Origin of the sequence: Streptomyces sp. NPDC058751 (assembly GCF_042746485.1) — a bacterium.
GTDB lineage: Bacteria > Actinomycetota > Actinomycetes > Streptomycetales > Streptomycetaceae > Streptomyces.
Genome location: NZ_JBHYPZ010000014.1, coordinates 112,223 through 169,893, shown reverse-complemented (window position 1 = coordinate 169,893; position 57,671 = coordinate 112,223). Strand labels below are relative to the sequence as shown.

The 57,671-nt window shown below is 74.3% G+C and carries 34 protein-coding genes (2 of these 34 running past the window's edge); 11 read left to right on the top strand and 23 right to left on the bottom strand.

Translation table 11 applies throughout. The features are described from left to right. Positions 1–242, top strand: partial view of a PLP-dependent aminotransferase family protein gene (locus ACFW6B_RS15995; RefSeq protein WP_386596244.1) — the 3' end only. Its footprint begins 1,150 nt before the window's first position; 242 of the gene's 1,392 nt are visible here — the last part of the coding sequence; its start codon lies beyond the left edge, outside the window; the stop codon is at positions 240–242. A gap of 353 nt (positions 243–595) precedes the next feature. On the opposite strand, the gene ACFW6B_RS15990 is transcribed toward ACFW6B_RS15995, so the two are convergent. From ACFW6B_RS15990 to ACFW6B_RS15940, 11 genes are all read right to left on the bottom strand, one after another. After that, complete coding sequence (locus ACFW6B_RS15990) at positions 596–1,357, bottom strand: ABC transporter permease (protein ID WP_386596241.1); 762 nt, start codon at positions 1,355–1,357, stop codon at positions 596–598. Next, positions 1,354–2,334 carry an ATP-binding cassette domain-containing protein gene (locus ACFW6B_RS15985; protein WP_386596239.1) on the bottom strand — a complete coding sequence of 327 codons (981 nt, stop codon included), beginning with the start codon at positions 2,332–2,334 and terminating at the stop codon, positions 1,354–1,356. The genes ACFW6B_RS15990 and ACFW6B_RS15985 overlap by 4 nt, the downstream gene beginning before the upstream one ends. A gap of 228 nt (positions 2,335–2,562) precedes the next feature. Beyond that, positions 2,563–3,300: a thioesterase II family protein gene (locus ACFW6B_RS15980; protein ID WP_386596236.1), complete on the bottom strand. Its 738-nt coding sequence runs from the start codon at positions 3,298–3,300 to the stop codon at positions 2,563–2,565. A gap of 40 nt (positions 3,301–3,340) precedes the next feature. After that, a complete protein-coding gene (locus ACFW6B_RS15975; RefSeq protein ID WP_386596234.1) occupies positions 3,341–8,326 on the bottom strand; it encodes an amino acid adenylation domain-containing protein in 4,986 nt (1,661 codons plus the stop codon). Next, a complete protein-coding gene (locus ACFW6B_RS15970) occupies positions 8,323–16,098 on the bottom strand; it encodes an amino acid adenylation domain-containing protein (RefSeq protein WP_386596232.1) in 7,776 nt (2,591 codons plus the stop codon). Before ACFW6B_RS15970 ends, ACFW6B_RS15975 begins: the two co-directional genes overlap by 4 nt. 4 nt (positions 16,099–16,102) lie before the next feature. After that, positions 16,103–23,875: an amino acid adenylation domain-containing protein gene (locus tag ACFW6B_RS15965; RefSeq protein ID WP_386596229.1), complete on the bottom strand. Its 7,773-nt coding sequence runs from the start codon at positions 23,873–23,875 to the stop codon at positions 16,103–16,105. A 43-nt stretch (positions 23,876–23,918) separates the two neighbouring features. Then, a complete protein-coding gene (locus ACFW6B_RS15960; RefSeq protein WP_386596226.1) occupies positions 23,919–25,106 on the bottom strand; it encodes an NAD(P)/FAD-dependent oxidoreductase in 1,188 nt (395 codons plus the stop codon). A gap of 76 nt (positions 25,107–25,182) precedes the next feature. Beyond that, the gene (locus tag ACFW6B_RS15955; RefSeq protein ID WP_386596223.1) at positions 25,183–25,410 is read right to left on the bottom strand and encodes an acyl carrier protein; all 228 of its coding nucleotides are present in this window, start codon (positions 25,408–25,410) and stop codon (positions 25,183–25,185) included. Continuing rightward, positions 25,410–26,978: an amino acid adenylation domain-containing protein gene (locus tag ACFW6B_RS15950; protein WP_386596221.1), complete on the bottom strand. Its 1,569-nt coding sequence runs from the start codon at positions 26,976–26,978 to the stop codon at positions 25,410–25,412. Before ACFW6B_RS15950 ends, ACFW6B_RS15955 begins: the two co-directional genes overlap by 1 nt. Before the next feature lie 140 nt (positions 26,979–27,118). Further along, the gene (locus tag ACFW6B_RS15945; protein ID WP_386596219.1) at positions 27,119–27,943 is read right to left on the bottom strand and encodes an LmbU family transcriptional regulator; all 825 of its coding nucleotides are present in this window, start codon (positions 27,941–27,943) and stop codon (positions 27,119–27,121) included. Between the two features lie 143 nt (positions 27,944–28,086). After that, positions 28,087–28,302: an MbtH family protein gene (locus ACFW6B_RS15940; RefSeq protein ID WP_386596216.1), complete on the bottom strand. Its 216-nt coding sequence runs from the start codon at positions 28,300–28,302 to the stop codon at positions 28,087–28,089. 463 nt (positions 28,303–28,765) lie between these two features. On the opposite strand from ACFW6B_RS15940, the gene ACFW6B_RS15935 reads away from it, so the two are divergent. From ACFW6B_RS15935 to ACFW6B_RS15915, 5 genes are all read left to right on the top strand, one after another. Further along, positions 28,766–29,533: a thioesterase II family protein gene (locus ACFW6B_RS15935; RefSeq protein ID WP_386596214.1), complete on the top strand. Its 768-nt coding sequence runs from the start codon at positions 28,766–28,768 to the stop codon at positions 29,531–29,533. A 297-nt stretch (positions 29,534–29,830) separates the two neighbouring features. Continuing rightward, positions 29,831–31,006: a serine hydrolase domain-containing protein gene (locus ACFW6B_RS15930; RefSeq protein WP_386596212.1), complete on the top strand. Its 1,176-nt coding sequence runs from the start codon at positions 29,831–29,833 to the stop codon at positions 31,004–31,006. A gap of 43 nt (positions 31,007–31,049) precedes the next feature. Further along, positions 31,050–32,078, top strand: a complete 1,029-nt coding sequence (gene argC, locus ACFW6B_RS15925; RefSeq protein ID WP_386596210.1) for an N-acetyl-gamma-glutamyl-phosphate reductase — start codon at positions 31,050–31,052, stop codon at positions 32,076–32,078. Between the two features lie 214 nt (positions 32,079–32,292). Further along, positions 32,293–33,498: an acetylornithine transaminase gene (locus ACFW6B_RS15920; protein ID WP_386596259.1), complete on the top strand. Its 1,206-nt coding sequence runs from the start codon at positions 32,293–32,295 to the stop codon at positions 33,496–33,498. 264 nt (positions 33,499–33,762) lie between these two features. Continuing rightward, positions 33,763–34,530: an LmbU family transcriptional regulator gene (locus ACFW6B_RS15915; protein WP_386596208.1), complete on the top strand. Its 768-nt coding sequence runs from the start codon at positions 33,763–33,765 to the stop codon at positions 34,528–34,530. 28 nt (positions 34,531–34,558) lie between these two features. Here the strand turns inward: ACFW6B_RS15915 and ACFW6B_RS15910 are convergent, their stop codons facing one another. Then, complete coding sequence (locus ACFW6B_RS15910) at positions 34,559–35,200, bottom strand: FMN-binding negative transcriptional regulator (protein WP_386596206.1); 642 nt, start codon at positions 35,198–35,200, stop codon at positions 34,559–34,561. A 450-nt stretch (positions 35,201–35,650) separates the two neighbouring features. On the opposite strand from ACFW6B_RS15910, the gene ACFW6B_RS15905 reads away from it, so the two are divergent. The 3 genes from ACFW6B_RS15905 (at position 35,651) to ACFW6B_RS15895 (ending at position 38,847) form a co-directional block, all read left to right on the top strand. Beyond that, entirely contained in the window at positions 35,651–37,000 is a 1,350-nt protein-coding gene (locus ACFW6B_RS15905; RefSeq protein ID WP_386596204.1) for a lysine N(6)-hydroxylase/L-ornithine N(5)-oxygenase family protein, read from the top strand. 273 nt (positions 37,001–37,273) lie between these two features. Next, positions 37,274–38,179, top strand: a complete 906-nt coding sequence (gene argB, locus ACFW6B_RS15900; protein WP_386596202.1) for an acetylglutamate kinase — start codon at positions 37,274–37,276, stop codon at positions 38,177–38,179. Beyond that, the gene (locus ACFW6B_RS15895) at positions 38,176–38,847 is read left to right on the top strand and encodes a hypothetical protein (RefSeq protein ID WP_386596200.1); all 672 of its coding nucleotides are present in this window, start codon (positions 38,176–38,178) and stop codon (positions 38,845–38,847) included. Before argB ends, ACFW6B_RS15895 begins: the two co-directional genes overlap by 4 nt. A gap of 53 nt (positions 38,848–38,900) precedes the next feature. On the opposite strand, the gene ACFW6B_RS15890 is transcribed toward ACFW6B_RS15895, so the two are convergent. The 4 genes from ACFW6B_RS15890 to ACFW6B_RS15875 form a co-directional block, all read right to left on the bottom strand. Further along, a complete protein-coding gene (locus ACFW6B_RS15890; protein ID WP_386596198.1) occupies positions 38,901–39,899 on the bottom strand; it encodes a BTAD domain-containing putative transcriptional regulator in 999 nt (332 codons plus the stop codon). Continuing rightward, positions 39,896–40,651, bottom strand: coding sequence for a thioesterase II family protein (locus ACFW6B_RS15885; protein WP_386596196.1), 756 nt, complete (start codon positions 40,649–40,651; stop codon positions 39,896–39,898). Before ACFW6B_RS15885 ends, ACFW6B_RS15890 begins: the two co-directional genes overlap by 4 nt. Before the next feature lie 316 nt (positions 40,652–40,967). Then, positions 40,968–41,429 (bottom strand): nuclear transport factor 2 family protein, encoded by a 462-nt coding sequence (locus tag ACFW6B_RS15880; protein WP_386596193.1) that lies wholly within the window; start codon positions 41,427–41,429, stop codon positions 40,968–40,970. A gap of 241 nt (positions 41,430–41,670) precedes the next feature. Continuing rightward, on the bottom strand, positions 41,671–42,921 hold the full coding sequence (locus ACFW6B_RS15875) for an aminotransferase class V-fold PLP-dependent enzyme (RefSeq protein ID WP_386596191.1): 1,251 nt from the start codon (positions 42,919–42,921) through the stop codon (positions 41,671–41,673). A gap of 401 nt (positions 42,922–43,322) precedes the next feature. Here ACFW6B_RS15875 and ACFW6B_RS15870 point away from each other — a divergent pair, with 401 nt between their 5' ends. Then, on the top strand, positions 43,323–43,745 hold the full coding sequence (locus ACFW6B_RS15870) for a hypothetical protein (protein ID WP_386596189.1): 423 nt from the start codon (positions 43,323–43,325) through the stop codon (positions 43,743–43,745). A gap of 298 nt (positions 43,746–44,043) precedes the next feature. After that, positions 44,044–48,780 (top strand): AMP-binding protein, encoded by a 4,737-nt coding sequence (locus ACFW6B_RS15865; RefSeq protein WP_386596187.1) that lies wholly within the window; start codon positions 44,044–44,046, stop codon positions 48,778–48,780. Between the two features lie 82 nt (positions 48,781–48,862). Here ACFW6B_RS15865 and ACFW6B_RS15860 read toward each other — a convergent pair whose 3' ends face one another. The 7 genes from ACFW6B_RS15860 to ACFW6B_RS15830 form a co-directional block, all read right to left on the bottom strand. Further along, the gene (locus ACFW6B_RS15860; protein WP_386596185.1) at positions 48,863–50,095 is read right to left on the bottom strand and encodes a helix-turn-helix domain-containing protein; all 1,233 of its coding nucleotides are present in this window, start codon (positions 50,093–50,095) and stop codon (positions 48,863–48,865) included. Between the two features lie 519 nt (positions 50,096–50,614). Continuing rightward, a complete protein-coding gene (locus ACFW6B_RS15855; protein WP_386596183.1) occupies positions 50,615–52,846 on the bottom strand; it encodes a condensation domain-containing protein in 2,232 nt (743 codons plus the stop codon). A 424-nt stretch (positions 52,847–53,270) separates the two neighbouring features. Further along, positions 53,271–53,630: a hypothetical protein gene (locus ACFW6B_RS15850; protein ID WP_386596181.1), complete on the bottom strand. Its 360-nt coding sequence runs from the start codon at positions 53,628–53,630 to the stop codon at positions 53,271–53,273. A gap of 362 nt (positions 53,631–53,992) precedes the next feature. Continuing rightward, positions 53,993–54,814 carry a BTAD domain-containing putative transcriptional regulator gene (locus ACFW6B_RS15845; protein WP_386596179.1) on the bottom strand — a complete coding sequence of 274 codons (822 nt, stop codon included), beginning with the start codon at positions 54,812–54,814 and terminating at the stop codon, positions 53,993–53,995. A 231-nt stretch (positions 54,815–55,045) separates the two neighbouring features. Further along, positions 55,046–55,930: a 4'-phosphopantetheinyl transferase family protein gene (locus ACFW6B_RS15840; protein ID WP_386596177.1), complete on the bottom strand. Its 885-nt coding sequence runs from the start codon at positions 55,928–55,930 to the stop codon at positions 55,046–55,048. Between the two features lie 116 nt (positions 55,931–56,046). Then, on the bottom strand, positions 56,047–56,847 hold the full coding sequence (locus tag ACFW6B_RS15835) for a phosphopantetheine-binding protein (RefSeq protein WP_386596174.1): 801 nt from the start codon (positions 56,845–56,847) through the stop codon (positions 56,047–56,049). Between the two features lie 180 nt (positions 56,848–57,027). After that, positions 57,028–57,671 carry the 3' portion of a BTAD domain-containing putative transcriptional regulator gene (locus ACFW6B_RS15830; protein ID WP_386596172.1) on the bottom strand. It continues 217 nt past the right edge of the window, so the window shows 644 of its 861 coding nt (coding positions 218–861); the start codon falls outside the window, past its right edge; it ends in the stop codon at positions 57,028–57,030.

Genomic DNA, 57,671 nt, shown 5'->3' with positions numbered 1-57,671 from the left:
CCATGCTCGAGTACTCGGCCTCCCGGTTCGGGGTCCTGTGGACCCCCATGGAGCACTTCTACGGCGGCACGTCCGGGTTCCACCAGGCCCGGCTCTCCTTCAGCGTGCTCACCCCCGAGCAGATCGCCCTGGGCGTGGAGCGGCTGGGCAGACTCGTCCAGGACCAGCGCGCGGGGCAGCTCGCCGGCGCCGCCCGCACGCGCGGGGGCCGCGGCCGGCTGCTGGAGCCGCAGACCGTGTGAGCGCCGGACCAGAGGGCGGCCCCCGGAGCGCACCGCGTCCGGGGGCCGCCCCCTTTTTTTCGTCGTGCCGGGCGCAGGTCGGGCGGTCGCGGCCGCACCGGGAGGGTGTTCGGCAGCCGGGCGGTGAGGGCGGGTGTCACCAGGCGGCGCCGGAGGGCGTGGTCCTCGCCGTCCCTGAGCATCATGCCGGCGGCGGCGCGGGGGGACGGACGCGTCGGGGATGCCGTCGAACGGGTGGCGAGCCCGGCGGGGGGGGCGGGGGGTGTGCGCAAGCACGGCGCCGCCCCCGCGAAGCGTGGTTCGCCGGGGCGGCTCGGGGTGGGGGTCGGCCGGTGGGTGCCGGCCGGTGGGGGTCAGGCGCGCTTCTTGAAGGTGGACAGGGCCCACACGTAGCCGAGGACGGCGAAGCCGAGGCACCAGGCGACGGCGGCGATCGCGTCGCCGCTTGCGACGTGGCCGGCCAGCAGTCCGCGCAGTGTCTCGATGATCGGGGTGAAGGGCTGGTACTCGGCGAACTGCCGCACGCCGGCGCCCATGGTGTCCGCGGGCACGAACGCGCTGCTGAGGAACGGCAGCATGATCAGCGGCACGGTGGCCAGGCCGGCCGACTCGGTGGTCTTGGCGGCCAGGCCCATGGCGACGGTGAGCCAGCTGGCGCCGACGGCGAGCAGGACGAACAGGCCGAGCACGCCGAGCCAGTCCAGGGCGCTCGCCTCGGGGTCGAAGCCCATCGCGAAGGCCACGCCGACGATGGCGGCGCAGGCGACCAGGCAGCGCACGGTGGTGACGACGACGTGTCCGGTGAGCATGGCGCCGCGGGAGACGTCCATGGTCTTGAACCGGTTGATGATGCCCTTGGTCATGTCGTCGTTGACGGCCGTGGCGGTGGCCCCCAGGCCGTAGCTGACGGCCATCACGAGCAGGCCCGGCGTCGCGTAGTCGATGTAGTGCTCGCCGACGCTGAAGGCGCCGCCGAACACCTTGACGAACATCAGCATGATGACGATCGGGAACAGGACGGCGTTGAACACCGTGGTGGGGTTGCGCAGGGTGTGCTTCACGTTGCGGCGCAACATGATGCCCGAGTCGGCGAACGCCGTCGCGACCGTGCTCATCGCGCGATCGCCTCCTTCTTGCTCGTGTCCTGGGCGCCCTGGGTGTCCTGGGTGTCCTGGGTGGTGTGCTCGGTCAGGGCGAGGAAGACGTCGTCGAGGTCCGGGGTGTGCACGGAGAACTCCTGTGCGTCCAGGGTGTGCTCGTCGAGGCGGTCCAGCAGGGCCCGCAGCGACCTCGACCGGCCGTCGCTGGGCACCCGCAGGATCAGTTCCTCCTCGTCGCGCGTGGAGTCGGCGAAGACCCGTGCGGCGGCGTCGAGCTGGAAGGCGTCGGCGAACCTGAGCCGTACGTGGGTGCCGGGGATCTGGCGCTTGAGCTCCTCGGCGGTGCCCTGGGCGACCAGGCGTCCCTGGTTGAGGACGGCGATGCGGTCGGCGAGCTGGTCGGCCTCCTCGAGGTACTGGGTGGTGAGGAAGATGGTGGTGCCCTCGGCCACCAGCTCGCGGACGATCCCCCACAGCGTGCGCCGGCTGCGCGGGTCGAGACCCGTGGTCGGCTCGTCGAGGAAGATGATCTGCGGGCTGCCGACGAGGGTCATCGCCAGGTCCAGCTTGCGGCGCATGCCGCCGGAGTAGGAGGCCGCGTACTTGTCCGCCGACTCCCCCAGGTCGAAGCGGTCCAGCAGCCGCGCGACGAGCTGGTCGCCGGAGCGCACGCGCTTGAGGTCCGCCATCAGCTGCAGGTTCTCGCGGCCCGTCAGCAGGTCGTCCACCGCGGCGAACTGGCCGGTCACGCCGATGGCGGCGCGTACCTGCCGGGTCGCGCTCGCCACGTCGTGGCCGGCGACGTGGGCCGTGCCGGCGTCGGCGGTGAGCAGCGTGGTGAGGATGTTCACCGTGGTCGTCTTGCCCGCTCCGTTCGGACCGAGCAGGGAGAAGACCGATCCCGCGGCGACTTCGAAGTCGATGCCGTCGAGCACGGCCTTGTCGCCATATGCCTTGCGCAGCCCTGTCACTGCGATAGCGGAACTCTTCATGTCCCCACTGTCGGGGCGGGCACCGGCATCGCCCTGTCACACCCCTGACACCGCTCTCGAGCCCGGCTGGAGGTGGCGGGCGCCCGCGCCGGGAAGCGGAATCCGGGGCGGAAAGGGGGTGCGGGCCCGAGCGCGGGAGGGGAGGGCGTCCGCCTGAGCGGGCGCCCTCCCCTCGTTCACCGCGGCGCGCGGGGCCGGCGGGCCGTGCCGCGCGGCGCGGTCACCGTGTCAGCGGCCCCGGGCGCACTCCGCCTCGATCACGTCCAGGATCTCCCGGCCGTGGTCGACCAGGTACATGTGGTCGCCGGGGAATTCGGTGTAGCGGAACGCGGCCGTGGTGGCGTCGCGCCACTGGCGGCCCTCCTCGGCGGTGACCAGGCCGTCGGCCTCGCCGCGCAGCGAGGTGATCGGCACCGTGACCGGGTCGTCGGTGCTGGGGACGTAGGCCTCGTGCATCTCGCAGTCGGCCTGCAGGGTGGGCAGGATCAGCTCCCGCATCTCCGGGTGGTCCAGGGCCTCGTGCCTAAACCCGGCGAACTCCTCGACCCGGGCGAGGAATTCGTCGCCCTCAAGGCCCGCGGCGCGGCGTTCGCGCTGGGTCCAGGGTCCCGGTGAGCCGCTGACGACCAGCCGTTCGACGTGGATGCCCCGGGCTGTGAGCAGGTGCACCAGTTCGTAGGCGAGGACGGCGCCCAGGCTGTGCCCGAACAGCACGGCCCGGCCGCCCTCGCCGAGGTCGGCGGCGACGCTGTCGATCTCGGTCTTGGCCGCCTCGACGACGTTGCGGTACGGCTCGTCCAGGATGCGCCTCTCCCTGCCGGGCAGTTCGACCGAGGTCACCCGCCAGCGGCCGGCGGCCAGGTCCTGCCAGGGGTGGAAGAAGGAGGGGCCTGCTCCGGCGAACGGTACGCACAGCAGTGTGGTCCGCTCCCCCGCTTTCGCCGACGTGCCGGCTCCGGTCACCACGACCAGCTCCTCTCGTTCGTGTCTCGGTTCGCTCGTGGGGTCACCGCTCGGCCAGCTTGCGGGCGACGACCCGCATGATCTGGCCGGCGGGCTTGGGCATGTGCAGGTCGTGGTGGGTGGCGTCCACGTCGTACTCCTCGATGGTGCCGAGGACGTGCGGGCGCCAGTCGGGTCCGTAGGAGGTGACTCCGTCGACCTTGTCCAGCCGGGCGTTGAAGTACAGGACGTCGCCGCGGTAGACCGGCGACTCGAAGACGCCCATCTTCTGCAGGTTGTTGGCGCCGACCTGGGACATGGTGTCGAGGAAGGCGTCCATGTTGGTGGTGTTCATGAACTTGCCGAAGACTTCCTCGACATCGGCCCGGTAGAGCTCCTTGGTCCGGCCGGCGACCTCGCGGAAGCCGTTGTTGGTGGCGGAGTTGGCGGGCTGGGAGTCCAGGACGGCGATGAGGCCGACCTCCAGTCCGCGGCGGTCCATCGCCTCGGCGACGGCGTGCGCGATGGGGCCGCCGAAGGACCAGCCGATCAGGTAGTACGGGCCCTCCGGCTGGATGGCGAGGATCTGCTCCAGGTAGTCGGCGACCATCTCCTCCACCGAACCGGCCATCGCCTCCTTGCCGTTGGAGCCGCGGGACTGCAGGGAGTAGGACGGCCGGTCGGGCACGTGGGGCGCGAAGGTGAAGAACGCCCAGCCCAGGCCGCCGCCGCCGTGGAAGAACCACACCGGCTCCTTGCCGGTGCCGGGGTCCCGGTTCAGCGGCAGCACGACGTTGAAGGAGTCGTCGTGGTCGCCGGGGATGCCGCCGATGAGCAGCAGCGCCGCGAGTTCGGCGACCGTGGGGTACTGGATGATCGTGCGCAGCGGCATGTCGACGCCGAACCGCTTGCGGATGCGGGCGCTGAGCCGGGTGGCGAGCAGGGAGTGCCCGCCCAGGGCGAAGAAGTCGTCGTCGATGCCGACGCGCTCCAGTTTGAGCAGTTCGCCGAAGAAGGAGCACAGCTCCTGCTCGTGGGAGTTGCGCGGCTCGCCCTTGCTGACGGTGGTGGTGTGCTCGGCGGGCAGCGCCCCACGGTCGATCTTGCCGGCCGGGTTGAGCGGGAGCCGTGACAGCGGCACCATGGCGGCCGGGACCATGTAGTCCGGCAGCCGTGCGCCCAGGTAGGCGGGCAGTTCTTCCAGCAGCGGGCCGATGGCCTTGGCGAGTGCGGGTGTGTTGGCGCGGACGCCTCCGGCCACCGTGCTGGGCACGAAGGTGCCGGTGACGGTCCGCTGCCCGGGCAGCAGCACCGCGTCGAAGCCGCAGGGGTTCTCGCCCGACCAGGTCAGGACGGCCTCCAGGCCCTTGCGGCGGGCGAGGGCCGCGACGTCCTCGGGGTCCAGCGGCCTGCCGGTGGGGGCGTCCTGGTCGACGACTCCGGCGAAGGCGGCCGCGGCGGCCTCCTCGGCCAGGCGCGCGTTGGGGATGCCGGTCACCCGCAGCGGGCCGCCCGCCCGCTGTGCCGCTTCGGCCAGGTGGGCGAGGTCGGAGATCTCGCCGCCCCAGGCGGTCGCGGGCACGGCGCTCAGGTCGAGGGCGTCGGCCGGCTCGGTGTGCAGGACGGCCTCGTAGCGGTGGCGGGTGAGCGCGTTGTGCGCCGCTCCGGTCTTGAGCCGGATGTCGGCGCCGGCGCCGTTGCGCTCCGCCCATTCGGCGAACCAGTCGGGGGCGATGAGCAGTTCGCGCTCGGCGAGCAGTGCCTGTTCCACCGCGGCGCGGATCTCCTCGTGGGAGGCGTAGGGCTGCTGGGCGCGCTGTTCGGCGGTGGCCAGGATGCGCTGGGTGGCGGCGTTGCGGACGTCGCCGACGATGATCCGGCCGCCGGGTGCGAGCAGGCCGAGCAGGCCGGTGAGGACCTGGTCGAGGTAGGCGGCGCCGGGGAAGTACTGGACGACGGAGTCCAGGACGACGGTGTCGAAGTGGTCCCGGGGCAGGCCGGTGAGGTCGTCGGCGGGCTGGACGGCGAGGTGGACCCGGTCGCCGTGGCCGGCCGCCTCCGCCTGGGTGCGCAGCCGGTCGATCGCGGCGGCGGCCACGTCGGTGCCCCAGTACTCCTCGACCTGGCCGGCGATCTGCGCCAGCAGCAGGCCGGAGCCGGCGCCGATCTCCAGGATCTTGCGCGGTGCGTGCCGCAGCACCTGGGCGACGGCCGCGTCCTGCCACTGGCGCAGCTGCTCGTGCCCGACGGGTTCGCCCGGGTGGAGGCTCTTCCAGGGCTGGAAGTCCTCGCCGAAGGCCTCGTCGGCGGTGTCCGCGTGGGCGTCCTCGTGGAGTTGGCGCCATTCCTCGACCTGGGCTGCGGTGTCGGGGACGGCGGCGTCGGGGTCGGGTTCGATGTAGGCGACCAGGCGCTGGTCGCCCTTCTGGTCCTCGCGGACCACGACGGCGGCCTGCGCGACGAAGGGGTGGCCGGACAGGACGTGGTCGATCTCGCCGAGTTCGATGCGAAAGCCGCGGACCTTGACCTGGGAGTCGGTGCGGCCGAGGTATTCGACCTGGCCGTCCCTGTTCCACTTCACCAGGTCGCCGGTGCGGTACATGCGGGCGCCGGCCGGGCCGAAGGGGCAGGCCACGAACCGCTCGGAGGTCAGCCCGCTCTGGCCCAGGTAGCCGCGGGCCAGGCAGGTGCCGGCCAGGTAGAGCTCGCCGGCCACGCCCGGGGCGACGGGGCGCAGCGCGGCGTCGAGGATGTAGACCTGGTTGTTCCAGATGGGGGTGCCGATGGGGACGCGGTCGGCGCCGGGGACGTGCTGCCAGCCGGTGACCTCGACGGTGGCCTCGGTGGGTCCGTAGAGGTTGTGGGCGGCGCAGCCGGGCAGCAGGTCGGTGAAGCGGTTGGCGAGGGCGGCGGGGAAGGCTTCGGCGGCGACCTCGATCCAGCGCAGGCTGGTGCAGGTGGCGGCGGCGGGCTCGGTGACGAACGCGGAGAGCAGCGAGGGCACGAAGAACGCGGCGGTGACGTGTTCGCGCTGGATCAGGTCGGCGAGGTAGGCGGGGTCGCGGCGGCCCTCGGCGCTGGCCACCACGACGGAGGCGCCCATCTGCAGGTTGGAGAACATCTCCGGCACCGAGGCGTCGAAGCTGGCCGAGGTGCTCATCAGCATCCGGTCCTCGGCCGTGACGGCGAAGTGTTCCAGGCCCCATGCGATCCGGTTGGTGATCGAGCGGTGGGCCACCGGGACGCCCTTGGGGCCGCCGGTGGAGCCGGAGGTGAAGATGACGTAGGCGGCGTTGTCCGGCGACAGGTCGCGCTGCGGGTTCGTGTCCGGGTAGCCGGACACGTCGGGCAGGGTCCCGTCCAGGAGCAGCAGCGGCTTCGCGCTCGCCAGGACGTGCCGTACCCGGTCCTCGGGCAGTTCGGTGTCCAGCGGCACATACGCGGCACCGGCCTTGACCACGCCGTAGACCGCGACCAGCAGGTCCACCGAGCGGGGGATCTTCACCGCGACCAGCTGCTCGGGACCCGCGCCCTGCTCGATCAGCCAGTGCGCCAGTCGGTTGGCGCGGGCGTTGAACTCGGCGTAGCTCAGCCGCTCGTGCTCGCCGATCACCGCGATGCGGTCCGGGGTACGGGCCACCTGCGCCTCGAAGGCGTCGGGCAGGGTGGTGTCGGCGACCGGGCGGGCGGTGTCGTTGACCTGCCGCACCAGACGCTCACGCTCCTCCTCGCCCAGCACGTCGATCGCACTGAGCGGGGCCCGGGGCGAGGCGGCGACCTGCTCAAGCACCCGCACGAACCGGGCGGCGAGGGCTTCGGCGGTGTCGCGGTCGAAGAGCTGGGTGGCGTACATGAGGTCGCCGCGCAGGGCGCCGGTGGTGTCGTAGGCCAGGCTGAAGAACAGGTCGGCCAGGGAGGTGTTGGTGAGGTACTGCTCGAACTCGACCTTGAGTCCGGGCAGTTCGAAGTCGGCCTTCTCGAAGCTCTGCCAGGCGAACATGACCTGGAACAGGGGCTGGTAGGCGGTGGAGCGTTCGGGGTTGATCAGTTCGACCAGGGTCTCGAAGGGCACGTCCTGGTGCTCGTAGGCGGCCAGTGCCTTGTCGCGGACCTGTGGGAGCAGGTCGGTGAAGGAGGGGTTGCCGGTGAGGTCGACGCGCAGGACCTGGGTGTTGACGAACAGGCCGACCAGGTCGGCCAGGCCCTCGTCGGTGCGTCCGGCGATCGGGTTGCCGATGGTGACGTCCTCGCCGCCGCTGAGCTTGCCGAGCAGGACGCCGAGGGCGGCCTGCACGACCATCGACATGGTCATGCCGCGCTCGTCGGCGAGGCGCTGCAGCGCGGCCGCCGTCTTCCGGTCCACCACCAGGGGCAGGGAGTCGCCCTTGGAGTCGCGGGCGGCGGGGCGGGGGCGGTCCAGCGGCAGGCCGAGCGGCTGCGGGACGCCGGTCAGTTCCTTGCGCCAGTAGGTGGCCTGGGCGGCGGCCAGCGAGCCGGGGTCGGTGACGTCGCCGAGGAGTTCGCGCTGCCACAGCGCGTAGTCCTTGTAGGTGACGGCCAGCGGCTCGTAGACGGGGGCGTGGCCGGCCAGGCGTGCGGTGTAGGCGGTGGTCAGGTCGCGTGCCAGGGGGCCGCCGGAGACGCCGTCGGAGGCGATGTGGTGGATGAGCAGGACCAGGACGTGTTCCTGGGGTGAGCAGCGGAACAGGCGCACCTTGAAGGGGATGTCGGCCATCAGGTCGAAGCGGTGCGCGATGAACGCGTCGACCGCCTCGTCCAGGCCGCCGGCCGCCACCTCGACGACCGGCACCTGGACGGTGGCCTGCGCGGCGGGCAGGATCTTCTGGTGGGGTTCGTCGTTGTCGTCCAGCACGTAGGTGGTGCGCAGGGTCTCGTGGCGGGCGACCACGTCGCCGATCGCGGCGACGAGGGCGGCCTGGTCCAGCGGTCCCGTCAGCCGGAAGGCCGGGGAGATGTTGTAGGTCTCCGCCCCGCCCTCCAGCTGGTGCGTGAGCCACATGCGGCGCTGCGCGAACGAAAGCGGAATCACGAGTTCTGCTCCTCTGGGATCATCCTGCGGAGAGCGGGGCGAAGGGGGACAGCCGATTCCTCCGACCAGGCGGCGAGCGCCGCGACCGTCGGCAGGTCGAAGATCTTGCGGATGGGTATCTCCATCCCGATCTCGGCGCGGGCCCGGGTGATCAGCCGGGTGGCGAGCAGGGAGTGCCCGCCGAGCTCGAAGAAGCCGTCGTCGGCCCCGACCTTCTCCAGGCCGAGCACCTCCGCGAACAGCCGGGCCAGTGCCTTCTCGCGGGCGGTGGCGGGCGCCCGGAAGGGGGTGGCGGAGGTGAGGTCGGGTGCGGGCAGGGCCTTGAGGTCGAGCTTGCCGTTGGGTGACAGCGGCAGCCGCTCCAGCGGCACGTAGGCGGCGGGCACCATGTACTCGGGCAGCCGGTCGGCCAGGTGGGCCTGGATCTCGGCCGGCTCCGGCAGGCTCGCGCCGTCGGCGGGGACGAGGTAGGCGGCCAGGTAGGGGGTGGTGTCGCCGGGCTGCTGGGTGACGACGGCGACCTGGGCGATGCCCGGGTGGGTGGTCAGCGCGGCCTCGACCTCGGCGGGCTCCACGCGGTAGCCGCGGATCTTGACCTGGGTGTCGATGCGGCCCAGGTGCTGGAGCTGTCCGTCGGCGGTGAAGCGGGCCAGGTCGCCGGTGCGGTACATGCGCGAGCCGGCGGGTCCGTAGGGGTCGGGGACGAACCGGTCGGCGGTCAGGGCCGGCTGGCGGTGGTAGCCGCGGCCGGCGCCCGCCAGGTACAGCTCGCCCGGGGTGCCCTCGGGCAGCAGGCCGAGGCCGGGGCCGAGGATGTAGGCGCGCACGCCGGGGAAGGGCCGGCCGATGGGCACGCCCGTGGGGTACGGCTCGTCGGCGTCGAGGAGGAAGCCGGTGGCGTAGAACGTCTCGCTGGGGCCGTAGCTGTTGATGACGCGGGCCTTGGGCCAGCGGGTGCGCACCCGTTCGGCCAGGTGCGGGGTCAGCACCTCCCCGGAGATGTTCAGTGCCGTGGGGTCGATGCGGTCGGCGAGCTGGTCGACGAGCTCGGCGAAGGCCGAGGGCACCGAGCAGATGACGTCCACGTCCCAGGCGTCGCGTTCGGCCAGTTCCAGCACGTCGCGGACGATCTCGGCGGTGCCGCCGCGGGTGAGGGCGGCGAACGTCTCGAAGGTGGCGACGTCGAAGCCGAAGGAGGCGGCGACCAGGATGCGCCGTCCGTCCTCGGCACCGGCCTGGGCGACCAGGGTGTCCACGGCGTTGACGACGGTGGTGTGGGTGACGCCCACGCCCTTGGGCACGCCGGTGGAGCCGGAGGTGTAGATGACGTAGGCGAGGCTGTCCGGGCCGGCCTGCGGCCCTGCCGCGGCCCCTGCGGCGGGCGGGTTGTGGAGGTCGATGTCGTCGAGGAGCAGGACGGGGATGTCGGTGGCGGGGATCAGGGGGCGGGTGCCGGCGTCGGTCAGGACCAGGTGGGGCCGGGCGGTGGGCAGCACGTGCGGCAGGCGGGCGGCGGCGTAGGCGGGGTCGACGGGCAGGTAGGCGCCGCCCGCCTTGAGCACGGCCAGCAGGGCCACGACCACGTCCACGGTGCGCGGCAGGACCACGCCGACCACGGTCTCCGGGCCCACGCCGTGGCGGGCCAGCTCGGCGGCGAGCGCCTCGGCGCGGGCGTCCAGTTCGGCGTACGTCAGCGACCGGCCGGCCGCGACCACGGCGACGGTGTCGGGGGTCCGGGCCACCTGGGCCCGGACCAGTTCGGTGAGCGTGAGGTGGCGGGCCCGGGCGGCGTCCTGGTCGAGGCGGGCCAGCATCCGTTCGCGTTCGCCCTCCCCCAGCGCGTCGATCTGGGCGACCTTCAGTTGGGGGTCGGCCGCCAGCTGCCGCAGGAGGCGCACCAGGCGGTCCGCGTACGTCTGGACGGTGGCCCGGTCGAAGACGCCCGGCGCGTACTGGATGACCAGTTGCAGGTGCGGGTCGGCCGCCGCCGTCAGGCACAGCGCGTAGTGGTTGCCGGCGAAGGGGCGCAGGCCGGTGAAGGTGATCCCGTCGGCGGCGTCGCTGGCGTCCTCCAGTCCCTCCCGGTCGACCGGGTAGGACTCGAAGACGACCAGGGTGTCGAACAGGGAGCGCACCCCGGCGGCCTGCTGGATCTCGGCGAGCCCGTGGTGGTGGTGTTCGGCCAGGGCGGCCTGGCGGCGCTGCAGCGCCTTGAGGACCTCGCCGACGGTGTCGCCGGGCGCGTGGGTGACGCGTACCGGGAGGGTGTTGATGAACATGCCGACCATCGACTCCACGTCCGTCACGGCGGGCGGGCGCCCGGAGACGGTCGCGCCGAACACCACGTCCTGGCGGCCGGTGAGCTGGCTCAGCAGCAGTGCCCAGGCGCCCTGCACCAGGGTGTTGACGGTGATGCCCATCGCCGTGGCGCGGCGCACGAGTTCGTGGGCCTCCTCGGCCGGCAGGGCGGCCTCGACCTGGTCGCGGAGACCGTCGTCGGTGTCCGCGGAGTCGGGGGCGAGCAGGGCCGGCTCGTCGATGCCGTCGAGTTCGGCCGCCCACGCCCGTGCCGCCTCCTGGGGGTCCTGGCGGGTGAGCCAGGACAGGAAGTCGCCGTAGTCGCGGACGGGGGGCAGCGCGGAGGCGTCGCCGTCGGAGGCGTACAGCAGCAGCAGGTCCTGCATCAGCAGCGGGGTGGACCAGCCGTCGTAGAGGGCGTGGTGGGCGGTCAGGACGAGTTCGGGCCGCTCGGGGTCCAGGACCGCCAGGGCCAGGCGCAGCAGCGGCGGGGTGTCGGCGTCGAAGTAGGCCCGCTGGTCGTCGGTGAGGAACTCCTCGAACCTCGCGGTGCGTTCGCTCTCGTCGAGTGCGGTCAGGTCCAGGTGCTGCCAGGGCAGGGTCACCGAGTGCGGGATCACCTGGATCAGGTCGCCGTCGGCGCGGTCGGCGAACGCGGCGCGCAGGACGGGGTGGCGGTCCAGGAGGGCCTGTCCGGCGCGGTGCATCCGCTCGGGGTCGACCCTGCCGGACAGGTGGAACACCAGCTGGATGTGGTACGGGTCGAAGGAGGCGCCGGCCAGCCTGGCCTGGAAGAGGATGCCGGACTGGGCGGGGGTGGCGGGCCACAGGGCGGTGAGTTTGCCGAAGCGGGTCTCCCAGGCGTCGATCTCCGCCTGGCCCACGGTGACCAGGGGTGCGTCGCTGGGGGTGAGGCCGCCGGCTTCGGGGCCGGTGGCGTGGCGGGCCAGCGCGGTCAGGGCCTTCGTCCACAGGTCGGCCAGTTCGGTGACGTCCTCGCGGGACAGGACGCCGGTGGGGAAGCCGAGGTAGGCGCTCAGTTCGTCGCCGTCGCCGGTGTCGGTGGCCACCGCGTTGATCTCCAGGGCGGACAGGACCGGCATGTCCGCGTCCGGTGCGGCGATCAGGTCGCGGTGGGTGGTGTCGGGTGCCCAGCCAAGGCCCCGCAGGTGCTCGGGCAGGTCGGCGCCGGAGGCCTTGCCGAGGTAGTTGAAGCCGATCTGCGGGCGGCGCAGGCGGGCCAGCGCGGGCGCGGTCCTCGCGTTGAGGTGGCGCAGCAGGCCGTAGCCCATGCCGTGGTCGGGGACGGCCCGCAGCTGTTCCTTGACGGCCTTGACGGCGCGGCCCGCGGCGGGGCCGCCGGCGAACGCCTCGTCCAGGTCGATGCCGGCGGTGTCGAGGCCGACCGGGTACATGGCGGTGAACCAGCCGACGGTGGAGGACAGGTCGGTGCCGGGCACGAGGTGCTCCTCGCGGCCGTGGCCCTCGAGCCGGACCAGCGTGGAGGTGGCGGGGATGCCCCGGGTGCGGCGCCAGCGGGCCAGGGCCAGGGCGAGGGCGGCGAGCAGGCCGTCGTCGGCGCCGCCGCCGAAGAGGGTGGGCACGGTGTTCAGGAGGGTGGCGGTGACGTCGGCGGGCAGCTGGATACGGACGGTGTCCACGGTGGAGGTGACATCGCGTGCGGGATCCAGCGGGCGGGCGCCCAGGACCGGTTCGTCGCCGGCGAGGACGTCCTGCCACAGCGGCAGTTCGGCGACGCGTTCGGGGCTGGTGGCCTGTTCGGCCAGTGCGTGCGTCCAGCGGCGCAGCGAGGTGCCGGCGGGGGCCGGGCGGGGGTCGAGGCCGGTCTTGACCCGCTGCCAGGCGTCGGCCAGGTCGGGCAGCAGGATCCGCCAGGACACCCCGTCGACGACCAGGTGGTGCAGCACGATCAGCAGCCGGTCGGCCTCGGTCGCGGAGGTGAGGTGCACGAACTGGGCCATCACGCCGGCGTCCGGGTCCAGGCGGTCCGCGGCCGCGTCCAGCTCGGCCTGCACCCGGTGGGGGTCGTAGGGGGTCTCGCGCACCAGGGCGGCGGCGTCGATGCTGCCCGCCTCCCGCATGCGCAGGCCCTTCTCGGCCCGGTCCAGGTGGGAGCGCAGGACGTCGTGGCGGTCCAGGACGGCCTGCAGGGTCGCGGCGAGCGTGGTGCGGTCGGTGTCGGCGGGCAGGGTCAGCAGCGCGGACATGCAGAACCGGCCGATGGGGCCGCCCAGGGCCAGGACGTGGGCGGCGGTGGGCGGCAGCGGGGCCCAGCCCACGCCGCCGCCGGGCAGTTCGGCCAGGGTCACGCGTTCTTCCCCGGCCCGGTCCTCGACCAGTTCCGCGAGGCGGGCGACCGTGCGGTGCTCGAAGACCTCCCGGGTGGTGACCTGGACGCCGCGTGTCTTGGCGCGGGCCACGACCTGGATGGAGCGGATGCTGTCGCCGCCTTCGGTGAAGAAGTCGTCGTCGACGCCCACCTGTCCGGCGCCCAGCACGTCGGCGTACACCTCGGCCAGGATCCGTTCGGTCTCGGTGCGCGGCGCGCGGTACTCGGCGCCGGTGAACTGCGGCTCGGGCAGGGCGGCCCGGTCGAGTTTGCCGCTGGCGGTCAGCGGGAGGCGGTCCAGGACCATGAGCTGGGCGGGCACCATGTAGTCGGGCAGCCGCCTGGCCGTGAAGCGGCGCAGGTCGGCCACCGACACGCCGGCGCTGATGTCCGTTTCGCCGCCGGCGGCACCGGTGGCGGCCTGGGCCACGTAGCCGACCAGGCGCTGGGTGCCGGTGTGGTCCGCGCGCACCGTCACGACGGCCCGGGCGACGGCGGGGTGCTGGGCCAGGACGGTCTCGATCTCGGTGGGCTCGATGCGGATGCCGTTGACCTTGACCTGGTTGTCGGCGCGTCCGGCGTAGCGCAGCCGGCCGTCGGCGTCCCACCGGGCCAGGTCGCCGGTGCGGTACATGCGCGAGCCGGGCGGGCCGCAGGGGTCGGGGACGAAGCGTTCGGCGGTGGCGGCGGCGTTTCGGTGGTAGCCGCGGGCGACCGGTCCTGCCACGTACAGTTCGCCGGTCACGCCCGGCGGGACGGGGGCCAGCCCGGGTCCCAGGACGTGGGCGCGCATGTTGGCCAGCGGGGTGCCGATGGGTACCGCGCCCGCCTCGGCACCGTTGTCGGGGACGGTGAAGGTGGAGGTGTAGAAGCTCTCGGTCTGGCCGTAGGCGTTGACGACGCGGGTGCCGGGCAGGATCCGGCGCACCTTGGCGACCAGGTCCGCGGGCAGGGCCTCGCCGGCGAGGACCACGGTGTCGATGTCGAGGCGGGGGCCGGTGGCGGCGTCGGGGGTGATCTGGTCCAGGAGGGCGGCGAACACGGTGGGCACGGCGCTGACCGTGGTGCCCGACCAGGTGTCGCGCTCGGCGAGTTCGAGGACGTCGCGGACGATCTCGACGCACGCGCCGGCGGTCAGCGCGGTGAAGATCTCGAAGACGGAGACGTCGAAGTTCACCGAGGTCGCGGCCAGCATCAGGGAGCCGGCCTCGACGCCGGTGCGCCGGGCGAGGTCCCGTACGCCGTTGACGACGGCGGCGTGGGTGACGCCCACGCCCTTGGGGGTGCCGGTCGACCCGGAGGTGAACATCACGTAGGCGAGGTGGTCCGGCCGCACGCGCGGGTCCGGGATCTCGGCGGCGGGACCCTGCGGGGTCAGGTCGTCGAGGTGCAGGACGTGCCGTGCGCCGGTGTCGAGGGCGGGCGCGGTGGCGCGGTCGCTGACCACCAGGGCCGGGTCGGCGGTGGCGAGCAGCAGGCCCACGCGTGCGGAGGGGTAGTCGGGGTCGATGGGCAGGTAGGCGCCGCCGGCCTTGAGGACGGCCAGCAGGGCGACGGCCAGGTCCGCGGAGCGGGGCAGGGCCACGGCGACCAGGACGTCCGGTCCGACGCCGCGGGTGCGCAGCACCGCGGCCAGGTGTCCGGCGCGCTCCTCCAGTTCGCGGTAGGACAGCCGGTGCTGTCCGCAGACGACCGCGGTGGCCTGCGGTGTCCGTGCGGCCGCCACGGTGACCAGTTCCGCCACCGTGGCGGCCGGGACGGGGGCCGCGGTGTCGTTGAGCCGGGCCAGCCGGTCCCCTTCGGCGGCGGTGAGGACCTCCACGCGGCCCAGCCGGGTGGAGGGGTCGGTGACGAGCCGGCGCAGCACGTGGACGTAGCGGTCGACGAGGCTCTGGGCGGTGGCGTGGTCGAACAGTTCGGTGGCGTACTCCAGGCGTCCGTAGGCGCGGCCGGAGGGGTCGGGGACGATGTTGAAGAACAGGTCGAACTTCGCGGTGTCGGTGCCCAGCGGCAGGGGGGTGACCTTCAGTCCGGGCACCTCCAGGGGGGACCAGGCGAACTGCCAGGCCAGCATCACCTGGAACAGCGGCTGGTAGGCGGTGGTGCGGTCGGGGTTGAGGAGTTCCACCAGGTGTTCGAAGGGGACGTCCTGGTGGTCGTAGGCGCCGAGCGCCCGCTCGCGGACCTGGTCCAGCAGCTCGCCGAAGGAGGGGTTGCCGGACAGGTCGACGCGCAGCACCCAGGTGTTGGCGAAGAACCCGATCAGGTCCTCGAGCTGTTCGTCGGGGCGTCCCTCGATCGGGCTGCCGATGGTCAGGTCGTTGCCGGCGCCGAGGTGGTGCAGCAGTACCGCGAGTGCGGCCTGGGCGACCATCGGCGCGGTGGCGCCGTGCTCGGCGGCCAGGCGGCCGATCCCGGCGACCACCTCGGGTTCCAGTTCGAGGTCGACGTGGCCGCCGCGGTGGGAGGCCGACGTCGGGCGCGGGCGGTCCAGGGGGAGCTGCACCGGCTGCGGCACCCCGGCCAGTTCCCCGCGCCAGTACTCGAGCTGTTCGAAGGCGACGCTGTCGGGGTCGTCCTCCTCGCCGAGCATCCGCCGCTGCCAGAGGGTGTAGTCCTTGTACTGCACCGCCAGCGGCTGCCAGTCGGGGGCCTGGCCGCGGCCGCGGGCGGCGTAGGCGGCCAGCAGGTCGCGCAGGAACGGGGCCATCGAGGCGCCGTCCGCGGCGACGTGGTGGAAGACGAACACCAGCACGTGCTCGTGGGCGGACAGGCGCAGCACGCGGGTGCGCAGCGGCAGGTCCGCGGCGAGGTCGAAGCCCTCGCCCACGAAGCGGCGCATCGCCTCGTCCACCCGGTCGGCGCTCACGTCGGTCACCGAGAAGGCGTGGCCGGCCTGCTCGGGGGGCAGGATGCGCTGCTCGGGGGTGCCGTCCTCGTTCTCGACGAGCAGGGTGCGCAGGCTCTCGTGCCGGGTGGTGACGTCGGTGACCGCCGCGGCCAGGGCCTCGGTGTCCAGCGGCCCCTGAAGGCGCAGCACGAAGGGGATGTTGTACGTCGCGGACGGCCCTTCGAGACGGTGCAGGAACCACAGCCGTCGCTGGGCGAAGGACAACGGGATCATCGTGCTACTCCTCAACGTTCATCTGTCGCAGCTGGAGGCGGTTCGACTTGGCCGACTTCTCGATGCGGGCCGCCAGTTCGGCGACGGTCGGGCTGCGGAAGACGGTGGTGACCTTCACGTCGACGCCGAGCTCGTTGCGTATGCGGCCGACCAGCCGGGTGGCCAGCAGTGAGTGCCCGCCGGTGTCGAAGAAGTCGACGTCGATGCCGACCTCGCCGGTGCCGAGCAGTTCGGCGAACAGCCGGCACAGGACTTCCTCGTTGTGGTTGCGCGGTCCTCGTCCGGTGGCGGTCTCGGTGCGGTCGGGGGCGGGCAGGGCGCCCCGGTCGAGTTTCCCGCTGGGTGTCTTGGGGAGCTCGGCCAGCGGCAGGAGCGCGGTGGGGACCATGTACTCCGGCAGCCGTTCCCTGGCCAGGGCGGTCAGGGCCGTGAGGTCCAGGGCGGCCGGCTCGGTGCCGGCGGCGGGGACCAGGTAGGCGACCAGGCGCTGGTCGCCGGGGTGGTCCTCGCGCACCAGGGCCACCGCGGACTCGACGTGCGGGTGGGAGGCGAGGGCCTGTTCGATCTCGCCGAGCTCGATGCGGAAACCGCGGAGCTTGACCTGGAAGTCGGAGCGGCCGATGTACTCCACCTGGCCGTCCCCGCTCCAGCGCACGACGTCGCCGGTGCGGTACATGCGCGAGCCGGGCGGGCCGTAGGGGCAGGCCACGAAGCGGCCCGCGGTCAGTCCGCTCTGCCCCAGGTAGCCGCGGGCGAGCTGGTCGCCGGCGAGGTAGAGCTCGCCGGTGACGCCGGCCGGGACCGGGCGCAGGGCGGCGTCCAGGACGTAGACCTGGGTGTTCCACACCGGTGTGCCGATCGGGAGGCGGTCGGCGCCGGGCACGTACTGGTGGGCGGTGACCTCGACGGCCGCCTCGGTGGGCCCGTAGAGGTTGTTGGCGGTGCAGTGGGGCAGCAGCTGGGTGAAGCGGTCCGCGAGCGCCGGCAAGAACGCCTCGCCGGCGACCTCGATCCAGCGCAGGGCGGTGCAGTCCTTGGCGGCGGGTTCGGCGACGAACGCCTCCAGCAGGGAGGGCACGAAATCGGCGCCGGTAACGTGTTCGCGGCGTATCAGTTCGGCCAGGTAGGCGGGGTCGCGGCGGCCGTCGGGGCGGGCGATGACGACGGCGGCGCCTGCCTGCAGGGGGGCGAACAGTTCCGGTACCGACACATCGAAGCTGGCCGTGGTGCTCAGCAGCACCCGGTCCTTAGGGGTGACGTCGAAGTGCGCCAGTCCCCACGTCAGCCGGTTCATGATCGCCCGGTGGGCGACGGGGACGCCCTTGGGGCCGCCGGTGGAGCCGGAGGTGAAGATGGCGTAGGCGGCGTTGTCCGGGGACAGGGTCCGCTCGGGGTTCGTGTCGGGGCGGGTGCTCGCGTCGGGGAGGGTGTCCTGGAGCACCAGCAGCGGCCTGGCGCTCGTCAGGACGTGCTGCACCCGGTCCTCGGGCAGTTCGGTGTCGATGGGCAGGTAGGCGGCGCCGGCCTTGACGACGGCGTAGATCGCCACCATCAGGTCCACCGAGCGGGGGATCTTGACGGCGACGAGCTGTTCGGGGCCTGCGCCCTGCTCGATGAGCCAGTGCGCCAGCCGGTTGGCGCGGGCGTTGAACTCGGCGTAGGTCAGCCGCTCGTGTTCGCCGATCAGCGCGAGGCGGTCGGGGGTGCGGGCCGCCTGGGCCTCGAAGGCGTCCGGCAGGGTGGTGGGGGCCAGGGGGTGCGCGGTGTCGTTGATCTGCCGCACCAGCAGGTCGTGCTCCTCCTCGCCCAGCACCTGGACGGCGCCGACCGGCACCGAGGGGTCTTCGAGGACCTGTTCCAGTACGCGTACGAGGCGGGCGGCGATGGTCTCGGCCGCCTGGTGGTCGTAGAGGTTCTTCTGGTAGTCGAGGGACAGGCGCAGGTAGGGGTCGGAGGAGTTGAGGGTGAGGGGGTAGTGGGAGCCCGCGAAGGGGCGGATGGCGTCGATCGTGAAGCCGGCGGAGGTGTTGGCGTCGACGATGCCCTCGCGGTCGACCGGGTAGTTCTCGAAGACGACGATGGTGTCGAACAGGGCGGGCAGGCCGGTGCCGCGCTGGATGTCGGCCAGTCCGTAGTAGTGGTGGTCGAGGAGGCCGACCTGCCGGTTCTGCAGGTCGGTGATGACCTCGGCCAGGGTGGCGGCGGGCGGGCACAGGGCCCTGGTGGGCAGGGAGTTGATGAACAGGCCGACCATCTCGTCGCTGCCGGTCAGGTCGGCGGGGCGGCCGTTGACGGCGGCGCCGAACACCACGTCGTGCTGTCCGGTCAGTTTCGAGACCAGGACCGCCCAGGCGCCCTGCAGCAGCGTGTTGAGGGTGACGCCGAGCTGGGCCGCGCGCCGGGCCAGTTCGCGGCCCTTGTCGATGGACAGCGGCACCTCGACCCGTCCCAGGGAGGACGCCTGTCCGCGGGAGGCAAGGCCCGCGGCGACCAGGGTCGGCTCGTCGAAGCCGTCGAGCTCGGCCTTCCAGCGGGCGGCGGACGCCTCCTTGTCCTGGCGGGTCAGCCAGGCCAGGTAGTCGCCGTAGGAGCGGACCGGGGCCAGGCCGTCGGTGCCGGCGTACAGCCGGACCAGGTCGGTGATCACCAGCGGTGAGGACCAGCCGTCGAAGAGGGTGTGGTGGGCGGTGAGGACGAGCTTGGTGTGCCGGGGCCCGCAGGTGAGCTGGGCCAGGCGCAGCAGCGGCGGCCGGGCGGGGTCGAGCCGGTTCTCGCGGTCGGCGGCCAGGGCCGCGTCCAGGGCGGCGTTCTGCTCGGCCTCGCTCAGTCCGGTCAGGTCCAGGTGCCGCCAGGGCAGGGTGACGTGTTCGGCGACGACCTGGACGGGTTCGCCGTCGGCGGTGGTCAGGAACGCGGAGCGCAGGTTGGGGTGGCGCTCCAGCAGGGCCTGGCCCGCGGCCCGCATGCGGTCGGGGTCGACGTGTCCGGACAGGTGCAGCACGAACTGCATGTGGTAGACGTCGAAGCCGCCGTCGGCGAGGGCCGCCTGGAACTGGATGCCGGACTGTCCCGGGGCCTGCGGCCACACCTGTGCCAGCGGGCCGTAGCGCTCCTCCCAGGTCTCGATGTCGCTCTGGGCGACGGTGACCAGCGGGGCGTCGGAGGGGGTGAGGCCGCCGGCGCGGCCGCTCGCGGCGTGGGCGGCCATGCCGTGCAGCGCCTGCACCCACAGGCCGGCCAGTTCGGTGGTGCGCTCGCGGGAGAGGACCCCGGTGGGGAACATGAACGCGGCCTGCAGGCGGGGGCCGTCGGCGGTGTCGGTGGCGACGGAGTTGACCTCCAGGGCGGACAGGGCGGGCAGGTCGGGGTCGGGTTCGGCGATCAGTTCGCCCGACCAGGCGGCCGGCCCCCATCCCTGGTCGCGCAGGTGCTCGGGCACGTCGGTGTCGGAGATCCGGCCGAGGTAGTTGAACCCGATCTGCGGCTCGGTGAGGCCGGCGAGCTGTTCGGCGGTCTCGGGGTTGAGGTGGCGCAGCAGTCCGTAGCCCAGGCCCTTGCCGGGGATCTCGCGCAGCTGTTCCTTGACCAGTTTGATCGCCTTGGCGGCGGCGGGGCCGCCGGCCAGCACGCCGTCCCAGTCCACCGTGCGCACGTCGACGCGGGCGGGGTACATGGTGGTGAACCAGCCGATGGTGCGGGAGAGGTCGGCGCCGGGGACGGCGTCCTCCTCGCGGCCGTGTCCCTCCAGGCGCACCAGCGTCGGGCCGTTCGTGGTGCGCCAGCGCTCGACGGCCAGGGCGAGGGCGGCGAGCAGCACGTCGGTGCCGGTGGACCGGAACGCGGCGGGCAGCTGGGTCAGTACGGCGTCGGTGACGTCGGCGGGCAGCTGCACGCGCACGGTCTCGACGGTGGACCACACGTCGCGTGCGGGGTCGAACGCCCGGGCGCCCAGCGGGGGGTTGGGGGATTCGAGGAGGTCGCGCCAGTAGGGCAGTTCCGCCTCCCGCTCGGGGGTGAGCGCCGTCTCGGCCAGTGCGGCGGCCCAGCGGCGGGCGGAGGTGCCCACCGGGGGCAGTTCGGGTGCGGCGCCGGTGCGGACCTGCTGCCAGGCCTCGGCGAGGTCGGCCATGAGGATGCGCCAGGAGACGCCGTCGACGACCAGGTGGTGCAGCACCACCAGCAGCCGGCCCGTGCCCGAGGGCGGGGCGAACCAGACGAAGTCGGCCATGGTCCCGGCTGCGGGGTCGAGGCGGCCGACCGCCTCGTGCAGGTGGGCCTTGGCCTCGGCCAGCGCGGACGGCTCCTGCCAGTTGCCCGCGCAGTCGATGCGGCGCAGCAGGTCGGCGGCCCGTACGGTGCCCGCCGGGCGGGCGACGAGGGTGGGTTCGTCGCCGGGGACCAGGTGGGCGCGCAGCAGGTCGTGGCGGTCCAGGACGGCGTCCAGGGTGGCGGTGAGGATGTCGGCGGTGATGCCGTGGGGCAGTTCGAGGACCATCGACATGGCGAACCGGTCGGTTCCTCCGCCGTGTTCGAACACCTGGCGGGCCACCGGCTGCAGCGGCATCGGGCCGACGCCGCCGCCCTCGTGCTCGGCGAGGACGGGGGCGTCGCCCCGGCGGGCGGATGCCACCTCGGCCAGGCGGGCGGCGGTGCGGCACTCGAAGATCTCCCGGGTGGACAGGTCCAGGCCGCGGGCGCGGGCGCGGGCCACCACCTGGATGGAGCGCAGGCTGTCGCCGCCGACGGCGAAGAAGTCGTCGTCGGCGCCGACGCGTTCCACGCCGAGGACGTCGGCGTAGGCGGCGGTGATGATCGTCTCGGCCTCGGTGCGCGGTTCGCGGTAGACCTCGCCGAGGAACTCCGGTTCGGGCAGGGCCGAGCGGTCCAGTTTGCCGGTGGGCCCGAGCGGGAGGCGGCCCAGGGCGACGAAGGCGGCGGGCACCATGTAGTCGGGCAGCCGGGCGGCGGTGAACTTGCGCAGTTCGGCGGAGGAGGCTCCGGCCAGGACGTCCACGTCGCCGATGCCGCCGGCGCCGTCGTCGCCGACGGCGCCCTCGCCGGTGTGCACCACGTAGGCGACCAGGTGCTTGCCGCCGGCGGGCACCTCGCGGCTGATCACCACCGCCTCGCTGATGCCGGGGTGCTGGGTGATCGCCGCCTCGACCTCGGCGGTCTCGATGCGGAAGCCGCGGACCTTGACCTGGCCGTCGCTGCGGCCCACGCACTCCAGCTGTCCCCGGGCGTTTCGGCGGGCCAGGTCGCCGGTGCGGTACATGCGCTCGCCGGCCGGCCCGTAGGGGTCGGCGAGGTAGCGTTCGGCGGTCAGGGCCGGCCGGCCGTGGTAGCCGCGGCCCAGGCAGGTCCCGGCGACGTACAGCTCGCCGACGGCGCCGGCCGGGACCGGGGCCAGGCCCGGGCCCAGGACGTAGGCGCGCATGTTGCCCAGCGGGGTGCCGATGGGGGCGACGTCGCCGTCGGGCCACTGCTGCTCGGGCGGAAGGGCGAAGGCGGTGGCGTAGAAGCTCTCGCTCTGGCCGTAGGAGTTGATGATCCGGGCCTTGGGCAGTGCCTGGCGTATCTGGTGCACCAGCCGGCCCGGGAGCACGTCGCCGGCCAGGACGACGGTGTGCACGCCGGGCGCCTTGCCCAGGTGGCCGGTGAGTTCGCCGATGACCGAGGGGACGCCGCTGAGGATGTGGCCGTCCCAGCTCTCCCGTTCCGCGAGCGCCAGCGCGTTGTCGACGATCTCGGCGGTGCCGCCGGTGGTCAGGGTGGTCAGCAGTTCGAAGACGGAGACGTCGAAGTTGACGGAGGTGCCGGCCAGCATCCGCCGGCCGTCCTGGGCGCCCAGGACGTCCACCAGTTCGCGTACGCCGTCGGTGACGCCCCGGTGGGTGATGGCGGCGCCCTTGGGCTTGCCGGTGGAGCCGGAGGTGTACATCACGTACGCCAGGTTGTCCGGGGTGAGCGGCGCGCTGCGGGTGGTGTCGTCGGGGGCGCCGGCGGCCGGCTCCCAGGTGGTGCGCAGGTCGAGGCGGACGACGGCCTCGATGTCGTTGGCGGGGATCTCCCGCCAGGTGGCGGTGTCGGTGACCGCGAAGCGGGGGGCGGCCTCGGCGAGCACGCTGCGGGCCCGTCCCCGGGCGTACTGCGGGTCCAGCGGTACGTAGCCGGCGCCGGACTTGAGGATGCCGAGCAGGCCGGTCACCAGGTCCTCGGTGCGCGGCAGGGCGAGGGCCACCAGGTCCTCGGGGCCGGCGCCCGCGCGGATGAGTTCGAAGGCGACGGCGTTCGCCCGCTCGTCCAGTTCCCGGTAGGTCAGTGTCCGTTCCCCGCACACCAGGGCGGGGGCGTCGGGGGTGCGGGCGGCCTGGCTCTCGAACAGCTGCGGGATCGTCGCCGGGGCGGGGGCCGCGGCCGTGTCGCGCGAGGGGGCGAGCAGCTGTTCGCGTTCGGCGGTGTCCAGGACGTCGACGGTGGCGACCGCGCGGTCGGGGTCGGCCACGAGCCGGCCCAGCACGCGCACGAACCGCTGGGCGATGGCCGTGGCGGTGTCCTGGTCGAAGAGGCTGGTGGCGTACTCCAGCCGGCACCGGGCGCCGCCGGTGTCGTCGGGGAGCAGGTCGAAGAACAGGTCGAACTTGGCCGTGCCGGTCTCCAGCCGCTCGACGTGGACGCCGAGGCCGGGCAGCTGAAGCGGCGGCACGGGCGGCTGCCAGGAGAGCATGACCTGGAAGAAGGGGTTGTAGGCGGTGGAGCGGTGGGGGTTGAGCAGCTCCACCAGCCGCTCGAAGGGCATGTCCTGGTTGTCGTAGGCGGCCAGCGAGCGGTCGCGGACCTGGTCGAGCAGGTCGCGGAAGGTCGGGGCGCCGGCGAGGTCGACGCGCAGCACCCAGGTGTTGACGAAGAAGCCGACGAGGTCGCGCAGTTCCTCGTCGGTGCGGTCGGTGATCGGCGCGCCGATGGACAGGTCGTCGCCGCAGCCGAGGTGGTGCAGGAGCACCGCCAGTGCCGAGTGCATGACCATCGAGACCGTGGTGTCGGCGGCGGCGGCCAGTTCCTCCACCGCCCGCAGCAGGCCGGGCTCCAGGAGGAAGGGGATGCGGTCGCCCTCGGGGCTCATCACCCGTGGGCGCGGGCGGTCGGTGGGCAGGGCCAGGGGCTGCGGCAGGCCGGCCAGTGCCTTTTCCCAGTAGGCCAGTTGGCGGGCCGAGAGGCTGTCGGGGTCGGACTCCTCGCCCAGCACCTCGCGCTGCCACAGCGTGTAGTCGGCGTACTGCACCGCGAGCGGTTCCCAGTGCGGTGCCCGGCCCTGGGCGCGGGCCGCGTAGGCGGTGGTGAGGTCGCGGAACAGCGGGCCGAAGGACTCCCCGTCCACGGCGATGTGGTGCGCGACGACGACGAGGGTGTGCTCGTCGGGTGCGCCGCGCAGCAGCCGGGCCCTGAGGGGCACGTCGGCGGCCAGGTCGAAGGTGGCGGTGGCCGTCTCCTCGATCGCCGCCGTCAGGTCCTGCTCGGTGACGTCGGTGACGGTCAGGGCGAACGGGTTCTCCCCCGAGGCCAGCACCCGCTGGTGCGGGACGCCGTCGTCGCCCTCGACGATCACGGTGCGCAGGACCTCGTGCCGGTCGACGACGTCCGCGAGCGCGGCCCGCAGCGCGTCGACGTCCAGCCGGCCGGTCAGCCGCAGGGCGAACGCGCCGTTGTAGGTCGGCGAAGGGCCTTCGAACCGGTCCACGAACCACAGCCGGCGCTGCGCGAACGACAACGGGATCATTGTTTCTCCAATATCGGCAAACCAGGCGGGAGGAGGCCGTCACTCAGCTCAGGTCGAGCAGGTCCAGCAGTTCGTCGTTGTAGAAGTCGTCGATGGAGCACGCGCCCGACAGGGTCGAGAAGTAGCGGTCGATGTGTTCCTGGTGGCCGACCAGGTGCCGCAGCATCTCCACGCGGCCCTCGGGCTTGAGCTCGGCCACGTTCAGGGCGCCCTGGTAGTGGCTCAGGGCCTCGCCGCTCAGGTCGTTCTCGTAGCGCTTGAGCGCGGTGCGCAGCGCGGCGTCGTCGTGGAGCTGGGTGCCGATGTGGGCGGTGAGGGACTGGGCCTGGGCGAAGGCCTCGGTGATGCCGCGGGCGGTGATGGAGTCCTTGTGGTTGACCGCGTCGCCGACCAGCACCCAGCCGGGGCCGTAGGCCTTGCGGAAGTAGTTCTCCTGGTGGCCGGTGCCGTAGATCTGCTCCACGCGCCGGCCGGCCCGCATCCGCTCGTACAGTTCGGGGGCGGTGGTGCGGAAGGAGTCGAGGTAGAAGGGCTCCACTCCCTTGCGGACCTCGTTGTAGAGGTCCTGGGGGAAGTAGGTCATCAGCAGGGTGAGGTCGTCGTTGGTGGGGATGACGCCGATCCAGCGGCCGGGCCGCTCGTACAGCTCGAAGTGCGAGGGGACGTTCTCCCAGTAGCTGTAGTAGGTGCAGCTCACCCGCGGGTGCTCGATGACGTTCTGCGCGCCGGTCTTGCGTGCCACCAGCGAGCGCATGCCGTCCGCGCCGACGACCAGGCGTGCCCGGTCGGTGGTCTCGGTGCCCTCGGGCGTGGTGTAGCGCACGCCGGCGACCCTCTCGTCCTGCCACACCAGGTCCTTGACCGCGCAGCCCTCGCGGAAGTCCACGCCGGCCTCGACGGCGCCCTCGGCGAGCAGCGGGTCCAGGACGTAGCGGCGGGGCGCGTAGGTGTGGGTCAGGCCGTCGACCGGCAGGGAGAAGCCCTCGACGCGCACCCCGGGGCCCTGGTAGCTCTGGCGGGTGATGGGCTTGCAGCCCGCGTCGCGGAGCTTGTCGAGCAGCCCCCACCGCTTGAGCAGCCCCATGCCCTGCATGTGGATGTAGTGCGAGGACAGCGTGTCCTGCGGGAACCGGGCCTTCTCCAGGAGCAGGACGCGGTAGCCCTGCCGGGCGAGGAGCATGGCCGTCGGCGAGCCCGCGCAACGGGCACCGATGACAATCACGTCGTACATGGCGCGCCTTTCTAACCGGGTAGTTTTTGCACGCACCGCGGCCCGCGGGCCGGGGGTCGGTCGGGGGTCCGGCGCGCTATCGGTGCAGCGGCAGGGACTGGATGTAGGCGGAGATCGACGCCACCGTGGGGTGGAGGAACATCTGGTCCATGGGGACCTCGGCGCCCAGTTCCTCCAGGAAGGCGCCCTGGATCCTGACCATGATCACGGACTGGCCGCCGAGGGCGAAGAAGTCGTCGTCGTCCGCGATGTCCTCACGGCCCAGTTCCCGGCACCAGATGGCGCGCACGCTGTCGGCAGTCATCACTGTCCTCGGTTCTCAAGGGCGTCGACCAGCGCCGTGCGGTCGACCTTCCCGTGGGGGCTCAGCGGAATGGCCGGCACGCCGACGAAGCGGGCCGGGACCATGTTCCGCGGCAGCGTCTGAAGGAGGCGGGCGCGCACGGCGTCCTCGGCGAGCTCGCCCGCCTCCGGTACCACGAACGCGGTCAGCTCGCTGTCGCCGGTGTCGGTGCGGGTGACCGCGACGGCGGCCTCCCGCACCTGGTCCAGCCTGCCGAGCGCGCGCTCGATGTCGGTGGGGTCGATGCGCATGCCGCGCACCTTGACCTGGGCGTCCATCCGTCCGGCGACGACGAGGTCACCGGCCTCGGTCACCCGGCCCCGGTCGCCGGTGCGGTACAGCCGCACCGGTGTGCCGTCGATCTCGACGGTGGTGAACCTGGCGTTCTCGGGGCCGGCGGCGCCCAGGTAGCCGGCGCCGACGCCGGTCCCGGCGATGCAGATCTCGCCGTCCTGGCCCGCCTTGACGGGACGCAGGTGCTCGTCGAGGAGGTGGATGTCGGTGTTGTACGCGGGCCGGCCCACGGGGGCGATGGCGTGCTCGCCCGGCCGGTGGCCGGAAAGGTCGAAGGAGGTGGCCACGTCCGTGCACTCGGCGACGCCGTACTGGTGCAGCAGGGTGCAGGTGTTGTTCTCGCGGCGCATCCAGTCGGTGAGCCGCTCGGGCTTGAGGGCCTCCCCGCCGAAGAGCACGTAGTCCAGGCGGGTGAGCGCGTCGCCGCCGCGCGCCTTCTCCCAGTCGATCAGCACGTACAGGGTGCTGGAGGCGCAGTGCACGACGCGGATGTCGTGCTCGCGCAGGACGCGGTAGGCCAGCATGGCGTCGAAGTTGCGGCTGGCCAGCAGGTGCTGGGTGGCGCCGCAGAACAGCGGTGTCATCAGCGCGCGCTGGGACAGGTCGAAGCCGAACGCACTGACGACGAGGTTGTGCGAGCCGCTGTGCAGGCCGTACTCGAGCTTCAGCCAGTTCATCAGGTTGAACCAGCCCGCGTGGCGTACCGCGGTCAGCTTCGGTGTGCCGGTGGAGCCGGAGGTGAAGACGGCGTAGCACAGGTCGTCGCCGGTGACGGGGATGCCGGGCGAGGTGGCCGGCAGCGATGCCAGGTGCTCGCCGATCTCGTCGAGGTCGACGACGTCGACGGCCGCCGCCTCGACCATGGCGGCGGTGGCCGGGGAGGCCACGATCAGGGCGAGGCCGGGGACCTGGTCCAGCAGCAGCTGGAGCCGGGCGGGCGGGTAGGCCGGGTCGAAGGGCACGTAGGCCGCGCCCGCCTTCAGCGTGCCGAGGATCGCGACGAGCAGGTCGACGGAGTAGTCGAGGCAGACGCCCACCTTCGTGCCCCGGCCGTGTCCGCGCGCGGCGAGGAAGTGCGCGAACCGGTTCGCCCTCGCGTCCAGTTCGGCGTACGTGACCTGCCGGCCGGCCCGGGCGACGGCGACGGCGTCGGGGGTGTTCTGCGCGTGCGCCTCGAACTGCTGGTGGACGACGGGTGCCGAGGGCAGGGCGACCCGTTTTCCCTGAAGGATCATCAACTGACTCCGATATGAGGGGTGTCCGGCGGGACGGGCCGCCGGCCCGCCGTGCGGGACGGGCGTGCCGGGGCCTTGGGGCGTGCGTCTTGGGGCGGTGCGCCTTCGGGCGGTGCGGTGCGTCGGTGGGCGCCGCTGGTTCAGGCGGTGCGCAGGCCGGGGGTGTGCCGGCCTGCGGCGTGCTGGTCGGGGGCGTGCCGGCCTGCGGTGGACCCGGGGGTGTGCCGGTCGGCGGTGTCGAGCGTCCGGGTGATCCACCGGCCGACGGGCAGGCCGTGCGCGGCGGCCTGCCGGGAGTAGTGCTCCAGCTGGTCGGCGGACAGCTCGATGGTGAGCGTGGTGGCCTGCTGCCGCTGCCCGGCGGCGGCAGGCCCCGTGACGGCAGGCCCCGTGACGGCCGGGTCCGTGACGGGTGGGTCCGTGACGGCCGGGTCCGTGACGGCCGGGTCCGTGACGGGTGGGGGTGTCTTGGGGTCGCCCGCGCCGGCGGCCGGGCCGGTGCCGGTCTCGTCGCTCTGCGCGGCCAGCCCGGCGCGGACCGCCCTGCGCAGTTCGTTGCGCGACCACTTCTGCTGCTCGGCCCTGCGCAGCCAGTAGTCCTGCTCCGGCGGCGAGAGGCGGGTGACCTCGGCGTGGTGGGCGAAGCTGAGGCTGTCGCGCCTGCGGTGGTGCTCGAAGCGCCGGGCCACCCACGCGTAGTTGCGCAGGGTCTGGTAGTCGAGCCCGGTGCGCTCGATCGCCTCCTTGTAGCGCCGCCACCCGTAGGTGGCCTCACCGTAGAGCAGCCAGTCGGCGAGCCACCACGCGGAGGAGTTCACGAGCTCGCGCAGGTTGGCGCCGATCCGCTCCCAGGACCGCTCCGGCAGGTTGGGAGGGAAGACCATCCCCGACTTCTGCACCGTGGCCTGCGATCCCGTGAAGGACAGGACCACGTCGCCCTGCGCCGGCGCACGGCCGGCGTCCACAAGCCCCGGTCCGGGCCTGCCCGCGGTTCTCACAGCCCCCGTCACAACCTTCAACTCCCCACTCGACGTGTCTTCCTGGGCGCGGACCGGCACCTGGGGGACGACAGCCGTCGCCCGGGCAGGTCCGCGGGAGGGGCCGGCGGTCAGTCCGCCGCCATGGCGTCCTGCAGGCTCTTGGGCCGCAGGTCGGTCCAGTTCTGCTCGACGTACTCCAGGCACTCGGCCTTGGCCGACTCACCGAAGACCACACGCCAGCCCGCGGGCACCTCGGCGAACACCGGCCACAGGGAGTGCTGCTCCTCGTCGTTGACGACCACGTAGAAGCGGCCGTCCGCGTCATCGAAGGGGTTCGTGCTCAACTGGGCACCGTCCTTGTCGGTCAGGGGCTGACTCGGGATGGGAAATCGCCTGGCCGGGTGCGCGAGGGCCCCGGGCGCGGGTCCGCCGGCCGGTGCCCGTCCGGTCGACGGGACACCCGCGCCGTCCGGTCGACGGGACAGCCGGCGCCGGTGGCGGCCCCGGCGATGTCTCGAAACCGTAGGGAGCGCGCGGTGGGCGCCACAAGGAAGCCGGCCCCGCCGTGCGCCCGTGCCCGCGCCCCGCGGTGATCCTCTGTACCGGGCCGTCTTCCTGTGCCACGATGCCGCGCCCGCGGGCCACCGCCCCCTTCGCGGCGACGCTGCCCGCGCCCGTGGCCGGGGCGCGCCTGAGGTTCGCTCGAGGGCCGCCCGACCGGCGGCGGAGTCCCCGCGGTGCGCGGCCGGGCCGGGCCCGGCGGCGTTCTATGGTGCGAAGTCGTGCGGCTCGATGTGAGGGGGAGCGATGGACGGCACACGGCCGGCCCTGCGTCTGTTCGTCCTGCACCACGCGGGCGGCTCCCACGTGCTCTACCGCCGCTGGGCGGCCGGACTGCCGGACACCTGGGACGTGCGGCTGCTCGACGCCCCGGGCCACGGACTCCTGCTCGACCTGCCGCAGATCGACGACGCCGGCCGTCTCGCCGACTTCCTGCTGCGCTCCGTGGAGCACGAACTGGACGTCCCCTACGCCCTGTTCGGGCACAGCATGGGCGCCCTGACGGCGTACGAGATCACCCGGCGGGCCGGGGGGCTGGGCCTGCCCTTGCCGGTGTGGGTCGGTGTCTCCGCGCGCGCCGCGCCGCAGTGGGCGAGGCGGCGCGGCGGGTACCGCGAGCCGGACGACGCCGAGCTGCGCACGCGTCTGGGGCTGCTCGGCGGCACGCCCGGCGCCGTCTTCGACGATCCCGGCCTGTGGGCCCTGTTCGCCCCGGTGATCCGGGCCGACCTGCGCCTGGTGGAGACCTGGCGGCCGGATCCCGCGGCGGGTCCCCTGCCGGTGGCGCTGTCCGCCTACGCGGGCGGCTCGGACCGCTTCGCCTCCCCGCGGCGGATGGCCGGCTGGGCGGATCACGCCGAACGTTTCCTCGGCCTGCACGTCTTTAAGGGCGGTCACTTCTACTTCCAGGACGATCCCGCTCCCCTGCTGCGGCAGATGGCACGGGACGCGGCCACGGCCCTGGACACCGCACCGGCGCAGGCGCGGGCGGTGGCCGCTCCTCCCCCGCGGTGACCCCGGGGCCCGCACGCCGCCGCACGGACGGCACGGACGGCACGGACGGCACGGACGGCGCGGCCCGGCCGTGTCCGGCGCGCCCCGAACGGCCCTGCCCGCACCGGCAGAACGACCGGTTCCGGCCGCCGCGGGGGGTGGCGGCCGAGCGGCCGGACGGCGCGTACCTGCGTCTTTTCGGCCGCGGTGCCGCCGCGCGAGTTGCCCGCGAGCCAGCTGACCTACGGTGCCGCCACGAACCGCACCTGTACGGATCCAGCCAACGTGCGGACGAGACGAAGAGACGGGGAAACGACGATGACGATGCGGAACAGGCCAAGGGCCGGCGTGGTCGGTCTGGCGGCGGTGGCGCTCACGGCCACCGTCCTCACGGGTCCCGCCCGGGCATCGGGGGGCACGGCCGCGGGGGCGGCCGGCCACCAGGACACGCAGGCGGCGATCGAGGCGGCCGTCGCGGCCGGTGTCCCCGGCGTGAGTGCCGAGGCGCGGGACGCCGCGGGCGTGTGGAAGAGCGCGGCGGGCGTCGGCAACCGGGCGACGAACGCGCCGCGCGGCAAGAACGACCGCTTCCGCACCGGCAGCATCACCAACACCTTCGTGGCGACGGTGCTGCTGCAGATGGCGGCGGAGAACAGGCTCGGCCTCGACGACCCGGTGGAGCGCCACCTGCCCGGTGTGGTCACCGGCAACGGCAACGACGGCGGTGCGGTCACCGTGCGGCAGCTGCTGAACCACACCAGCGGCCTGTTCGACTACCTGGCCGACGTGCCGTACTACCAGACGTACACCATGGGCGACAGCTTCCTGGCGCACCGCTACGACACCCTGACGGCCCAGCAGCGCCTGCGGGTGGCCTTCTCCCACCCGCCGCTGTTCCAGCCCGGCGCCCGGCACGCGTTCTCCCACACCAACGACCTGCTGGCGGCCCTGATCGTCCAGAAGGTGGGGGGCAGGACGTACGAGGACGAGGTGCGCCTGCGCATCATCGAGCCGCTGGGGCTGAAGTCGACGTCCAACCCCGGCACCAGCAGCCAGCTGCCCCGGCCCAGCAGCCGCGGCTACTCCAAGCTGTTCTACGACACCCAGCCGGACCGGATCGACGACGTCACCGAGCTGAACGGCTCCCAGAACTGGGGGGACGGCGACATCGTCTCCAGCGCCCACGACCTGAACCTGTTCTACCGGGCGCTGATGGGCGGGAAGCTGCTGCCGGCGCGGCAGCTGGCGGAGCTGAAGACGACCGTGGTCAACCCCGACCTGCCGATCTCGTCCTACGGGCTGGGCGTGGAGAAGCTCACGATGGGCTGCGGGGACATCTGGTACCACGACGGGGGCGTGGTGGGGTCGCTGACGCTGGCCGCCTTCAGCGAGGACGGCCGCCACCAGCTCACCTTCAACTACAACGGCGACTGGGACGCCTCGGGGATCCTGCCCATCCTGAACGCCGAGTTCTGCCCGCCGGCGTCCGGCTGAGACCGCGCAAAAAATTTCCGACCCCGTCCCACCTGGAGGGCCCATGACAGTGCGAGCGGCCGTGGCCGGAGCGAGCGGTTACGCGGGAGGTGAGCTGCTGCGTCTGCTGCTGGCCCATCCAAAGGTGCGCGTCGGCGCCCTGACCGGGCACTCCAGCGCCGGACTGCGGCTGGGCGCGCTGCAGCCGCACCTGGCGGCGCTGGCCGGCCGGGAGGTGGAGCCCACCGGCGCGAAGGCCCTTGAGGGGCACGACGTCGTCTTCCTGGCCCTGCCGCACGGCCAGTCGGCCGCCGTGGCACGGGAGTTGGGCGATGACACGCTCGTCATCGACTGCGGGGCGGACTTCCGGCTCGCCGACGCGGCCGCGTGGGAGAGGTTCTACGGCTCGCCGCACGCGGGCACCTGGCCCTATGGCCTGCCCGAACTGCCGGGCGCCCGCGAGAAGCTGGCGGGCGCCCGGCGCATCGCGGTGCCGGGCTGCTACCCGACCGCGGTGTCGCTGGCGCTCTTTCCCGCCTACGCGGCGGGGATCGCCGGGCCGCAGGCGGTGGTGGTCGCGGCGTCCGGCACGTCCGGGGCCGGGAAGGCGGCCCGGGTGGACCTGCTGGGCAGCGAGGTGATGGGGTCCATGCGGCCCTACGGGGTGGGCGGCGGCCACCGGCACACCCCGGAGATGGTGCAGAACCTCAGCGCCGTGGCGGGCCGCCGGGTCGCCGTCTCCTTCACCCCGACGCTGGCCCCCATGCCGCGCGGCATCCTGGCCACCTGTTCCGCCGACGTGCGGCCCGGCACCGATGCCCGGCAGGTGCGGGCCGCCTACGAAGAGGCGCTGGCCGGCGAGCCGTTCGTACGGCTGCTGCCCGAGGGGCAGTGGCCCGGCACGGGGGCCGTGCACGGGTCGAACGCCGTCCAGGTCCAGGTGGCCCTCGACCCGGCGGTCGGCCGGATCGTGGCGATCAGCGCCGTCGACAACCTGACCAAGGGCACCGCGGGCGGCGCGGTGCAGTGCATGAACATCGCCCTGGGGCTCCCGGAGGAGCTGGGGCTTTCCACGGCCGGGATCGCGCCGTGAGCCGGGGCGGCGCGGACGGCCTCGCGGCGTGCGGCACGGCGGGCGAGCGGCCCGCCCCAATCCACGGAGGAATCTGATGAGCCCTTTCGAACACGCGCCCGCCGGGGCCGTGCCGGACGGCGGCGCCGCGGGCGGTGCCCGGGCGGGCGCGGCAAACGCCCGGGCGGGCGGCGGGGCCGCCAACGCGGCGCTGACCGGCCGCTGGCAGGACGTCATGATGGACAACTTCGGCACTCCGCGGCTGCCTCTGGTCGAGGGCCGGGGCTGCCGGGTCCGGGACGCCGAGGGCAACGAGTACCTCGACTTCTTCGGCGGTATCGCGGTCAACGCGCTGGGGCACGCGCATCCCGCGGTCGTGGGGGCCGTCTGCGCGCAGATCGCCTCGCTCGGGCACGTCTCGAACCTGTTCGTCGCCGAGCCGACCGTGCGTCTGGCCGAACGGCTGCTGGCCCTCGCCGAACGTGCGGGCCGGGTGTACTTCTCCAACTCCGGTGCCGAGGCCAACGAGGCGGCCTTCAAGATCGGCAGGCTCACCGGCCGGCCGCACATGGTGTCGGCGGCCGGCGGCTTCCACGGCCGCACCATGGGGGCCCTGGCGCTGACCGGCCAGAGCGCGAAACAGCGGCCCTTTTTGCCGCTGCCGGGCGAGGTCACCCATGTGCCCTACGGGGACGCCGGGGCCCTGCGCGCGGCCGTCACCGCGGACACCGCGCTGCTGGTGCTGGAGCCCGTGCAGGGGGAGAACGGGGTGGTGGTCCCGCCGGCCGGCTATCTGCGGGCGGCCCGCGCGATCACGGCGGCGACCGGGACCCTGCTGGTCCTGGACGAGGTGCAGACCGGCATCGGGCGCACCGGGCACTGGTTCGCGGCCCAGGCCGAGGGCGTGGAGGCCGATGTCGTCACCCTCGCCAAGGGCCTGGGCGGCGGTCTGCCCATCGGGGCGACGCTCGCCTTCGGCACGGCCGCGGGCCTGCTGACCCCCGGCACGCACGGCTCCACCTTCGGCGGGAACCCGGTGGTGTGCGCGGCCGCTCTGGCCGTGCTGGACACCATCGAGCGGGAGGGCCTGCTGGACCGGGTGCTGCGGGCGGGGCGGCGGCTGCGGCGCGGTCTGGAGGACCTGGCCCATCCGCTGGTGCGCGAGGTCCGCGGCGCGGGCCTGCTGGTGGGCGTCGCCCTGGAGGGCGATCTCGCGGCACGCGTGCAGCAGGCCGCCCAGGACCGGGGGGTGCTGGTGAACGCGGCGGTCGCGGACGTCGTCCGGCTGGCCCCGCCGCTGACCGTCTCGGACCGTGAGGTGGACGCCTTCCTGGAGGGGTTCGGGGCGGCCCTGTCCGCGGTCCGTGCCGACGCAGGTGCAGGTGCAGGTGCCGGTGCGGAGCGTTCGTCCTCCCTCCGGGGCCGCCGGCCCGGCCGCTGAGGCCACCGCGCCCCGGGACCCGCACCGCCCCCTTTTTTTCCCGTCGGGAGAACCGTCCCCCACGCGCTCTGCCTTTTCCGGAGCCCGCGCGGCGGATACGGCTTCCGTATTTCCCGGCGAAAAAAGGGGGCGGGTGTTTTTCCGGTGAAAGCGGATGCATTCTGCGGGGAAGTTCGACGCGCAACGGTTCGAGTGCCGCTCCGGTGCCGCCCCAGGCCTTCGTGTGACGCTTGGCGACGGTTGTATGCACCGTTCTTTGGAGGCATGATGGCGCACCAGGCCGGTCAGATCGCGGGGCCGCAGGGCGGCGCGGCGGCCGCCGTCCCGCAGATGACGCCGCGGCAGGCGCGCGCCACGGCGTCCGCGCCGCGCCGGGTCCCGGTGCTGACGACCAAGGTGGGCCTGCAGATGCCCGCCAAGATGGCCTACGACGAGTGGGAGCGGGCCGGCCGGCAGCTCGCCGACGTCCTCGACTCGTCCTCCTGGTGGCTGGGCGACTGGATGGTGTACGGCAAGGACCACTACACCGACCGCTACCAGCGCGGGATACGCGCCGCCAACCTGTCGTACCAGACCCTGCGCAACTACGCGTGGGTCTCGCGGCGTTTCACCCTCGACCGGCGCCGTCCCGCCCTGAGCTTCCAGCACCACGCCGAGCTGGCGTCCATGCCGGTCGCGGACCAGGAGCTGTGGCTCGACCGCGCCGAGCAGCGGCAGTGGACCACCAAGCAGCTGCGCGGCGCGCTGCGCGCCGCGCGCCAGGGCGAGCAGCAGCCGGCCGTCCCCGCCAGGCCGGCCCGCCGTCTGGAGGTTCCCGGCAGCCGTCTGGAGTGGTGGCACCAGGCCGCGCAGCAGCTGGGCGTGGACTTCGAGCAGTGGGTGATGGCCACGCTGGACAGCGCGGCCGCGACCGCCCTGGAGGTGTCCGGCGCGGCGGCGGAGCAGCGCTTCGAGGCCGCCGGTCCCACCGGCGCGCAGGAGACGCAGGAGCTCGCCGGGTCCCGGCCCCGGCCGGTGGCCATCAGCGCCTGAGCGGGCCGGCGCCGGGGCCACCGGCGTCTCACGGCAGCCGGTTCATCAGCCCGGCGACCTCGCGCTTGTGCGTGCAGCCGCTCTGCCCGAAGGACTCCCGCACCCTCTCGCGCACCTCGCCCGGCTGTTCCTGGCTGAGCTTGAACATGCCCTCGGCCCCCGTGACCGTGAACCGGAAGGCCCCGACGGCGGGCACGATCTTGCGGAAGTAGCCGAGCGAGTCGGTCATGTCCCAGCCGTTGCCGAAGGCCCCCTCGAAGGCGCGCACGGTGGACTGCACCACTTCCAGCGTCTCCTCGGTCGAGTCGATCTTCTCCACCACGCCCCGGACGTGCACCGCGGTGAAGTTCCACGTCGGGGCGGCCGGGGTCTTCTCGTACACGGTGGGGGACACATAGGTGTGCGGGCCGGTGAACGTCAGCAGCAGCACGTCGCCCGAGCGCAGCGCCGTCCAGTGCGGGTTGGCCCGGTTCATGTGCCCGAGCAGGGTGGCGCCGGCGAGGTCCTCGCCGGTGCGGGGGGCGGCGGGGTCGAAGATGACCGGCAGGTGCGTGGCGAAGGGGCCGGTCTCGGGACTGCCGTTGGTCACCGCGAGAGCCAGCGGGTTCCCGCGGATCAGATCCGCCGTCCAGGAATCATTCGGCTCGCGGTAGAAGCCGGGCACGAACATTCGCATTCTCCTTTTCGGAAATCGGTCTGTTTCGAGGATCCCGGCCGACCATACGGCCGTCCCGCCGACAGGACAATGCTTCCACATTCCGTATGCCTGGAGAAGATCTGAAGGACTTCTCCAGCGGTCCTCGATTCCTTTTCGAGAAAAGCTCCGAAAACACCCGGCTCCCGCTTTTCCGGCCCGGCCGGCACCACGCGCCCGGCCCGAAGCACCCGGCGCCCGGCACGCGCCCCGCGGCGCCCGGCGCGGTGCGGTGCGCACGGGACCCGGCAAGGGTTTCCCGTCCTCGTGCGCCGAAGTCACCTCTCCCACCAGCGACTCCGCCATCGCTCCAGCGTCACGAGACCAGATCTCAGGATCGAGTTGCCAACATCATGGCAAGGTTTTGCCAAGCCGGAGGGCGCTGCGGGCCACCGGTTGATCTCCACACCTATCGGGAGCGTTCACATGCAGACAACGGGCAGGCGGAGCGAAGAGGTCTACGACGTGGTCGGCATCGGGTTCGGCCCGTCCAACCTGTCGCTCGCGATCGCTCTGGAAGAACACGGGGCGAGCACTCCCCAACAGCCGGTCACCGCCCACTTCTTCGAGCGGCAGCCCGCCTTCGGCTGGCACCGCAACATGCTGCTGCCGTCGACGACCATGCAGATCTCGTTCCTCAAGGACCTGGCGACGTACCGCAATCCGCTGTCCCGGTACAGCTTCGTCTCCTACCTGCACGCCTCGGACCGGCTGGTGCAGTTCGTGAACAACCAGGACTTCTTCCCCACCCGCCAGGAGTTCCACCAGTACCTGGAGTGGGCGGCCGCCGATCTGGGCGACCGGGTCACCTACGGCGCCGAGGTCACCTCGATCCGGCCCGTCGCCGGGGCCGGGGAGGCGGAGTGCGACCTGCTGGAGATCGAGGTGCGCACCAAGGAGGGCACCCGGGTGGTCACCGCGCGCAACGTGGTCATCTCCACCGGTCTGGTGCCGCGCCTGCCCGAGGGCGTGAGCTCCGACGAACGGGTGTGGCACAGCTCGGAGTTCCTCACCAGGTTCAACGCGCAGGACCCCGAAGGCCTCAGGAGCGTGGCGGTGGTCGGCGCCGGCCAGAGCGCGGCCGAGATCGTCCGGTTCTTCCACGACTCGCTGCCGCACGCCCAGGTCTGCGCGGTCGTCCCCTCCTACGGCTACGCCATCGCCGACGACACGCCCTTCGCCAACCAGGTGTTCGACCCCGGAGCGGTCGACGACCACTACTTCGGCACCGACCAGGCCCGGGACGCCTTCTGGCGCTACCACCGCAACACCAACTACTCGGTGGTCGACTCCGACGTCATCCGGGACCTGTACCGGCGTTCCTACGAGGAGCGGGTGCACGGCGTCGAGCGCCTGCGCTTCCGCAACCTCACCCGGGTCACCGACGTCAAGCGCGCCGGCGGCGAGACGCGGGTGGGCCTGCGCTCGCTGCTCGACGACCGGACGGAGGAACTCGCCGTCGACGCCCTGGTGTTCGCCACCGGCTACGACGGCCTGGACCCCGCCCGGCTGCTGGGCGGCTTCGACCGGCACTTCCTGCGCGACGGCTCGGGCAGGCACCGGGTGGAACGCGACTACCGCCTCGTCAGCGGCTCGGGGCTGACGAGCGGGGTCTACCTGCAGGGCGGCACCGAGCACACCCACGGCCTGTCCTCGGCGCTGCTGTCGAACATCGCGGTCCGCAGCGGCGAGATCGCCGATTCGATCGTGCTGCGCCGCACCGAGCGGGAGCTGAGCGGTGCCGGCGCCGTGCGGGCGGCGCGCTCGGCCGCCTGAGGCGGCGGGCCCGGCCGCCGTCCCGTTGACAGGACGTGACCCCGCGGCAGGACACTCGAGGACCCGCGCGCGAGAACCGCGGCGCCCGCCCCGGGCCGGCCGGAGTTCACCGTCCCAAGAACCCGCAGCACAGCCAAGTCCTTTCGTGCAGCTTTCCAGCGCATGTCCACCGGCCACGGGGTCCAGCCCGTGGCCGGGGCCCCCACAGAAGGAGTCGTGACCCATGAGCACCGATTTCCCGGTCGGCGGCCTCGTTCGGCGGGCGAGGGTCTCATGACCGTCAGCGTGCAGCAGGCCCAGGCCAAGGCCCGCTCCCTCGGTGAGGCCCTGCCGTGGCTGGCCCGTCACCAGGGCCAAACGGTCGTCGTCAAACTGGGCGGGCACGCCATGGTCGACGACGGCCTGACGGCGGCCTTCGCCCGCGACATCGCCTTCCTGCGCTACGCCGGGCTGCGGCCCGTGGTGGTGCACGGAGGAGGCCCCCAGATCGACGCCGAGCTCGAACGGCGCGGTATGAAGCGCGAGTTCAGAGCGGGCCTGCGCGTCACCCCGCCGGAGGCGATGGACGTGGTGCGCATGGTCCTGGCCGGCCAGGTGCAGCGCGAGCTGGTCGGGCTGATCAACCGTCACGGCCCGCTCGCCGTCGGCATGACCGGCGAGGACGCGGACACCCTCACCGCGGTGCGGCACGTGCCGTGGATCGACGGGGAACCCGTGGACGTCGGCCGGGTCGGCGACATCACCGGCGTGGACACCACCGTGCTGGAGGGCCTGCTGGCCGGCGGCCGGATCCCGGTGCTCTCGCCGCTGGCCCGCAGCGCCGAGGACGGCCTGGTCTACAACGTCAACGCCGACACCGTGGCGGCCGCGCTCGCGACCGCCCTGCGGGCCCACGCGCTCGTCATGCTGACGGACGTCGCGGGGCTGTGCGCGGGCTGGCCGCACCGTGCCGAGGTCATCCCGCGGCTGACGGCCGACGAGCTGGAAAAGCTCCTGCCGGAGCTGAGCGACGGCATGGTGCCCAAGATGACCGGCTGTCTGGAGGCCGTACGGGGCGGGGTGGGCGCGGCCCGGGTGATCGACGGGCGGATCGCGCACTCGGTCCTGCTGGAGATGTTCACCGACGAGGGGACCGGGACGGTGATCGTGCCGGACCCGGACGAGGAGGTCCTGGCGTGAACGAGCAGTGGCAACAGCGACAGCGTCCGCGGGTTCTCGGGCCGGCGGGCACCTGGTCCGGATCCGGGCACGCGCCGCAGCCGGCCGTCCTCGTCCACGAGCTGGTCGCCGCGGCGGGCGGCGACGGGGAGCGGGCCCGCGACTGCGCGCGCCGGCTCGCCGCCCTGCTGCCGCCCGAGGCCAGGACGGTCCTGCTGGACGCCCTGACGCGAACCGGCGGCACGCGGCACGACGACGGCGACGGCGAGGGGTACGGGGACGGGGGCGGGCTCTTCTTCGACGGACCCGAGTACCCGGTGCCCTCCTCCCGCTCCGTCCTGAGCCTCCTGCCGGCCCACCGGGCCCCCGACCCCGCCGGCCCCGCGGGCGACAGCGACGCCGGGACCGGTGACGGCGGGCCGTGGCCAAAGGCCCCCGGCGGTGCGCCCGCCGCCGTCGTCCGGCTGCGGTTCACCGACCCGGACGAGCTCGAGCGGGCCGGCGCGCATTTCGACGGCGCGTGGAGCGAGCCGGGCACCGGCGTCCTCCAGGTCCCCGCCGACGCCGGTGTGGAGACGGTACGGGCCGTGCTCGCGGTCCTGGACTCGGCGGGGCTCGCACCCGAGTCGCTCACCGTGCACACGAACGAACTCGACGACGTCTTCGCCGCGTTCACCGGCCTGCTCTGAGCCCCGCGGGCCGCGACCGCCGCCCGCGGCGCCCGGCGGCGGTGGCCGCGCCGTCAGCGGGCCGCGTCCGCGTCCTGCTCCCGCAGGCGGCGCAGCAGGTCGGCCTGGTCCCTGGCCAGCTGGTCGATCCGGGCCTGCAGGCGCGCCACCTGCGCGGCGAGGCCCGCCGGGGGCGGGGGCGGCGGGGGCGGGGGGCAGTGGTTGAGGACGGCCTCCAGGCGGCAGCGCAGCGCCGGGCCCGGTTCCACGCCGAGCGTGGCGACCAGGTGGCGGCGCGCGCGTTCGTAGGCGCCGAGGGCCTCGGCCTGCCGGCCGCACCGGTACAGGGCGGTCATCAGCAGGTCGTAGAGGCGTTCGCGCAGCGGGTGGGCGGCGGTGAGCCGTTCCAGGTCGCTGACGGTCTCGGCGTGGCGGCCGCAGTGCAGGCAGGCCTCGTACAGGGCCTCCAGGGCGGTGAGGCGCTGTTCCTCCAGGCGGTGCGCCTCGGCCGTGCACAGGGGGCCGTGGCAGGAGTCCTGCAGGGCCGTGCCCTGCCACAGCGCGAGTGCCTGGTCCAGGATCAGGGTGGCGTGGCGGGGGTCCTGGGGGACGGCCGCCCGGCCCTGGCCGGACAGGCGGGTGAAGCGGGCCACGTCGGTCGAGGCGCCGCCCAGGCGCAGCAGGTACCCGGTGGGCAGGGTTCTGATCCATTCGTGGCCCGGGGCGGGCAGCAGGCGGCGCAGCCGGGCGACGTGGGTGTGCAGGGCGCTGGGGGCGTTGGCGGGGGGCTTGTCGCCCCACAGTTCCTCCACCAGGCGGTCCACGGACAGCTGCTGGCCGGCGTGGACGACCAGGGTGGCCAGCAGGGCCCGCTGTTTGGGGCCGGAGGGGGTGATGCCGGTCCCGGTGCGCCGGTCGTGGACGGCCACCGGTCCCAGCAGCCGGAACTCGGTCGCCTCGACCGCCTCGGCCGTCTGGGCCGTCTGGGCCGTCTGGGCCGTCTGGGCCGTCTGGGCCGTCTGGGCCGTCCGGGTGCGGGCCGGGGCCGCCGCGGTGAGGCCGAGGACGGTCATCGTGCCGCCGGGGAGGGGGCGCGGGTGCCCAGCCGGGCGCGGCGCACGTCGTCCTGGATCTGTTGGGCGAGGGCGGGCAGGTGGTCCTGGAAGTAGAAGTGGCCGCCGTCGAACAGGTGCCGGCCCAGGAAGTGCTCGGTGGCCTCGGCCCAGCCGTCCAGGCGGTGCGGGGGCGCCACCTGGTCGCGGGTGCCGCCGAACACCGACAGCGGCACCGGCAGCGGGGCGGTGCGGGGCGGGGTGCGCCAGGTCTCGCTCATGCGCAGGTCGGCGCGGATGGTCGGCTCGAACAGTTCCCACAGCTCGTCGTGGTCCATGACCTCGGCGGGGGTGCCGCCCATCGTGGCCAGTTCGTGGCGCAGTTCGGCGTCGGTCAGCAGGTGCCGGTGCACCGGGTCGCCGTCGGGGTGCAGGGTGCCGCGCGCGGACACGCCGAGCCACAGGGGCGGGGTGCGGCCCGCGTCGAGGAGGCGGCGGGTCAGTTCGTAGGCGACGAGTCCGCCCATGCTGTGCCCGAAGAACGCGTAGGGGCCCTCGAGGCGGGGGGCCAGTTCGTGCAGGAAGTGGTCGAGCAGGGCGCCCGCGTCGCGCAGCGCGGGGCGCCGGTCGCGGGGGCCGCGGCCCGGTGCGTCGGGGATCTGTACGTCCCAGCGGGCCGGGAAGCTGGCGGGCCAGTCGCGGTACGCCAGGTGCGAGCCGCCGGAGTGGTGGAACACGAACAGGCGCAGCTTCGGCTCTTCCGCGTTGTGCATGAGGACTCCATCGAGAAGACACTGCGGCGTTCGGCCCGTCGGCGCACGGGCCCGGAGGTGACGGCATGAGGACGATAGCGGCGTCGGGGGTGCCGAGGGCCGCTGCCGTGAGCGGGCCTCGAGCGGTTCTCGAGCGGGTGCGGACGCATCTCCCGCCCCGTCGGTGCGCCCGCCCTCGCCGAGGGGCGGCGGGCGGGCGCGGGCAGGGGGAGGATGTGCGTGCACGACAGGGCCTGGAGGGGTGCGGCCGGGTGTCCCGCGTCGTGGAGGGAACGTCGGGTCCGGCCGCAGCGGTGTTCCACGGGCCCGGCCCCGTTCAGGCGAGGTCGTCGCGGGTGATCCGGCGGTGCGTGATGCGCCACTCGCCCTGCGAGCGGACCAGGACGTCCTGCATGACGTACACGTGCAGTGCCCTGGGGCCCTCCGGGGCCGGTGTGAGGTAGGCCAGGGCCGAGCAGCGGGTGTGCAGCGAGCCGTCCGCCTGCGGCCGCACGTCGAGCATGCCGACCCAGTGGTCCAGGCGGCCGCCGGCCAGCCGCCGGTGTGCCGCGCCGCGGCGTACGTAGCCGGCGAGGAAGGCGCGGGCCCGCACCGGGGCGGGCAGCAAGGGCGGGTGCAGGAGGGCGTTCTCGGCGAAGGTGTCGGCCCAGCGGCCGGTGTCGTGGGTGTCCAGGAGCCGCATCTGGTGTGCGTAGAACCGCTGCGCCTGCGCGTACAGGGCGGCGAACTCCCCTGCGGGAGCGGTGTGTCCGGCGGTGCCCGCGAGGTCGACGGTCATGGTCTCAAGCCTCCGCTTTCGTCCGCGTCCCCGGGGGTGGGGGGACGCCGGGGGTCCCGGGGGGTGTCTGCCGGGACCCGCCTTCGGTGCGGACAGTCTTCGCGGCGCGGATCGAGCATCTTTCAAAACCGCCTCGAGCACGGCCGAGGCCGGCACACCCCGGTGCCGGCCGGTGGCGGCCGGTGCCGGCGGTCCGGGAGGACGGGCGGGGCCCCGGCCGGAGCCGCCGGCGCGCCGGGCGTCAGGCGCCGGGCTGGAGCCGGCCGGCGGCCGCCGGGCCGGGCACCAGGGCCAGGTGGCGGCGTCCGGCCGCCCGTGCGCGCGGCTTCCCGGGCACCTGCGCCTGTGCCGGCACGGGGGGCGCGGCCGGTGCCGGTGCGGCCGGCGCCGGCCCGCGGGCGGGCAGGGGGGCCGGCCGGGTCACGGCGTCCTTGAGGGCGTCGGCGAACACCTCGATGTCCCCGGCCGAGTTGTCGTGGTGGACGGAGGCGCGCACCGCTGTGACCACACCCCGTTCGGGCAGGTACAGCGGGACCTCGTCGGCGACCGTCTTCCACACGACGACGCCGCGGTCCGCGAGCCGGCGGCGCACCAGCGCGGCCGACACGTCCTGGTGCCGGAAGGTGACGATGCCGCTCTGCAGGCGTCCGGGGGCGATCAGTTCGGTGCCGGCCGTGTCCTGGACGGCGGCGCGCAGGCGGGGGGCGAGGTCCTCGGCCGAAGGCGCCGCCGCGTGCAGGGCCAGGGCCTGGTTCAGCGCGGCGGCCGCGGCGCCGTGCGGCGGCGCGAGGAACAGGCCGCCGTGCGGGGCCAGCACCTCGCGCAGCCGCGGTGCCACGCCGGCGAACCCGGCCGCGTACGGGCCCCGCAGGAACCTCCAGCCGTCCCCGGTCAGCAGGTGGCAGCCGATGCGGGCGGCGTCCACGGGCAGCTGGCCCACCGCGTACGAGGCGTCGACGGCGTACAGGCACCGGTAGGGGGCGAGGATGCGTCCGATGTCCTCGACGGGGTGGACGATGCCGCAGCCCGAGGGCACGTGGGGGACGCAGACCAGGGCGACGTCGTCGCCGATGTGCCGGGCCATCCACTCCAGGTCGAGGTCGCCGTCGGGGCGCAGCGGTACGACCTCCGTGCGGCAGCCGGTGCGCGTGCGCAGCGCGAGGACGGCGCTGAGGTTGGCGGCCGACTCGTAGGGAGTCGTCCACACGCGGGCGCGCGGGCCGAGCGGCAGCCGGGACAGCACGGCGGCGAACGCCTCGGCGGCGCCGGTGCACAGGAAGGTGTCCCCGGGCGGCGTGCCGAGCAGGGCGGCCAGCCGCTGGTGGATCTCCCGGTGCAGGACGTCCTCGAGGCGTTCGTCCAGCTCCCATGGCCCGTGGCGGTCCTCGAAACGCGTCCACTGGGTGAGGACCTCCCGGACGGCCGCGGGCATGCGGCCCGCGCCGGCCGAATTGAGGTGGATCCTGCGGTCACCGTGGGCTTTCTCGTTCACTTCAGGGGCCTCCCCCCACAGGTGAGGCAAATGATTGCCTACTTCTTGGCAACACCTTGCCTGGATGGTCGAAGGTTTGGCAACCTCGGACGGCACCGGCTCAGGCGCGGCTCTAGCGCGGGCCCGACGGCAAGGATTCCGGCCGCGTCCAGCCCGGTTCTCCAGGAATTGCCAAGTGTTGCCAGGGCGATTCCGGCTCTGCCAAGAATTTACGTCTCCGCAGTTCAGAGCCGCTTTTTCTGGGCAATTCCGGGGTGTCGGCGCACCTTCCGGAGGGCTCCTGGCGTGCCCGTTGAGTCCGAATCGACCCATTCCCCACCAATTCGCGAGCTTTGGTTGCCAATCTTCTTGGCAGAAGGTTGCCAAGCAACGAAAACGAAATTGACACCGAGGAGCCCGCCATGAACCGCATCGCCCGCATCGTCACCGCCGCCACCGCCCTCACCGCTCTCACCGCCTTCTCCGCCGCCGGCGCCACCGCCGCCGACACGACCGGCCGGCAGGCGGCGAAGACGGCCTCCACGGTCCAGGCCGGCGACATCACCTGGCCCGTCGCCCCCGCCGCGGTCCAGGCCGACGTCACCTGGCCGGTGGCCCCCACCGCGGTCCAGGCCGGCGACATCACCTGGCCGGTCGCCCCCACCGCCATCCAGGCCGGCGACATCACCTGGCCGGTCGCCCCCACCGCCATCCAGGCCGGCGACATCACCTGGCCGGTCGCCCCCACCGCCATCCAGGCCGACGTCACCTGGCCCGTGGCCCCCACCGCGGTCCAGGCCGGCGACATCACCTGGCCGGTCGCCCCCACCGTCGCCAGCGTCTGATCCGCGCCCGGGCATCCGTGCCCGCCCCGTGACGCCCCCGCAGGCAGCCATGCCCGGCGGGGGCTTCGGCGTTTTCGGGGCGACGGCACGGGCGCGGCACCCCCCGGTGATCGCGGGGCACTCCCCCGCGCCGGGCGTCCTGGCAACCCCGCGCCCTTCGCCCTGGCGGCAACGCCCCCTCGCGACCTGGGACTCCAGTACCGCTCGACCGCCTCAGGACGCCACCTCAGGCAGCTCTTGCCAATATTCAGGAAACATTTTGCCAAGCCGGAAGGCGTGTCCTAAGGAGCGGGTACCGATGTCCATCTCCGGCCTCATCGAGCAGCAGGTCCAGGAGCGTCCCGACGCGGTCGCGGTGCACCGTCCCGCGCGGGCCGGCGGCCGGGGCGGGACGCTCACCTACCGGGAGCTGGGCCGCGCGGCCAATCGTCTCGCCGCCCATCTGCGGGCCCGCGGCATCGGCCGCGGCGACCGGGTGGTGGCCTCGCTGCTGCCGGGCCCGGAGACGGTGACGGCGCTGCTGGGGATCGTGCGGGCCGGGGCGGCCTACGTCCTGCTGGACCCCGCGGACCGTGCGGAGCGGCGGCGGCTGATCGTGCGCGACAGCGCGGCCGCGGCGGTGCTGACGCGCAGCGCGCAGGCCGCGGAGTACGCGGGCCTGGACACGGTGGTCCTCGCGCTGGACGCCGAGGCGCCCGAGATCGCCCGGCGCTCCGGCGCCCTGCCCGAGCAGAGCGCCGGCCCGGACGACGCCCTGTGCGTCTGCTACGCCCCGGGTGCCCCCAAGGGGGTCGTGGTGCCGCATCGTGCGGTGCTGGACCTGGTGCGCTCCCCCGGCACCCCGGGAGCGGGCCTCGCGGACGCGGACGCGGTGGCTTTCGCGGTGTGGGGCGCTCTGGCGTCGGGGGCCCGGCCGGCCGGCGGCCCGGACGGTGGGCGGGAGGGGTTTGCGGGGGCGGCCGCACCGGTGGAGGAGCGGGTGGAGTTGTGCGGGCGGCGGTTCGGGCTCGGGGAGATCGAGTCGGTGCTGGGCGCGCACCCGGCGGTGTCGGCCGCGGCGGTGTCCGTGCACGAGGGCGCGGAGGGCGACAGGCGGCTGGTGGCGCACGTGGTGCCGGCTCCGCCGGCCGCGGCGGCCGGCGCGCAGGAGGTGCAGACCGCCCGGTGGAAGGAGATCCACGAAGCGCTCCACGCCGGTGCCGCCTCCCGCGAGCTGGGGGACGACTTCACCGGCTGGAACAGCAGTTACGACGCGCTGCCGATCCCGCTCGAGGAGCTGCGGGAGTGGCAGTTCGCCACCCTCGACCGGATCAGGGAGCTGCCGCGCCGCCGGGTGCTGGAGATCGGTGTGGGCAGCGGGCTGCTGCTGGCCCACCTCGCCCGGGACGAGGAGGTCCACGAGTACTGGGCCACCGACTTCTCCCCCGCCGCCGTCGCCGCGCTGGGCGCGCGGGTGGAGGCGGACCGGGTGCTGAGGGACAAGGTGCGGCTGGACTGCCGGGACGCGCAGGACACCGGCGGGCTGCCCGCCGGGCACTTCGACGTGATCGTCGTCAACTCGGTGGTCCAGTACCTGCCCGGCCCGGCGCGTCTGCGGACCGTTCTGGAGCGGTTGCTGGCGCTGCTCGCCCCGGGCGGCTCGCTCTTCGTGGGTGATGTGCGCAGTCTGGATCTGGCCCGCTGTCTGCAGACCGGGATCGCGCTGGCCCGGCCGGGTGCCGCCGGGGGCGGGCGGGAGGAGCTGCGCCGCTCCGTCGACCGCCGGCTGGCCCTGGAGAGCGAACTGCTGCTCTCCCCCTCCCTGTTCGGGGCGCTCGCCCGGGAGCTGCCCGCGGTGCGCGCGGTCGACGTGCGTCTCAGGCGGGGTGTGCACCACAACGAGCTGACCCGCTACCGCTACGACGTGGTGCTGTGCACCGCCGAGCCGGTCGCCGACCTGTGCGGTGCGCCGGTGGTGCGCTGGGACACGGCGGCGGCGGGCGGGCTGGAGGTGGTGGACCGGGTGACCGCGGCGCGGCCCGCCGTGCTGCGTCTGGCCGGGGTGCCCAACCGGCGGGTGCACGACGAGTACGCGGCGATGTGCTCCCTGTTCGATCCGCGCGAGGGCATCGACCTGGCGCCGCGGGACGCGCCGGCCCCCGACGTGGAGGCGCTGTGCGAGCGGGCCGGGCGGCTGGGCTACCGGGCGCTGCCCACCTGGGGCGAGAGCCCCGAGCTGCTGGACATCGTCCTCCTGGATCCCGCGCAGGTGCCCGCGGGCCCGGTGACGGGCGTGTACGCGGGACCCGCCACCGGGGCAAAGGGCGGCGCGGGGGCAAAACCGGGCGCCGGGGCAAAGGGGTGGGCGAACGCTCCGGTCCTGCTGGGGGACGCGGTGGATCTGGAGGCCGTGCTGCGGGCCCATCTGCGGGAGCGGCTGCCCGAGCACATGGTGCCGTCCGTGCTGCTGACGCTGGACGCCCTGCCGCTGGACGGGGCCGGTGCGGTGGACCGGGCGGCGCTGGTGGTGCCCGGCCGCGGCGCGGACCGGCCGGGCACCCAGCCCGGCACGCCGGTCCAGGAGATCGTCCGTGACCTGTTCGCGGAGGCGCTGGGCCTGCCCCGGTACCGGGTGCGGGCGGAGTCCGACTTCTTCCGCATCGGCGGCCACTCGCTGGCGGCGGCCCGGCTGCTGTCGCGGGTCCGCGAGACGCTGGGCGTCGATCCGGGCAGCCGGGCGCTGTACGAGGCGCCGACGCCGGCCGCGTTCGCCGCGCTGGTGGGCGAGGCGCCCGCCGCGGTGACCGGGCCGCACGATGCGGCCGGCGACAGCCGCACGTTCTCGCTGCGGCTGCGCGGGGCGCTGGACGGGCGCGCCCTGGAGGCGGCCCTGGAGGATCTGGGGCGGCGCCATGCGGCGCTGCGCAACTCCCGGCTGGGTGCGGCCGGCACGCGGCTGCGCGCGCTGGCGGTGGACGACCATCTGCTGGAGCTGGCCCTGCCCGCCGACTCGGTGGACCTGTGGTCGCACGTGCCGCTGGCCGCGGACCTGGCCCGCGCCTACGGGGCGCGGGTCAGCGGGGGCGCCCCGCACCGCTCCCCCGCCGGTCTGGACGCGGCTCCCCGCGCCGTCTTCGGTGACCGGGCGCCCGCCGTGTGGCCGGGCAGCGGGCCGCGCGCGGGCCACGCCTCCTACGGCACGCTGGAGGCCGGCCTGGACGCGGAGCTGCACGCGCGGCTGACCCGGCTGGCCGCCAAGCAGGGCAGCACCGTGTTCATGGTGGTGCACGCCGCGCTCGTGGCCCTGCTGGGCCGGCTCGGCGCGCAGGACCCGGTGACCGTGGCCGCGCCCGTCCCGGCGCGGGACACCGCCGCGCTGCGCGAGGCGGTGGGGCCGTACGGGCGGGTGCTGGCGCTGACGGTGGACGCCTCGGGCGATCCCTCCTTCACCGAGCTGCTGCGCCGGGTCCGTGAGCGGGACCTGGCCGCCTACCGGGACGGTGAGGCGGCGCTGGCGGCGCTGCCCGGCGGGGTCGCGCTGGCGGTGGTGCAGGAGTGCGCCGGCCGGTTCGAGGCGGCCGGGCTGTGTGTGCAGGCCGAGCACTGCACGCCCGCGGTGCCGGCCGCGGACCTGGGGCTGACGCTGACGGAGCGGCAGGGACCCGCGGGCGAGGCGGCCGGTGTCGGTGTCACCGTCACCTTCCGCCACGAGACGGTCGGCCACCGGGCGGCGGCCCAGGTCACCGCCCAGCTGACCGCCGTGCTGCGCTCGGCGCTGGAGGCGCCCGACGCCGCGCTGAGCCGGCTGCATCCGCCCGGGGCGGCGGGCGTGGGAGGTGTGTGGGCGGGCGAGGAGGTGCCGCTCGCCCACCAGGACGTGGCGTCGCTGTTCGCGGCGCAGGTGGCGCGCGCCCCGGGGGCGCTCGCGCTGGAGGGCATGGACTACGCCGAACTCGACGCGCGCTCGGATCTGTTGGCGCACGCCCTGCTCGAGCACCGGGCCGGTCCCGGCGGCTGTGTGCTGACCGCGCTGTCCTCACCGGCCGGGTTCGCGGTGGCCGCGCTGGCGGTGGCCAAGACGGGGGCCGCGCTGGTGCCGGTCGATCCGTCGCTGGAGGTGGACCGGTCGCTGGAGCCGGTGGTGCTGCTGCTCGACGAGACCGCGGACCTGCTGCTGCCGGCCGTGCCCGGCGCGGCGCGGCTGGTGCGCGAGGAGGCGGCCGGGCACCGGCCGGGTGCCGGGCACTGGCCGGTGCGGGGAAAGGACCGGATCCGGCCGCTGCGTGCCGGTGACCCGCTCCTGCTGCTGCCCGGTGAGGAGGGCGTCGTCGCGGTGGGCGGCGAGGCCGTGACCGCGGCGACGGCGGACGGCGCGGCCTGGCTGGTGCGCGGCTACCCCGACGGGGACGCGGCGATCGGGCTGCTGAGCGCCCTGGTGGGCGGTGCGCGGGTGCACGTCCCGGACGGCTCGCTGAGCCGGGAGGTGCCGCACGAGGTGCTGGGGTGGCTGCGCCGGCAGGGGGCGCGGGTGGTGCTGGGCGGCGCCGACGACGTGCTGAGCGCGCTGGTGTCGCTGGCGCGGACCGAGGGTGCCGGGCTGACCGTGAGCGGCGGCTGGGCGGAGGCCCGGCTGGTCGTGGAGCACACGCCGGGCGCCCCGGCCCGGCCCGCCCCCGGTCACCGCGCCTATCTCCTGGACGCGCGGCTGCGCCCGGTCGGCCCGGGCGCGACCGGGGCGCTGTACATCGCGGGTGCCGGTGTGGCGCGCGGCTACCTGGGGGCGGGCGCGGGCGGCGGCGAGCGGTTCCTGCCCGATCCCTTCGGCGCCCCGGAGGGCACCGCCCGCATGTGGCGCACCGGGCGGGCCGCCCGGCTGGACGAGTACGGCAATCTGCGGGTGCTGGACGTCGCGGCCCCCGACGACCCCTTCGACGACGCGTCCGCCGCTTTCGTGGTGCTGGCCGACGCGGCCGGCCACCGGTCCCTGTGGCCGGCCGGCGCGGCCGTGCCGCGGGGCTGGTCCGCCGCACCCGCGAAGGACCTGGAGGACCGGTGAGCGGCACGGGGTCGGCGGGCCGTGTCCGGTCACACCCCGGGCCGGCCGGGGGCGGTCACCTGCCGGGGGCCGGCCGGGGCGGTCATGTGCCGGGGGCGGTGGGGGGCGGGGTGGCGGATTCGGCCAGGGATTCGGCGAGGACGCGCCAGATGTCCGCGGCCAGGTCGATGTTGGCGCCGGCCTGGGCCTGTTCGGCCAGGTCCCGCAGTCCCTGGATGCCGCCCAGGTCGCCGGAGCGGATGCGCAGCTGGTTGCGGAGGATGTCCAGGCGTACCCGGTCGCGGTAGCTCATCCTCAGTTCCATCCCGGCGAGTTCGCCGAGCAGGTCGCGGGCCTCGTCGTAGCGGGCGCGGAAGAAGGCGACGTCCGCCTTGAGCGCGAGCAGGTCCTGGCGCAGGCCGGGGGTGCCGACGAAGGCGAGGGCGGGCTCGGCGGCGGTCAGGCACCGCTCGGCGGCCCGGGGGTCGGGGGGCTGCTTTTGCAGGTAGAGCCGGCTGGCGGTGAACCGCAGGCGCAGCCACAGGACGAGGTCCTCGCGGCTGCTGAACTTCTCCAGCGCCTCCTCCAGATGGGCCTGGGCGGCGGTGTGGTCGCCCTGGCGCAGGCGCACCACCGCGGCGGTCCACATGGCCTCCGCCCACAGGGCGTCGCAGCGGCCGGCGACGATCTCGGCCAGTTCGTCGGTGTGGGCCCCCGCGTCCGGCATCCGGCCCGCCTCGGCCTCCACCGAGATCAGGGCGAGCAGTACCGTGGCGCGGTCCTCCACGTCGAGGCCGTCCTCGCGGGCGAGGCGGTGGGCGGTGGTCGCGGCGTCGAGGGCGGCGGGGATCTCGCCCAGCGCGCGCAGGCAGCGGGCCAGGCGGGTCAGGCCGCGGACCCGCAGGGCGGTCAGGGCGACCGCGTCGCCGAGCCGTACCAGTTCCTCCAGGTACGCGCGTTCGCCGTCGTGGTCGCCCTGGAGCCTTCGCTGTCCGGCGAGCTGCCACAGTGCCTGCCAGCGCAGCACCGGTGCCTCGTGTCCTTCGGCGGCCAGGGCCTCGCGCAGTGTTTCCAGTGCTCTCTCGGAGCCGGTGGAGGAGACCAGCGACAGGGCGTGGGCCAGGGAGCCGCCGGCGGGTTCCTCGAAGTCGGCCGCGTCCAGGCCGAGGCGCTGGGCGAGGTAGGCGACGGCCCGCTCGGTGGGCTGGCGTGCGCCGGACTCCAGGCGGGAGAGGTACCCGGTGGACATGCCGTCCCCGGCCAGGGCGGTCTGGGACAGGTCGCGGGCCTGTCGCAGTTTGCGAAGACGACGGCCGAAGGCGGGCTGACGCAGCATGTGACCATTCCCGGGGACGGACGGGCAGAAAGGGGCGTCCCGTGGGGCGGGAGGGGGCGCGTGTGCCGCCGGGAGCCTCGACCGAGCGTAGGGGCCCGGGCAAGGGCCGGGCAATGTTTTGCCAGATGCCCTGCCTCGGAATTCGTGCGGATCTCAGGAGTTCGTCCGGTGCTTCTCGAGTGGTTCTTGAGCGGTTGCAGGCAATGTCTCAAGTGCCGGGGGCCGCTGCCTGCGCACGGCCCGCCCTCGCTCACGGGAGCCGTCCTCGTCCGCGCCCACGGAGGAATGATGAAACACACGGTTCCTGCCCGCCGTGTTGCCCGCCGCCCCGTCCGCCGGGGCCCGGCCGGCCGGCCGGTGCCGGTGCGTGACGTCCTGGGTGACGACGACATCAACTGGCCCTAGAAGCGGGCCTTGCGGGCCTTGCGGGCCTTGCGGGCCTTGCGGGCCTTGCGGGCCTTGCGGGCCTTGCCCGTGGTGGTGCGGGCGCCCCCGGGTGCGCCCGCCCGGGGCGGTGGTTCAGGGGCGGGCGGCCACGGCGCTCGCCCGCTGCAGGGCGCCGGCCAGGCTCCGGGGCCCGCCCGGGTCGTCGCCGGTGCCGGCGATCACGACCAGGGGCGGCCGCGCTCCTTGTCCGGTGACCTGGCGGGCCAGTTCGCAGGCCAGGGCGCCCGTGCCGGAGTACCCGCCGATGACCAGCCGGCCGCTGGAGCGGGCGAGGCGGGCCAGGCGGCGGGCGTGGGCGGGCAGGAGGCCGGCGCTCAGGCGCAGCGCGGTCAGGGCCTCCGGTCCCCGGTAGTGCCGTACCAGCTCCCGGTGTCCGGTGGGCGGGGTGCCGGGGACGTCGAGCAGGCAGACGGTGGCCGCCGCGGGTGTCGGCGTGCCGCGCAGCAGCACCAGGGGGGCCGGGTCCACGGCGGGGGGACCGTCGGGGACCGGGGGTGTGGGGGTGGCCGGCATCCGGGCCAGCACGTCGGCGACGGTGGTGGTCCGGCCCGCCGTGGCGGGCAGCAGGCGCAGCAGCCGTACGGTGTGTGCCAGCAGGGTGCGGGCGGTGGCCTCCTCGACGAGGCCGCGGTCGTAGGCGCAGGTCAGAACGAGGGCGCGGTGGGTGTCGTGGCCGGCGCGCAGGCGCAGGGAGTGTCCGGCGGGTGCCCCGGCCGCTTCCTGTTCCTCCAGCCGTATGCCGTGCGCGGCGAGTTCGCCGCCGTGGGCGCCTTCGGGGCGCGGGCCGCAGTCGAAGGCGAGCAGCCCGCCGGCCCGCGTCCCGGCGCCGCCGGACGTGCCGGTGGTGGTCCATTCGTAGGCGGACAGGTCCATCACCAGGTCGCGCAGGGTGCGCAGCAGGCGGGGCAGTTCCATGGCGGGGTCGATGGTCAGGGCCAGGGGCAGCGCGTTCTCGAACGGCCCGGGGACGCCCTCGATGCCTTCCAGGAGCAGCCCGCGGCCGGGAAAGTCCACGCCGAAACCCACGATCGCGGGCCCGGGAGCGGAAGCGGGTGTGGAGGCGGGTGGGGGCGGGGTGTGGCGGGCGCGGTACTGGAGCAGCGCCCACACCGCCTGGAGGACGCTGCTCTCCGCGACGCCCCAGCGTGCCGCCCAGTGGGCCAGGTGGGTGCTGCGGGCCGGGGACAGCGCGGCGCGGATCACGCCGGTGCCGCCGCCCGCGGGCAGGGGCGCAAAGGGCGGGAGCAGCGCGGGCGGGGGCATCGCGGGCGGCGGTAGGGCCGGCCGGGGCGCTGGGGACGGGGCCGCAGTCGGCGGGGGCACGGCGGACGGGGCCGCGGCGGGCGGGGACGCCGGCAGCCGGGGCGCTGGGGGCCGGGGTGCTGGGGGCTGGTGGGCGGGGGTGTGCCAGAAGTCGTGGGCCGGTCCGGGGCGGTGGCGGTTGTGGGCGGCGAGCCGGCGGGCGCAGTCGCCGAGGTCGGGACGGCGCTCGCCGCCGGGCAGTGTCCCGCCGGCGAGGTAGGCGCGGCAGCACTCGCGCATCAGCAGCCGCGCGCTCCAGCCGTCCAGCAGGGCACGGTGATAGGTCAGGAGGATGTCGGTGAAGGGTGCCGCGGCCTCGTGGGGGCCGCCGTCCAGCAGCGTCAGGCGCACCGCTGCCGGGCGGCGCAGGTCGAAGGGGCGGGCCCGCTCCCGCTCCAGGAGCGCCGCGCGGGTGGCCGAAGTGGTGTGCGGGTGGTGGACGAGGTTCGTGGCGGCGCGGTCGAAGACGGCCGCCCGCGGCCGCGGGTCCCACACGAAGGCGGTGCGCAGCACGCTCTCGCGTTCGCCGACGGCGTGCCAGGCCGCCGTGAAACGCGCGGTGTCCAGCGGCCCGTGCCAGCGCCACAGGACCTGCTCGGCCTGGTGGCCGGGCCAGGCCAGGGTGTCGGCGAGCCGCTGCCGCTGCCGGGGGGTGACCGGTTCGGTGCGCGGCAGCGTGCGGCAGTACGGGCCCGCCTGGCCGGCGGCCGGATCGGCCGCGGGGCGGGGCTCGGGGAGGGCGGTGAGCAGGTCGGCGAGCAGGCCGAGGGCGGCCGGCGTAGGGGCCGCGGGGCCGCCGGAGAGTTCGAGGGTGTGCAGGCGGTCCGTGTGCCGCACCAGCCGCAGTCCCGAGTGCCGGGCCCCGGGGCGGATCTCCGCGGCGCGGTGCAGGGCCTGGTGGAAGACGGTGTCGTCCACCGTTCCGTGCAGCCGCACGGTGCCGTGCTCCCCCTGTTCGGGGTCGATCACCGCGCACACGGCGGCGGGCCGGTCACCGTTCATCGCCTCCCCCTCCCGGACACCCCCGTACGAAACGAGCGGCTCCCCCGGCTCGGCCCGGGGAGCCCGCGTGCGGGCCCCGGCGGGCCGGCACGCGTGTGCGGGGCCGGGGCCGGGGCTCAGCCTCTTCACGTTAGCCGCGCGGTGTCGGGGCCGTCCGTTTTCTCCAGCGCTCCCCGAACGGTCCTCGATCGCCGGCGCGCCGCCGGCGAGGAGGACGGCCTGCCGGGAACCGGCCGGACGGTGCTCCCGGACGTCCCTGGCCGGACCTCTCCCCCTCCCCCTCCCCCTTCTCCCCTGGGGGGCCTGCTGCCCGTCGCCGCGGCGGGCCTTGGGGGCGTGGGCGTTTCGCCGCGCGCCCGGCCCAGGGCCACGGCGGCACGGCCGTACCCGCGGTGCGGGCCCCGCGGTGCGGGCCGGGGCCGTGTCAGTTCGCCGTGGTCCTGGGCACGAGCACGTCATGGCACTGCTCGACCCGGCCCGCGGCGCCGAAGCGCAGCTCGGCGACCAGCGACCAGGCCATCCCCTGGGCACGGGCGGTGGCGCGCAGGGCGACGACGTCGTTGTCGGCGACGACGTTGTCGACCGTCAGCTCCAGCCCCTCGGGCAGTGCCTGCCCGCCCGGTGGGGCGGTGTGCGCCCAGTGGCGGGTGAGGTGGTTGACCTCGCCCCGGTTGCCCGCCGCGACCAGCGCGAGGACGAGTTCCCTGTTGCGCTCGCGCAGGCCGCGCGCGGCGAGGAGTTCGTGCAGCGTCCCGCTGAGGGGCTCGGTCAGCGTCAGCGCCATGACAGCAGGCCCTTCCTGATGGTCCGTCACCTGAGTCCCCGGCCCGCGGGGCCAGGGACGCGGTCCGTCATCCGTCATCCGTGCGGCCGCACGGCCGCGGACGTACAGTGTGGCCGTCCGCGCCGGAGCGGGGGCGGAGGACGGGTGGAGCCCGGTGCGGCGCGAGGACGCGGCCGGAGGCGGCGGCGGTCGGCCGCGGGTGATCCGGCCGTCTCGGCGGGCGCCGGGCGCTGTCGCCGGCGGACCGTGTCCGCGGCGGGTGCCGGCCGGCCCGGCGGGTGCCACGGGGCGGGCGGCCGGGCCGGCCGGCGCTCGGGCCGCCGGGCGAAGGACTTGGCGGCGGGGCCGGGCGGCCCCGTCGCTCACGCCGCGAACAGGTCGAAGGTCGAGCCGTGGCGCGGTCCCGCCAGCATGTCCAGCTGCGGGTCCACGGCCAGCATGGCCTGGTGCATGCGCTGCAGCTGCGGGGAGGGCTCCACGCCCAGCTCGTCGATGAGGCGGATGCGCAGCCTGCGGTAGACCTCCAGGGCGGTGGCCTGCCGGCCCGAGCGGTACATCGCCACCATGACCTGGGAGTGCAGGCCCTCGTGGTGGGGGTGGCGGGCGGTCAGCTCGGTCAGTTCGGCGATCAGCTGCGTGTGGCGGCCCAGCCGCAGGTCGGCGTCGATGCGCCGCTCCACGGTGACCAGTCTGCTCTCCTGCAGCCGCATCACCTCGATCTCCAGGACGGGACCGAGTCTCACGTCGACCAGCGGTGCGCCGGTCCACAGGTCCAGTGCCGCGCGGAAGCGGGCCGCGGCCACCTCGTCGTCCCCTTCCACGAACGCCGTCTGGCCCTGGCGGGTCAGTTCCTCGTAGGTGTGCACGTCGACGCAGCTCTTGTCGATCTGCAGCAGGTATCCGCCGTGCCGGGTGGCCAGGACGTCCTTGGCGCCGGCCGGTGTGCCCGTGCCCATGGCCGTGCCCAGCCGCCTGCGCAGCTGGAGTATGTATGTCTGAAGGGTCGTCAGTGCGCTGGCCGGGGGCTCGGTTCCCCAGAGTTCCTCCATGAGCGTGGGAACGGGCATGACCCGTCCCGGGTACAGCGCCAGCAGCGACAGGATCTGCCGCGGCTTGCCGGCCGTCGGAACGATTGATCCCCCGTTGACCTCGGCACTCAACGGCCCCAGAACCTGAATCTCCATGGTGGCCTCCCCACCTCGTCGAGTTCCTTGTGTCCAGTTCCTTGTTCGTGGCCGGAAATCTCCGCCGCAGGGCACGCTAGCCGTGTCCGTGCCCCCCGAGCGTTTTCCTGTAGCGGTCCTCCAGCGGTGCTCCACGTGGGGTGTTGCGCCGGCCGCGCGCCGGGCCGCGGCGCCGGCGTCCTCGCCGGGCACCGGCGCGGGAAGGGGGGTGCGAAAGGGGCGGTGGCCGGGTCAGAGCGGTGCGGGAAGTGCCGTGCGGGCGGGGTCGTGCGGTGCGGGGCGGGGCGGGCCCACGGGCTCGGGCAGGGCGATGGTGTGCGGGGCGGCCCGGTGCCAGGGGAATCCCTGGTGCAGTTCCAGGTGCGGGGCGCCGCCGTCGTCCGCGGGGACGGCCACCGCGGCCAGCACGCCGGGCACCGGTTCCAGTTCGATGAACCGCCAGCGTCCGGCCGTGTCGTCCGCGGGCGGCTGGAAGGCCAGGACGCTGCGGTCGTCGTCCAGGGTGAAGGCGAACTCGTCGAAGGGCAGCCCGAGGCCCAGTCCGCGGGCCTTGGAGTAGGCCTCCTTCAGGGTCCACAGCCTGAGCACCCGGCGGTCGCGCCGCGGTCCGGGGGGTGCCTGTGCGGCCCAGTGCTGTTCCTGGGGGGTGAAGGTGGTCAGGATGGTCTCCAGGGCGCCGCTCTCGCGGTCCAGGCATTCGACGTCGACGCCGATGCGCTGGGTGCGGACGATGCCGAGCAGGCTGTAGCCGCCGGCGTGGGAGAGGTTGAAGTCGAGGTGGCCGCCGCCGCGGGGCAGGCCGCCGGGCAGCGGCTGCAGGAAGGGCCGCCCGCGCGAGGAGCGCCAGATGACCAGTTCGGCCTCGGCGAGGCCGGCCTCGAGCGCCAGTGCGCGGCGCACCAGGGTGTGGGCGACGAGGTACTGGCGGCGGTCGCGTTCGAACAGGAACCGGGCGGCGGTCTGGTTCTCGCGGTCGTCGAGCCAGTGCGCGGCCAGGATGCCGGCGACGGGGGGCGGGAGGGCGTCGTTGGGGCACAGCCACAGCTTCACCGGGGGCACCGTCTCGTGGTGCGGGGCGGGCCCGGTGCCGGGTGGCTGCGGTGCGGTGATGGTCATGGTGTCGTCTCGTCCGTCTCGGTTCGCCCCGTGGCCAGGGGCAGCGAGGTGGCGGCGCGGGGCCGGGCGGGCTGAAGAAGGATCAGAAGGCCGGTGGCGGTGCGGCGGGGTCCCGGTCAGGCCGGACCGTCGGTCAGGAGCGCGGCGGCCTCGTCGACGCCGATCCGCTCGCCGCGTACCGCGTCCAGGAGCGCGAGGACCTCTTCCGGGGACAGCGCGGGCCGCCGGTGCGCGCCGGTCGGGCCGGCGGGCCGCGGCGCGGGCGGCGGGGTGCGGCGGGCGTTTGCCGCGGGGGCCGGCGCAAGGGCCGCGGGGGCCGGGGCCGCGGGGACGGGCGCGGCGGGGGCGGCGGGCAGGGGCGCGGCGGGGGCGGTGGGGGTGTTCTGGGTGCGGGAGGCGATGTAGGCGGCCATCGCGGCGAGGCCGGGGTGCTCGTGGACGGTGACGGGGCGTTCGCTCAGGCCGTAGGCGCGGTTGACGCCGTCGGCGAAACCGGCCGCCAGGATGGAGTCGATGCCCAGCTCCGCGAAGGCGGCGCCGTCGTCGATCTCCCACGGGTCGCAGTGCAGGATGTCGGCGAGCTGGTGGCGCAGCGCCTCGAGCACCGCGGCCGCGGCACCGCCGTCCTGGGGGGCGGGGGTCTGCCGGCCGCCGCCGCCCGCGGCGGCCAGGTGGCGGGCCAGCAGGGCGGGGGTGGCGTGGGTGTAGAGGTCCGCGGGGGCGATGCGGACGCCGAGGCGCCGGTCGATGGCCGAGACGAACTCGACGGTGAGCAGGGAGTCCAGGCCCAGGACGGGGAAGGGCTGTTCGGGGTCGACCCGGTCGGGGTCGGCGTGCACGACATCGGCCAGCACGGCCGTGAGTTCGGCGAGGATGTCTCGGGGGCCGTCGAAGGATGCTGTCGGCTCGCTGGTCATCAGGTCGTCCCTTTCGTGGATACCCGGCGTGCGGACCGGGGCGGAGATACCTCCCGCTCGCGGGGGAGAGAAACGGGGCTCCTGCGGAGCAGGACGGGCAGGACGGGCCTGGTCGCCCGCGCCGCCGCCGAAGCCGCCGCAGCGGCGGGCAGCGGGCCACAGGGCCGAAGCGGCGGCCCGCTACCTGCTGCCGGTCCGGGGTCCGGCGTTTGGGTGGTGCACGGCGCGGGCGGCGCGGGCCGGGCCGGTCTCGGGTTCGGCCGTCAGGATCAGGTGCTGGAGCCGGCGCAGCTGTGCGGAGGGTTCCAGGCCCAGGTCCCGGCCCAGGGTGGTGCGCAGGTGCGTGTAGGCGTTGAGTGCCTCGCCGCGCCGCCCGGAGCGGTGCAGGGCGATCATGAACTGGGCGTGCAGGTTCTCGTGGGTGCGGTAGTGGCTGGTGAGGACCGTGAGTTCGGCGAGGACCTCGCGGTGCCGGCCGAGCCGCAGGTCCGCCTCGATGCGCTGGTGCAGGGCGCACAGCCGGCTCTCCTCCAGGCGCCGTGCCTCCGTGGCGAGCCGGGTCCCGCACTGCACGTCCGCGAAGGCCGGTCCCGACCACAGGTCCAGGGCGGTGCCCAGGGTGCGGGAGGCGGCCGCGAAGTCACCGGCGTCCATGGCCCGGTAGCCCGTTCCCGCCAGCCGCTCGAAGTCCCGCAGGTCGCTGGGGCCGCCGCCCGAGGAGAGCACGTAGCCGCCCGGCAGGGTGAGCAGCACGTCCTTGGCGGTGCGGGGTCCGGGCCCGGCGCCCGGGTGCCGTGCGGCGCGGTGGGCCAGGGCCGCGGCGA

What these genes read in the sequence shown, in the direction of transcription:
- ACFW6B_RS15990 (WP_386596241.1), bottom strand. Translation starts at nt 1,357, where the DNA reads ATGAGCACGGTCGCGACGGCGTTCGCCGACTCGGGCATCATGTTGCGC.
- ACFW6B_RS15985 (WP_386596239.1), bottom strand. Translation starts at nt 2,334, where the DNA reads ATGAAGAGTTCCGCTATCGCAGTGACAGGGCTGCGCAAGGCATATGGC.
- ACFW6B_RS15970 (WP_386596232.1), bottom strand. Translation starts at nt 16,098, where the DNA reads ATGATCCCGTTGTCCTTCGCCCAGCGACGGCTGTGGTTCCTGCACCGT.
- ACFW6B_RS15965 (WP_386596229.1), bottom strand. Translation starts at nt 23,875, where the DNA reads ATGATCCCGTTGTCGTTCGCGCAGCGCCGGCTGTGGTTCGTGGACCGG.
- ACFW6B_RS15960 (WP_386596226.1), bottom strand. Translation starts at nt 25,106, where the DNA reads ATGTACGACGTGATTGTCATCGGTGCCCGTTGCGCGGGCTCGCCGACG.
- ACFW6B_RS15955 (WP_386596223.1), bottom strand. Translation starts at nt 25,410, where the DNA reads ATGACTGCCGACAGCGTGCGCGCCATCTGGTGCCGGGAACTGGGCCGT.
- ACFW6B_RS15950 (WP_386596221.1), bottom strand. Translation starts at nt 26,978, where the DNA reads ATGATCCTTCAGGGAAAACGGGTCGCCCTGCCCTCGGCACCCGTCGTC.
- ACFW6B_RS15935 (WP_386596214.1), top strand. Translation starts at nt 28,766, where the DNA reads ATGGACGGCACACGGCCGGCCCTGCGTCTGTTCGTCCTGCACCACGCG.
- ACFW6B_RS15930 (WP_386596212.1), top strand. Translation starts at nt 29,831, where the DNA reads ATGACGATGCGGAACAGGCCAAGGGCCGGCGTGGTCGGTCTGGCGGCG.
- argC (WP_386596210.1), top strand. Translation starts at nt 31,050, where the DNA reads ATGACAGTGCGAGCGGCCGTGGCCGGAGCGAGCGGTTACGCGGGAGGT.
- ACFW6B_RS15920 (WP_386596259.1), top strand. Translation starts at nt 32,293, where the DNA reads ATGATGGACAACTTCGGCACTCCGCGGCTGCCTCTGGTCGAGGGCCGG.
- ACFW6B_RS15915 (WP_386596208.1), top strand. Translation starts at nt 33,763, where the DNA reads ATGATGGCGCACCAGGCCGGTCAGATCGCGGGGCCGCAGGGCGGCGCG.
- ACFW6B_RS15910 (WP_386596206.1), bottom strand. Translation starts at nt 35,200, where the DNA reads ATGTTCGTGCCCGGCTTCTACCGCGAGCCGAATGATTCCTGGACGGCG.
- ACFW6B_RS15905 (WP_386596204.1), top strand. Translation starts at nt 35,651, where the DNA reads ATGCAGACAACGGGCAGGCGGAGCGAAGAGGTCTACGACGTGGTCGGC.
- argB (WP_386596202.1), top strand. Translation starts at nt 37,274, where the DNA reads ATGACCGTCAGCGTGCAGCAGGCCCAGGCCAAGGCCCGCTCCCTCGGT.
- ACFW6B_RS15890 (WP_386596198.1), bottom strand. Translation starts at nt 39,899, where the DNA reads ATGACCGTCCTCGGCCTCACCGCGGCGGCCCCGGCCCGCACCCGGACG.
- ACFW6B_RS15885 (WP_386596196.1), bottom strand. Translation starts at nt 40,651, where the DNA reads ATGCACAACGCGGAAGAGCCGAAGCTGCGCCTGTTCGTGTTCCACCAC.
- ACFW6B_RS15880 (WP_386596193.1), bottom strand. Translation starts at nt 41,429, where the DNA reads ATGACCGTCGACCTCGCGGGCACCGCCGGACACACCGCTCCCGCAGGG.
- ACFW6B_RS15870 (WP_386596189.1), top strand. Translation starts at nt 43,323, where the DNA reads ATGAACCGCATCGCCCGCATCGTCACCGCCGCCACCGCCCTCACCGCT.
- ACFW6B_RS15865 (WP_386596187.1), top strand. Translation starts at nt 44,044, where the DNA reads ATGTCCATCTCCGGCCTCATCGAGCAGCAGGTCCAGGAGCGTCCCGAC.
- ACFW6B_RS15860 (WP_386596185.1), bottom strand. Translation starts at nt 50,095, where the DNA reads ATGCTGCGTCAGCCCGCCTTCGGCCGTCGTCTTCGCAAACTGCGACAG.
- ACFW6B_RS15855 (WP_386596183.1), bottom strand. Translation starts at nt 52,846, where the DNA reads ATGAACGGTGACCGGCCCGCCGCCGTGTGCGCGGTGATCGACCCCGAA.
- ACFW6B_RS15850 (WP_386596181.1), bottom strand. Translation starts at nt 53,630, where the DNA reads ATGGCGCTGACGCTGACCGAGCCCCTCAGCGGGACGCTGCACGAACTC.
- ACFW6B_RS15845 (WP_386596179.1), bottom strand. Translation starts at nt 54,814, where the DNA reads ATGGAGATTCAGGTTCTGGGGCCGTTGAGTGCCGAGGTCAACGGGGGA.
- ACFW6B_RS15840 (WP_386596177.1), bottom strand. Translation starts at nt 55,930, where the DNA reads ATGACCATCACCGCACCGCAGCCACCCGGCACCGGGCCCGCCCCGCAC.
- ACFW6B_RS15835 (WP_386596174.1), bottom strand. Translation starts at nt 56,847, where the DNA reads ATGACCAGCGAGCCGACAGCATCCTTCGACGGCCCCCGAGACATCCTC.